Consider the following 57,671-nt stretch of genomic DNA (forward strand, 5'->3'; position numbering starts at 1 on the left):
AGAGTGTGTTTGGGAATTAGGCGAGTCGATTTAGACACATGGAGATATTGGCTAATACAAGCCAACAGACATGACTGGCGGGGGTGTACTCATAGTCCACGGCCAGCCGCCGAAAGCAGGCCAGCCAAGCAAAGGTGCGTTCCACCACCCAGCGTTTGGCGACGGGCACAAAGCCGCGCTGGGTGGGTGGGCGACTGGCCACCTGGTGCTGTAGGCCGAGGCCGCGCAGGTGGTCGGCGAAGCGGCCCCGGTAAGCGGCATCCGTGAGCACGGTCTGTAAACGGGCGGCCCACCAGGGCCGATGGGGGAGTAAACCCAGGGCTCCGCGACTGTCATGGCCGTTGGCCGCGTGTACGTGCGCGGCCCAGATACGCCCGCTCGAGTCGGTGAGGATCTGGCGTTTACGCCCGTTAACATGCTTGCCCCCGTCCAGTCCCCGGTGCTCGAAAATGCGGGGTGCGAGTTTGACGCTCTGGCTGTCCACGCAGGCCAGCGAGGGCAACGCCTCCCGCCCCTCATGTAGCCGATCCAGCGCATTGAGCACCGTATTTAGGCGTGCCCAGAGGCCCGTTTGCTGCCAGCGGTAGAAATAGTAGTAGACCGCCGTCCAAGCCGGAAATTCGGCCGGCAAGGCCCGCCACTGGCCGCCCGTGCGGCAGACATAGAGCACGGCATTGACCACTTGGCGCAAACACAGGCGCCGACGCCGTTGCACAGGCAGTAGACAGGCCATAACTTGCCACTGCGAGTCAGTAAGGGGTTGATAGCCGTCAACCATAAGCAGACCGGAGCCTAGGAACTCCGCCTGCAACTTACTGGCTCGTTTCTATTTATGCACTTGTGAAATTCCCAAACACGCTCTCAAATAGGGCCAGCGCCTCAGCCCACCGCTTCGCTTTCTGCAACTCGACACCCATGGCATAATAGGCTGTTAACACGAAGCCATTACCAGTGGACTCATAAAGCAACACGTCCCGGCCTTCCTCAAAGGCTTTGGGAAACAGTAGCCGGGCCTGCATGAGGTAGGTAAGGCCCAAGCCGGGCGTTCGGTTATTGAGCAGCATTCCCAAATGCGAAACCGCGTCTAGGTGCAGCTCCCCGCAGGCGGCCATGATACGCCGGTAGATTCGCTCCGCCTCTTGCGGCGCAGTGATGTGCAGCGCTTTACCCTGCTGGAATAACGCTTCGTGCTCCAGCACAACTGCCGGGTACACCACGCGCCAGTGGCGCGGCTGGTATTCTATCATGCGGAGCTGGTCCATGCGCAGGAACGATAGGAAGGAGGAAGCTCAAAAATACGGAGAAGCTGCACCGCTCCTTAACGAGAAATTCTGTTCCAACTCTAGTGGCCCGTGCGTGAGCCACCGCAATGCTTAGCGTGTAAATCCGCCCGATTGGAAGAACAGCCGCTACTATACTGCTGCATCAAAGTCTGCCAGCTCCTGTTGAAAGCGAGCCAGACGACCCTTCGTCTTCAGGAAGAGCATATAGCGCATCTTACCCCGTATCGGCCCGACATCAAAGCCCAGCAAGGTAGCTTGGTAGCCGAAGACACCTAGTAGGCTTTGAATCAGTTTGGGCTCCTGCTTAACAAGGGGGCCATAGTATACCCAATCCAGCTGCTCCGCATCAACTGCCACGCCCAGGTCGGCGCAGCGGTCCAGTAGCTCCGGCAGGGCCGCCGGCTCGTAGGCGCGCAGATACCCCCGCACCAGGCGTAGCGCGTCTTCATACGTCACGGCAAACGAAGCATCGAGCGAGGGAAAATCGTATTCAGATTCGTCTTCTGAGTTGTTATCGAACATGGTACAAGTGAAAGGGCGGCCAACTGCTGAAGAAAGCCCGCCGCACCATTACGATACGTCGGGCCTTCGGGGCGCTCCTACGAGCGCCGTAAATCTACAGAACCTAGCGACCTTCGATGCGTTGGCTGCGCTTTACGTGAGTTAAGCATAGCCTGTAGTTGACCATCACGACCAAGCCGCAGTCCAAATGAGCTTTATCTACCCAAGTCTGCTGAGACCTACTACTACAGAGATATTGATGAGTGCTAGCCAAGCACTGGCTATTCCTAAAATTGAATTGCAGCTACGCCGGTGGGCTGGGTCTCCTATCAGCAACACCTTCGGAAACAAGCCGCTAATTGACTTCGGCGGCCATCCAGTTTTCGCAGAGCTTTGCGTGTACGAGTTGGTACGACTATCCGGCTGGGAGGCCCGGTGGGTGGAAACCTACGGGGCTGGGCCAATGAATCCTTACCACTTCACTGCTTGGGCTGATGCTGGTATAGCCGGCCAACAACACGTACCTATCACTAAACCAGCGGTTCAGGACTTGCTGCAGAAGATTGCGCATGCCAACGGTGACAGCTATGCGGGTTGCTGGGATGTCGTTGGCTGGGATGGTGAAACTGTAATATTTGCCGAGCTCAAGCGGCGCAAGAAAGACCGAATCCGACCCACGCAGCCGCGTTGGCTGGCGTCAGGCTTACAGGTAGGCCTGACGCTTGAGAACTTTCTACTAGTAGAGTGGGATATTTTCAATGAGTAGGTAGGTCCATGACATAGGCTGGAGATACTATACGAGCATCCTGCTTTTGCCCTATGCGGAGCCTTCCTTAAAAGCGCTCATCCAGATGCTCCAGTCCATTGATAATCCATGTTGTCCGATGGCCTTGGAAGCGCAGCGTACAAGCAAATTCTGCCCGCTCATGGGCATCCTGCAGGGAACTACCAACGACTTCGAATTCCTCTTCCACATATGGAATGGGCCGAAATTCATCCGGCAGATGAGGTCCATCCTCGCCAGTTACACGGATATGGTAAACTTGGTAGCCATCGGGTAATTGGTCAGTAGCATATATCGCCTGCCGCCCGCATTTGCGGCAGTGAACAGCTATTGCAATCGTGTCACCGTTTCGGGACAATACCTTTCCGGCCGAGTGGGGAATGATTTCCTGGTCACGCATACAGAACAGCTGAACGAAAGTGGCTGCACGGTAACCAGTACCGTTTATAACAGGAAGACGAGACCCTCGGTCGGTCATGGCGTGTGGGAAAGTATGAGGCAAAGGTATGAATTGTAGAAGCTCATGGCCTTCGGGATGGAACAATGCATCAATTATCAGGCCCTTTAGAGCTTCCACAGCCGAGGCGTTTTTGGGCATCGGCTTATGACGACTTGATTCGGTTACGTAACTTTCGGAAACTGCCACACACTTCCCTTTCGAAAGTCGGACGGCACTAACATATAATCAGCTTCATGCCATATACACTAGCCGAATTCTTCTGTGGGTGCGGCGGGTTTTCGCATGGTTTCGCCCGTTCCAGCGAGTTCGACGTGGTACTGGGCAACGACATCAAGCCCGCCGCCCTTCATACCTTTCAGCGCAACCACATCAGCCCCAACACCGGCGTTCCGGCCATCATCAGTCAGGACATCCGGACCGTGACGCTCCAATCGGTCCAGGAGTTACTGATAGCAAAAGGTATTGCCCCCGGCGAATTGGATTGCCTTATCGGCGGGCCTCCATGTCAGGGCTTCTCTCAAATGCGACGCAGCGAGGAACGGCAAGGCGACGACTTGGTGGGTTTCAAAGGCTACAATCGCCTCGACCAGGACCCGCGCAACGATCTGGTGCTGCGTTTTCTGGAAATTGCCCACGTACTCAACCCTAAAGTCATCGTCATCGAGAACGTGCCACAAATGCTTACCCACACCCATCAGGGGGTACGTGGCGGGCTAGCGGCGGCGGTCAGGGGCCTGCTGGAAGAGATGGGGTACACGGTTACCTCTGGAGTGCTCAATGCCGCGGATTTCGGCGTGCCCCAGCTGCGGGAACGTGCTTTTTTCCTGGCCTCGCGTATCGGTGTACTCGAATTGCCTACTCCGACCCATGCCGACCCGCTTGCGCAGAATCTACTTGAGCAAGGCCGGTTGCCCTGGGTAACCGTGGCGGAGGCGTTGGCCGACCTGCCGGCACCCACCCCGATCGAAACGTTGGGCGGGGGAGCGTTGGACCTCTATGCCGTCCCCAATCCCGGTCCGTACGCCCAGGCGATGCGGACGTCGCCCACCTTCCCCTATAACCACATCAGCCGTACTTATAAGGAACGTATCATCGATATCATCCGACAGATGCAACCGGGTGAAACGTGGGACGCGGCCAGCGAACGGATGCGGGCCGCATACGCCGTTATGATTGCCGAGGAACGCCTGCTTGGTGAGAACAACGAGGCCACCAAAGCGCGCCTGATTGCTGAGGGCGTCATCAACCCTGCTTTCTACAAGCGGTACTACTGGAGTGCCTATACTCGGCTTGACCCAGCCCGGCCAGCGCTGACCATCACGGCAAATGCCAACTTTCTCGGTTCAGGCCGCTTCACGCACCCCACTGCCGACCGCGGCATCACCATGCGCGAGGCAGCCCGGCTGCAGTCCTTCGACGATGATTTCAAACTGCTGACGTCGGTCAAGGAGAAGGACGAAACCGCCAACATCGGCGTCGGCATCGACATGATAGGCGAAGCAGTACCGCCGACTTTAGGAGAGGCCTTTGCGCTCCATATTGCCCCCTTGCTGGCTGCTCACTACGCCCTGCCGGAAAACCAGCCTATACCGGCACACCAGCCCGCTTTCACCTAATCATGGAGCCAGAACTAAGTAGAGACGAGGTTTACGCCGCCGCTCGCGAGGCTGTCGAGAAACTAGTGGCCGAAGAAGGCCCGGAAAGCCAGTTCCCGTTCGATTACATCTGGCAGTTCGCTTCCCGGGAGATTCCGTCGCTGCGCCGGCCCAGCTGCTCCAACTACTTGGTAAAGCTCGGGTACTTGGAGAAGACCGGTAAGCAGGTCAACGCTTCTACCCCGGAGCGGGCCGGTAATCTGGGTCCCGAATACCGCCCGGGTCGTCATTTCCTGCCCCCGGCTCCGCCGGTCCCCCCACCAGCACCTGGTGGGGTGGAGCCGCTTGCGCCCGCTTTCGAAGAAATGGAGAAGGCCTTGGCCACCCAGGGCCTGCTCATCGACAAGGCAGACCTGGCTAATTTCTACCTGGCTCTGTGTGTCAGCCCGCTCGTCGTGCTGAGCGGGATTTCGGGCACCGGCAAAAGCCAAATGCCCCGTCGGTTCGCGCAGCTGACCGACTCGCGTTTCGACAGCGTCCCCGTCAAACCGCAATGGTCCGACAACTCGGACTTGTTCGGCTACGTTCCGAGCCTCAACCCCACGCACTTTGTGAAAGGACGCTTCACCGAGGTGGTGGAGGCGGCACAAGCGACCCCCGGCCAACTGGCGGTCGTGCTGCTGGATGAGATGAACCTAGCGGCCGTCGAGCACTACTTCAGCGACTTTCTCAGCATCATGGAGACGCGGCGCCGTGAGGCAGGCACCATTATAACCGACCCGTTGCCACTCGAATTACCGACAGCGGTTGCCGGCCAACCCGACCCGTACGCCGGTCTTCGTACATTGGGTCTGCCTGCCAACGTTCGGGTGGTCGGAACCGCCAACATGGACGAAACGACCCATTTGTTCAGTCCCAAAGTTTTGGACCGGGCCTTCAGCATCGAGTCCGTCACCCCCGACCTGACCCAATTCCCTTCCGGGGAGGCCCAGCCCTTCGACGCTACTACGTTTGCCCGTCTGGTTCCCCGCCTGCTGGATGTATCCAACGTGGTCAGCGAGAGCGAAGCTTACGTCACCGATGCCGAGTTGCTCAACGAAATAGGCGCGTTGCTGCAGGAAGCCAGCGACGTGCTGCGCCCGGCCGGGATTTCATTCGGGTACCGGACCCGTCGGGACGTGTGCCTGTACATGCACTTTTGGCGCAGATTCGACCTGGCCAATATTCTGTCGGCCTCGGCCGCTATGGACTTGTGCTTCCTGCAGAAAATCCTGCCCAAGGTGCAGGGGGCCGGTGAAGGCCTCGGCGAGGCACTGCGCAAGCTGCGAGAATGGTTGCTGACCGAGGATGGCGATACATCGGTAGCCAGCAGTCGCCCCTGGACCCGCAGTGCCGACAAGGTGGAACGGATGCTGGCCCGTTTGGAGGCGGAAGGTGCCACTACGTACTGGGGAACCTAATCGTGGCGCAAACGCTCCTTCTGGTACGGACCGCTGCGTGGACGCTGGAGCTGGTCGGGCCGATGACGTCTCTGCCTGATTTCCTGCCTGCCGGCAAAGCCGAGTTGTCGGTCGTGAGCCCTTCCGCACTGAAGGTACAGGTATTCGACCGGTCCAGCGGCAGTTTGGTGCCCGTGCCAGAGAATGGCATGGTGGCCCCGATTCTCTTCGAGAATACGGACTACAATTTCTACCTCGAAGCGGACGACCCGGACACCAGGCTTCGGCTTTCACAGAGCGGCACCTTACGTCATCGACGTAACGGGAGCGAACACCACACGCTGAACTTCCGCAACGACGTCGGCTTGACCGAGCTGCACATTCTCGGCCCCGTGTCGGCAATCGTGCGGTTGGAGGTGCTCCCCGTCAAAATCGATTACCGCCGGGACTATGCCCTGATGCGTGACGAGGTGGACAGCATCGCCCGCGGTCTGGCCTTGGCTGCGCAAGCGCGTACCTATGGGCGGGTAGGTACCCAATCGCAGGGCACGACCACACTGGTGGCCTGGGTGGCGTTGATGCGTCGCTACTTCGACGAGCTAGTCGCCGCGGCCGAAGCAATAGGACGGAATCCGCACTCCCGGCTGGAAAAGACGACCCGCTTGGTTGCGCCCGACCGCCTCCGCCGAGTAGACGAAACACAATTGCGGCGGGCACTGAGGCGGCATGCCACGGCCAGCGGCCCAATTCTGCCGGGAACTGGTCTGGGACTCCCACGACGCCTACCTGAAACGACCAGCCGAGTCACCACCGATACACCGGAAAACCGTTTGGTAAAGGCACAGCTGCGCCAAACATTGCGGAATGTGCAGGCCTTACTGCGATCCGCCGGTCCTGGCGACGAGGACGCCGACCCGAACGCCGAGCAGCTGTTCCTGGTTGCCGTGAAGCCGGAAGCCGAATCGATGCGCCGCCGCCTGGGCCGTCTCTTGCTCGCCCCCTACCTGCGCGAAGTGGCCGACGTCGCACCAGCATCGTCCGGTTCGTTGGTGTTCCAGCAACATCCCCATTATGCCGCATTTGCGCGCATCTATCGGTTGCTGGACGGTGGGCTCACGTTCCACGGCGACGCCCTCAGTGTGGGGGTCAAACAAATCTCTCAGCTCTACGAATACTGGTGCTTCCTCACCATCGTGCGCCTGCTCGCGGTACGCTTCCGGGTCGAAAGCCACAATTTGGTGCGTGTGCGCAATACCCGCCTGACGCTTGTGCTAGCAAAGGGAATTCAAGCTGCAGTTACTTTTCGATGTCTTACCACCGGACAAAAGTTGCATCTGCTCTATAACCGACTTTTCAATCGTCTGCCCACGGTGAGCCAACAGCCCGACAATGTGATTCAGCTTGCCGGGAGTGGGGCCCTATACGTTTTCGACGCGAAGTACCGTTTGGCGTTCGACCCGGAATATCGCCGCCGCTACGCCGGTCCCGGTCCGACTACTGACGATATCAATGTCATGCATCGGTATCGTGACGCTATCGTGTTGCCCCCAGTACCCAGCCAACCCGAGTACCGCCGGCCGGTGGTCGGGGCTTACGTTTTATTTCCATTTGCCGACGAAGCAGGCTATATGGGGCATCGGTTCTATGCCAGCGTAGCTTCGGTCGGTATAGGCGGATTGCCTCTGCTTCCTGGTGCGACGAGCTTGCTTGCTGCTAAACTGGAAGAAATTTTAGCAGCTCAAGGGTTTGTTTCTGTTCCTTAGTTCTCAGTAGGTTCTTTTAAAATAGGATTAATCTACATGCTAATCCAAGTAAGCCGATTCAAACGGGATTAACTGAAAGATGAATCAGTGAGCAGATTGTGAGTTCAGAAAAATGTAAAGGCAATAGATGTCGACTATATAAGCATTGGTTAAAATCATGGTCATGATGAGTAGCTTTAGCATCCTCATTTGCCAGGTATGAAATCCGTTGGCTGCCCAGAGGCGACTATACTTGTCAGCTGCTTATGAAATCTAATTTCTTCCCGATCCAATTCAATTTTGACGATTTTCACATCCAACGGCTCCCTTATCAAAAAGAGGTTTTAGATAAGCTACGGCAACAACATAACGCGACCCATTCTTTTTTTCGCCGCGACGACTTCATCTACATCTCGCCTGGCGTTGAGGCTGCGGCCAATTTGGGTGACGTGGTGCGGCTCAGCATAACCAAGCATCCCGAAGTCGTAGCTTCCTTGGTCCGCCACATTTTTTTCCGAACAATCAAAGACAAGGTGCCTGGATTGTTGCCTTCGTTCCACCCATTCACCTTCCCTGCGAAGCAGGATAAGTACGATTTGGCGTTAAACATGCTGCCGGAAAGGCTGCAAAATGTTATTACTTACAAGCGTATCACAGAAGTACAACTGCGTTTCAACGAAACAGAAGAACAGCCACAGTTTGTCGCAGTGGTGAATCACCGTTACCAGTGGACCATTGATCGCACCTGTGAGCAGTTGGTAAATGAAGGCCTAGATATTCTGGGTCTTGAAGTCAACAGTTCTACTTCGCCTGACTACTCGGATGGGGTAGTAGCTCCCGAACTGACTTTGCTCGGCCGGGTGATGGCGGTGAACGGTGACCATGCTACAGTGGGTACCAATCAAGGCCCTACCGAGTATGCTCTATTCGAACTGACTCTCTTCAAATCAAAGGAGAATATAGTCAACTACCTCGGCTCGCTGGTAGGAGAAGGGAAAGCCGAGCAAATAGTGAATCACATTAAGCAAGATGAATCCCGACGGTTGCAACCTGATGTTGTGATGCGCGAGATTGAAGAGATGGGCGTATGGCTAAGCCGCCTTGCATACCGAAATTTCGACTCGTTTTGCTTTACGATTGGAACGAATAACGCTGTGTCGGGTCAAGCGGGCATCCGGTTAGAAGAGCCGAAACTCATCTTCGACGTGAGTGGCACTAACATCCACGCCACGCCCACCACCGGACTCAACACCTTCGGGCCATACAGCCGGTCCACTTCATTCGACGTGAACTCGCCCAAGATTCTGGTGGTATTTCACCAGCGTAACGCCGGCCATTTTGCAGAGTTCCTAGCTCAACTGAAGGGCGGTATCGCACAACATGCCTATTTCGCCAATGGCATGGTGCGCAAGTATGGCCTGACGGCCATGGAATACCGCATTGCCGAAATAACGGATTATACCGTACCACAATACTTGACTGCCATCAACAAGCTGCTCCGCGCTGAGAACGGCTCGTTTGATATTGCTATCGTCGAGACGTGCGAGGATTTTCGGCGGTTACCGCCCATGGATAACCCCTATTTTCAGGTGAAGTCCCTGCTTTATTCGCATGGCATTTCCACGCAGTTCATACGGGCTGAAACTGCTCAGAAACCTATATATAGCATCGACAGCATCGCCCTGCAGATGTATGCCAAGCTGGGCGGTACACCCTGGACGGTGCCCATCGGGCCAAGTGTTGACCACGAACTCGTGATTGGTATTGGCAGCTCCATTCTGCGCAGCAACCAATACGCCGGAGCGACGCAGGCCCGAATCGTGGGCATCAGCACCTTCTTCTCGGCCGATGGCAAGTACATCTCCAACCGCAAGACCCAAGACGTGCCCTATGACCAGTACTTTGACGAGCTACTGCACAACCTGAAGGTATCAATTGATGAAATTTCCAATAATTACAGCTGGAGTTCAGGCGACCGTATCCGCATCATCTTCCATATTTTCAAACCTATTAAGCACATTGAAGCCGACGTGGTGGCCAGCCTGATGGAGCAGTACCAAGAGTTTGACATCAAGTTTGCGTTTGTCACCTTTTCCGAATTTCATCCCTACGTCCTATTCAACGAAAACGAGCGGGGAGAATTTGATGCCTACCGCAAGGTGTACAAGGGCACGCACGTGCCTTGGCGGGGCTACAATGTGCTGCTGGACCCACGTTCCTGCCTCGTGCAGATGCTGGGACCGCATGAGATGAAAACGTCACGCCATGGGGCATCTCGGCCAGTGCTGGTACGCATTCACCGCAGCTCTACCTTTGTCGACCTGGCCTATGTGGTGCAGCAGGCCTTCAAGTTCACCCGCCTGTCTTTCCGCACCTTTTACCCCGTGCACTCGCCGGTCACGCTGCTTTATTCCAACATGCTGGCCCGGCAGTTAAAGGACTTACGGGGCATACCGGGTTGGAATTATGACGTAGCTAGCCGCCAGCTTCGGCACAAGAAATGGTTTCTCTAGAAGCAAAATCTGCCTATCTGGCCTCACTATTGGAAAGCCCCATGCCTCAATTTTTTGTGGGCATCCTCTATGAACAGGCCGATTTGAGGCCACCGCACCTGCTATTGGCAGACTCTAATAGTTTGGCGTGCAACGTGTTATACTTGGTGCGCAGTGCAGATGAAATGCGATGCCAAGAGTTATATCAGCAATTGCTAGGGCGTAGGCCAAACAAGGAGTCAGAGTGGATTTATAACGACTACCTGATTTTCTCGCTGGTATGTGCGGTGAAGAAATTTGCCTTGCCAAGTGAGTGGGTGCGCCACTTGCTAGTCCTTCGTACTTCACAGGATGAAGAAAAACAGCGATTGAATGTCACTTTAACCAATATTATGGCAGGTAATCTTAACAGCCGCGAAGATTACCATCAAGTGTCACTAGTGTACCAGCTGCTTACTGGCGAACAGGTTCCCGATGAAACGCGAATTAACAAGATGTTTAAGTTTTTGTGGCGGCGACCGTTTCCATTTTTTTCTTCCCCTTTTCTCAATCTCGTTTCGCTAAAAGCGCTGGAACTCGCCTTCAATAGTAAGGGACTATTAAATCCCGAGCAATTTTTTTCGGCCGAACAGTTCACAGACCGTTTTCTGCGTCGCACGCATCGGCTGGCTGCCTTCATTGTGACGGTGCCAGTAGTAGCTTTGGTGGTGGCCTTAGCCATTGCTACCGTGCGCTATCCTGATAATGGCTGGGTGAAGCTGGGGCTAGGGTTAACGTCGGCGTTTGGCGTAGATGTGATGGGGTCGTTTTCTGGTTTGCGTAACAATCTGCAGACCCGCGTCACGGCTGTTATACGCCGCACTTTTGGCTATAAGGCGCCAGCCAGCAACTCATCTAAATAGTTTTTCCTTATTGTTTATCTAATAGTACAATTTATGGGAATAGTTATTAAAATTATTGTTTTAATATAGATGTGCATATCCTCGCTGGGTGATGACAGAAAGAAACTAAGGTGGTAGATGCGTCAATCATTGAGTAATATGTCAAGCTATTGTGCGTCGGTGCCTATTTCAAAGTCGCAACTGGTTCCCGCAAATAGCAGCCTGTAGGCACTTTCTTCCTTCCTTCCTTCCTTCCTTCCTGTAATCTCAACTTGTATGCTTAATTAGCTTAGCCAAAGCTGACTAAGCTTGTGGGAATGGTTTTTATGACATACTACGAGTGGAATAATTTGATAGGTGATCTGCTTTTCAAGACAAGTAGAGTAAATCAGGAGGTTTTTTTGTTTTTGTCGAGAGAACAGATTGTGGAGGCTGCTTGGCCGAAGGCTGCTGCTACGCCTGACGAATTCAATGTCGAGGAAGGAGAGTCACTTACTGGAGAACATATTTGGCGCACCTTTCTCGCGTGTGTCCGCAGTGGCCCGGTAGGGGTTGGCGGTCAGAAAGCAGGAATTGTGCAGCGCGCTTATAACTGCTATAAGCAGTGGGAGATGCTGCGTGAGAAAGGAGACACGGCAGGATCACGCCTGCTCCGGCAGAATGGAAGTATTCAGCAAGTGCGCTACCCAGCACACCTGACTTACCTAATTCTACTTACCATGCCTTTGGGCGGTGATACTGAATTGAGGGATACGCGGGGTTATTATAAAATATTAGATAAATGGTTGCGTAGCAATGCCTTGTTGTCGGGGCAGGGTGAGGATGAGCGTAAGCTTCAGCAAGATATTTACAGCTTGGATGACAGAAAAGGCTGGCAAGCAATGTGGCAGGTGTTGGAAACTTGGTCGTTGGGAGAATGCGGTGGGCAACAAGGAATAGTGCGTAGCCGGGCTAGTAATTGGCTTGCTTGGCCCTACGTGAGTTGGCCTTTAGCCCAGTGCCTGTTGTCGCCACGGGTGCTTCAGCAATTGCGGCAATTTTTCGTGAATAGTAATCTGGCACCGAACATGGTATTGTCAGGGCAGCGGATGCGTGAGCTATTGCTGCGTAGTAAGCCCGGTATACTTGACCTGCCTAAGCTAACTAGAGAGAGCTTATCAAGGCCCGATAATGAACTTGGAAAAAGCGTTGTAGAGATGGTGCTAGGGTTGTTCCGGGCGTGGGATGGCAGTTCCAACTTTACCAAGTATAGAACCGAAAGCAGTAGTGGCAGACCGGAGCGCATTGTCGAGCGTGGGGATGCAGCGGCAGAATTATTGCCTTTTCTACAGCTTGACCGAGCTTCCAAGCGCGTGTCGTGGCAGCATCGAGTCCGTATTCGTGTAGCAGTACCACTACCAGACGATTTGCAGCTTGTCGGCGAGAACTACTCAATGGCAGAATGCCACACCGCCACGCCTGGCTGGTCAACCCCATTACCTGGATTGAGTCTTCATAAAACACATCGACTGGAAGATAACCGCAACCGATGGCATTGTGTGTACCAGCCAGCAGATATACAACTTTTCGTGCTGGCTAGTAGGTACCACCTGCCATACTGGGCACCTGTTAGTGTGCTGGAACAGGGAACGGAGATGCTGCTACTATGCCGTGATATCCGCCAAGCTTATGGTATCAGGAAATGGGGTGAGTCGTTTCAAACTACTGGAGTATTTCAAGAACTAGTTGGTTATAGTGGGCTGCCTGATGGTTACAGTTTATTTAAACTTAAAAATCCGGTGGGAATTTGCCCCGAACTCAATAATATACCAGCTGCCGAAAACGAGGGCCGCATAGTGGCTGAAGGTGGGTTGGCATGGGAGTACCGCCGCTATCTAGCTGACCTTCCGCCAGCCTTCCGACTATTTAATACTGAATCCAAACAGCCGCTATTTATACGCTACGATTCGGATGGTGACACAGCGTCGCTCCTGCAAGATGCCGAAGACGGGGCGCGGTGGCTACTTCCAGTCAGTACCCGGTGTAATGATACCTTCGTCGTAGTAGCGCCGGGGCGTAACCTGAGCTCTGATGGGCTGCGTTATACTCTTACGCAGGCGGTAGCGAAGGTAGAGAGTCGGACAATCAGGCGAGGACCGTATAATGACGACCTGCGCCTGCTACCGGGTGAGCAGGCAGTAGCCGAAGGTGACGTGGTATATTACGACGGTCATCGCTTATCCTTATCCAGAATGCCCGTCAAAGACCCTGCTCACCTATGGGCACTTCCTCCAGATTGGGGTGCTAATCCGGCTACCACGCTACTAGAAAAAATTAAGCTCCAAACTATTCCCTATGACGCTATTTTTACACCAGTAGCTGGTACTGAGTCTCACACATGCCAAGTGGCAAGCAGAGGCAGGGATGGGCTGCTACACTTGTTGACAACCAAGGGCAGATTGACCCTGGAAGAGTTCTCGCGGGCATATGACGCCGTGTGGCTAGACCAACATCCAGAGGGTCGGCAGCAATTGCCTACCGTACGGCAGAAGCGTAGTGTGATGCGGCTGTATGCCCAGATGGGCTTCGGCGACTATGGTTACCGACGTAATGGCGAACAAATAACTTCCCTACCGCCTTATCTGCTGCCACTCCCCACTAAAGAAGCGGCGACTTGGCGGATGCTTTTGACTGGAGGCCGTACACCGGCACTGCTGGCGGGCATACGTGCTTGCATCTCAGAGCAAACGCCAGAAGTAAACATCCAGATAATTGGTCCAGAAGTAGGCAACGACCACCTCCTACTGCCTGATTCAGTGATACTAACTGCCCCAGCTCACAGCGCAGAGGAGACACTAGAAACGCTGGCTCAGAAATGCGGTATTCAGTATGCTGGGTTCGGAGCTAAAGTACCTGCTGAGTTGGTGCTATTTGCTGGAAGCCTAACCCAATATCGGCGAACGTTGGTACCTTCCGAGTCCTATGTGCGCGATGGCTGGCGCAAGCTCATTTTCAACCCTGCTACCTTGGAATGGGACGACGTGGAAGTATCTGATATTGCCTACAAGCAGCAAGCTTGCCTTGTAGAATACCAGCTAAGTGACTTTGAGCGCCGATACGCGTGGTGGTACGGCGGTCAACCGCATCGAGTGGATAAAAACTGGGGACGCTATCTAGCTCTACAAGCAGCGGGCAAGCGTGTCATTCGTCATGGCAATGGAGAAGTGTTAGTACCTGTGCTAGCTCCGCTGCCCGACCTATTGGCAAAGGCACTGGTGTTGCTGAGTGGTCAGGCCCCAGCCGCTAGCTGGCGTGATGTAGGCGGCGTATCGCGCAAATGCGATGTGTACCGCCAGCCGGGAGCAGGACTGCTCATCCACCGCATTATTAAACACCTGAATCAAGATTGACCTTTCCCCTCCCATGCAAGACCCTATCGGCGCATTCGATACCATCCGGGATAATTTCATCCGGTATGTAGAAACAGCTTTCCGCACCAAGTTTGACGATATTGAAAATCGACGGCACAAGCTGCTGCACCAAGACAGAGTCCTTTATCGGCAGCCTTGGGCTGAGCCACTGCCTGAGTATCAGGGTAGCGGTAGCCAAATAAAACGAGAGGCTGATAATGAGTTGCCGGAAGTGGAATTGGCCGATGTGCTGACTGACCACGAGCAAGAGCTGTTTCGAGGACTGGTGAAAGCTGGTCTACTCGATGCGTCTAACCGGGAGCTATACGAGCATCAGGTTTCGATGCTACGTACCGCTTTGCAGGGAAAGCATTGTGTTATCACGTCCGGTACGGGGTCGGGAAAGACGGAATCATTCCTGTTACCACTGTTCGCACAGCTGGTGAAAGAGGCGGCAAGTTGGCCTGAACCTGGACTCGTACCACCTTCGGCGCAAGCATGGTGGCAAAAGGGGGCTGTTGGTCGGCTTACAGATGCCAACGTAGTAGACAAGAACACGCCGCGAGGTCATGGAACTGGTCTTCGCCGCCCAGCGCAGCAACGGGGGCACGAGTACGTAACACGTGAGGGAAAAGAGCGTCAAACCCGACCAGCGGCGGTTCGGGCTTTGATTTTGTACCCAATGAACGCCCTAGTGGAAGACCAGATGACCCGCTTGCGTCGAGCACTCGACTCCGACGAAGCCCGCACTTGGTTTGACCAAAACGTTCTGCGTAACCGGATTTATTTTGGCCGCTACACTGGTGCTAGCCCAGTATCGGGTGAACTGTTGTGCGAGGATTTGGAAACGGGGCAACCCGCTATAAATAAGTGGAAGCTCGACGAGTTGAGGAAAGAGCTGCGGGCCATAAGCGGTAACGCCAGCCGGATTCAGCAATACATCCAGGAGCAGGGGCTCGATGTGGCAGGCGATGCCAAAAAGCGAGCCCGGGCCAAGGAACTGACAGCGTACTTCCCACGGGCTGACGAGGCCGAAATGCGTTCACGCTTTGATATGCAGGAGTCACCACCTGACATCCTCATTACGAACTATTCTATGCTCAGCATTATGCTGATGCGAGAGCTGGATGCACCGATTTTTACAAAAACCAGAGATTGGTTGGCTGGGCTGGATTTGCCTCTAAATGAGCGGGCAGCCGCGAAAAAAATCAGGGTATTTCACCTGATAGTAGATGAACTGCACCTGTACAGAGGTACGTCTGGTACAGAAGTGTCCTACTTGCTGCGCATGGTACTCGACCGTCTGGGTCTGGACCCGCATCATCAGCAGTTACGCATTCTAGCCAGCAGCGCCTCGCTGGAAACTGGAGGCGAAAAGGAGCTAGAGAGCCGCCGCTTTCTGCATGATTTCTTTGGTTTTCCAGCCGATGATGAGGACAAAGAAACCTTTACGATCATTGAGGGGCAGCAGGTAAAAGTTGATTCAGTAGATGGAAACGCAGTGCTACCCGTCTCAGCGTTTGTAGGCTTGGCCGCCGCTTTTGAGCAGGATAAGGGGATTCCTGATGCGGCATTAGTAGCTGCTGCCCAAGCACTCAATGCGTATAGCGGAAATCCTCCTGCTGGCGGTAGCGGGCTGCATCAGTTTGGCCATGCGCTGCTGGGTGAGAAACTACAGATGCGTCGTCGCCTGTATGCAGCCTGTACAGTGTTGGAGAGCACTGCGCAGGGAAAAGGTAAGCCTAAAGAAAAGGTGCGGGCGGTGCCCGTGATACCTGCAATACCCATTGGCGACGTTTTGCCGGAGGGATTCCAGCACTTAGCTATTTCACTATTTGGCAGCGGTCACGATCCGGTCATGTTGCGGCAGGCCGTGCGGGGACTGTTCATTGGCCGGGGGCTGCTTGACCAAGCAGAGTGTGAGCTGTTGGAGCGGGAGGCACGGAACGCGGGGCGAGCACTGCCGCGCTTTCGGTTTCACTTCTTTTTTCGCAACATAGAAGGGCTGTGGGCGGCCCTACCGGCCGCCAGCGAATTGGAAAACGACCTAGATAGGCCGAGGGCTGTCTGGCGTAAGGCATTCGGCAAGCTGTACCCGCAGCCCGACTTACGGGCCAAGTCGGGTCAGCACATCGTGGAGTCGCTGTATTGCGACAATTGCGGCAGCGTGTTCTACGGAGGTAGTCGCCTCAGCCTGCGCGAGGCTACGGATGGGCAGTTTGACTTTCAGATGCTAACAGTTAGTCCGGAAATAGAGGGTATACCAGAAAAGACGGCAGAAGTGTTGGTAGAGCGGCGTAGCTACCGCGACTATGCGGTATTCTGGCCGGAAGCCGGGCAACAATATACCCGGCACGAGCGGGCCAGCGGGGTAGCTTGGGGAGGCGGGCGTACCGAGTTTCCTTGGAAACAGCCTGGTATCGGAGAGCAGCGGCCTGAGAACGAAGCATTGTGGGTGGAAGCGACAATAGATAGTCGGTCAGGTAACGTACGGCTTGGACGGGTGGAGGAATCCATAGGGGACGATGGCCCCGACTGGATAGCTGGTCGGATCTTTTCTGTTACACCTACAGGGGGAGATGAGATACTGAATACAGTTCAAGCCATGCCGGCGGTGTGCCCGGCTTGTGGTATTAGCCACGAGGTGACGGGGCCACCCGACCGGCCCGTAGGCCGACGCAAAACGAGTTCAGTGCGTGGGTTCCGCACGGGTTTTGCGCAAACCAGCCAGACCTTCGCTAAGGAACTGATGATGCAACTGCCTCGCGACGTGGAGGGCGCACGGAAGCTGGTGCTGTTTTCTGATAGCCGTGAGGATGCAGCCCAAGCCGCCAATAATATTGAGCGTACCCATTATAAATTTCTGCTACGAGAACTGGTGGCTGACTACCTACTTCATCAAGTAGCCACTGGAAAAAGATTAATAGCCGCTTTTGAGATGAATCCGCCTCTGCCGGAAGTGGAAAGACAGCGGCTAGAGGCACTAGACCCTGCACTGTATGATAAAATTGACCTTTGGCTAAGCGATGCCGGATACTCTGGTACCGGCCCGGAGCGCGTAAAGCGGGCAGAGGAGGCAAAAACAAATTTGGCTAGTATCAGGCGTGCCATTATTTCGGTGCGTGACCTAACCGATGACTTGAACTCAGGTAAGGGTGAGCTAGTGCGTCGTTTCTTGAAGCTCGGTATCAATCCAGGTGGTAATGCACGGCAGATGCAAGAAATGCCGATTGGGGAAGGTAAAGGGCCATGGTATGATGGCGTGGAGTTTGATGGGCCGTCGGCTCCTAAGTGGCATGGCGATGCACCCATTTTGCAAACACGCATTCGGCAAGAGTTGGCCGGTAATCTAGGCGACCTGCTGTTCCGACGGCTGTTTTACTCGCTGGAGGCTTCAGGCCTGGGCATCGTCCGGGTGCTGGCTGGCGGCGACGCTGCTACTCGGCAGCTTGAACGCCTGCGCGGGCAACTACCGGCGGCCTTGCGCGAACATACTAGCGATATTTTGAGCAGCGTCATCCGCATCTTGGGAGATAAATACCGCTATGAGCCGGGCGGTTTCCCAAGAGAAAAGGCATTTGGGAGCGGCACCGATTTTGCCCGTCCTGTGCGTGATTACATAGAAGCGGTACTCAACCTTCACGCGCCCGGTTCCAGCCGCGACCAAGTGCTGGAAGACATAAGGGAATGCCTGCTGGGTACAGCTAGTCCAGTGCTGGACGACGCGGGTAACGCACAGGTAGGAGAGTTGTGGCTGGAAGCCGTAACAGAACATAGCCCTGCCTGGATATGCTCCAATTGTAAGCGTCCACATTTGCATCCAGCAGCCGGGGTTTGCACTGCCTGCCGTACACACTTAAGCCCTGCTACCCGTCCGGATACAACCTGCCGCTCCTTGTGGAGCCGTAATTACTTGGCCTATCACGCCGCGCTTCAGCCCCGTGAAGCCATACGTTTACACTGTGAGGAACTGACCGGTCAGACCGATGACCAGTTTGAACGTCAGCGCCACTTTCGCGATGTGGTTTTGCAAGACGAGGGTCCGGCTAACGTCCGTACCATCGACCTATTGAGCGTAACGACTACTTTAGAAGTCGGGGTAGATATCGGGGCGCTACAAGCAGTAATGCTGGCCAATATGCCGCCCCAGCGCTTCAATTATCAGCAGCGAGTGGGGCGGGCGGGTCGCCGGGGACAAGCTTACTCAGTAGCCTTCACATTTTGCCGGGGCCGTAGCCACGATGAGTTCTATTTTGCAAACCCTCACAAAATAACCGGCGATGATGCACCGGTGCCTTTCTTAGCTACTGACCAGCCTAGAATACTGCGGCGGGTGTTGGCCAAAGCCGTGCTACGCGATGTATTCCAGGCAGCCGATGTGGTCGGAGGTGGTATCCACGGCGAGTTTGGCAGCTTTATCGATTGGACAGCGCGGGCGGCCGAATTAAAAGTGCGGCTGGCAAACAGCCAGGCACGAATAGAGCACCTACTTGATTTGTTCATGCCTAACCCGGATGCTGACCTGCGCGCCAGTCTGTTGACATGGGCGCTGAGCCAAGGTATGGACGGGCTGTTGCAACAGGCGCAAGCAGTGTTGGCCAACAGGTCGCTACCTGGTGATACACCATCAGAAAAATTGGCCCAGGGCGGTATTTTACCTATGTTCGGGATGCCCACTACCGTGCGCGACCTGCTGCTAGGCTTCCGCAAAACAGGTCGCGACAAGTGGCTGCCCACTAAGATTGACCGAGCGCTGGATTTAGCTATCTATGAGTTTGCGCCGGGTGCTCAGAAAATGAAAGACAAAGTAGTACACCAGGCTATCGGCTTTACATCGGAAGTAAGGGAGCATGTGGAAGACGGCTGGCGTACTATGACAAATAAGACCGGCCAGGACGTGAGCGCATTCACCACCCGCAAGTGGATGTTGCAATGCCCAGAATGCTTTTTTTGCAAAACGTATGAACTGGACGAGAAGCCCGATGCAGTGTGTCCGGTCGAAACGTGCGGCTTTGACCTTACCCCAGCAGACCTAGAAAACGGACCTTTTTACGTTTTTCAGATAGCTTCACCACGGGCGTTCCGCACAGCATACACGGGAGGGCGCGACGAGCGAGAAATGAGCGACTCGCTGGGGCAACGCCCACCTCTGGTGGCTGAGCAAGATTCCAAGCAGGTCACGAAGCCACGTAATAATGCCCTGTTCTGTCTAGCAGATGCTGACACGGCTTGGCGACTCAACAAAGGTCCACGCGAGGCATTGTTTCGCGGGCGATCATACGCCAATGGCTCTAATACTTGGGAACGACCTCGAAAGCACACGTTCCGGTTCAAAGAGCAATGGCTCATGAATCCGACCAGCGTGTGGAACTCTCCCCCGACCGAGGAATACGCGCTATACTACGGTGCTCCTGGCCCAGAGGAAATGCTAGCACTAGCTGCTAATAAGAAAACTGAAATCCTACGAATACAGCCTCGCCAAGTTCCGCAGGCACTCAATCTTGCCCTCGACCATCGGGTCAGGGGCCGGCAGGCACACGGTCTGAAAGCTGCCTATTACTCAGCTGCATTTCTGCTCCAGCGAGCGATGGCTGACCGGCTAGACGTAGAGCCGGCAGAGATAGAAATCGCTGGCATCACGCAAATACAGTTGACCGATAAAGAAAGTATCCGCTATGCCGGGCAAATTGTGCTGTGCGACGCCCTGCCCAACGGCTCGGGCTTTGTGCGGCAAATGCACGAGCAGTTGAGCTTAGGTGAAGAACAGCACAGCCTATTAGATGAGGTGCTTACACCAACCGAAGTAGGTAGCTACCTGGGCAAAATTCAAGAAGTAAAACATATCAAAGGGGATGCAGACGGTGTAAACGAGGGTTGTGGTAGTGCCTGCTATGATTGTCTAAAAGGCTATAGAAACATGAACTACCATGCGCTGCTAGACTGGCGGCTAGCGCTAGCGCTGCTGCGGATTATGAACAAAGAGGGTTATCAGGCAGGGGCAGACGGCGATTTTAGCCAACTCGAACTGAATGATTGGTCTGCGTACGCATGGGACTGGTTAGAGACATTTAATAACAGCCTCGGAGCTGATGGGCAGCCGTTGGGCAACGTCCAGTTCGTAGGCGAAGGTGAGCAACTACCTGTGCTGGTGTGGGGGCCGGACACCGACCACCGGGTGGCTGTAGTCGTGCATCCGTTCTGGGACTTGCAGCGGCAGCCAGCCGGTAACTGGCTGAGCGAGGCACTAGGGGAGGTTTATGGGTTGGCCGGGCCAAGTGGACAGGTTCAATTTCTCGACAGCTTCAATTTGTCACGGCGTCCTGGTAAATGCTACGAGTGGCTAATAAACGGTGAAAACCTTATCTAAATGGCAATTGTAGAAAAACAATGGCGACTATCGCCCAGCCAATTTGGGCAGGTGCAGCAATGTGGCTACCGACATTTGTTGAAGCTAGCTGATGCACTACCACTGCCTACCAGCGGGGCAGCCGTCCTAGGTGTAGTCATGCACGGAATGTTGGGAACTCACGCCAGCCACCCCTTTAGCAGCACTGCCGGATTTGATGCGGAATGGCAGCGTCAAGTTGACCAACAGGAAACCCAACTGCTGGCTGACCCGGTAACTGCTGGGTTGGTGCCATTAGCGCAAACAGTCCGTAAGTATGCCATAAAAAAAGCTACGCTTCGTCGCTCCCTAGTTGGTACTATGTCGCTTTCAACTCCTTCCCGTATAGCTAGTAGTGTGGGCGCGGCCAGCTCATCCGGCGCAAAGCTAGGAGCAGAAGTATGGCTAGCTGCCGGCCGTATAGCCGGCCGGGCCGACCTTATCCGGCAGGGTGTCAGCGGAGTAGAAATAGTGGATTACAAAACCGGCTACTATGCGGCAACTGAGTCCTCTGGTCTTCCTATTGCCAAGCCTGAGTATGCTCAGCAACTTCAGCTTTATGCGGCGCTATATCATGCCGAAACAACAATATGGCCAACTCGTGGCTTGTTGATAGGGTTGGCGGGGGGCGAAGTGGCTGTGCCTTTCACACCTGCCGATTGCCTTAGCGTGTTGGCTGGAGCCAACCAAATGCTTGATAGTCTAGAACAAGCGGCCCGGCTAGGTACTGGCTTGGAGTTGGCCCGGCCTGCTCCTGAAACGTGCCGATTCTGCTCATATCGACTTAACTGTCATCCCTACTTGTTGTTGCTCCATGCCGCCGGAGGAGCCATTGGTGCTGATGTGCTAGGTGCATTGGGCAGGACTACCGCCACAGAAAACAGGTTGAACCTGACAATAGTTACATCCACTGGGCCAATAGTCATTCAGGCGGCAGGTAGGGTGGCAAATCGACTTAATGGGGAGGCTATTGCTGGTAGCGGACAGTGGGCGGTAGTATCTGGGGTTAGGCAGACACCGGGTAGTCGTACCTTTACCGCAGAACCAACAGCAGTAATTCGCATAGTTGAAGAATTTGATAACACATCAAGTACAAGCTGTTTTGCCTGAATTTAAAGCTGCCGACCTAGCGGAACATTCCGTTATAGTTATGCCTATACTGTCTTTCTTTACAGGTGGTGGGCTGATGGATATGGGGTTCGAAAATGCAGGTTTTCCTGCTGTCTGGACCAACGAAATGGACCCGATTTTTGCTCAGCTCTACGCAGCTGGCATGACTTCGTGGCGTAAGAAAAAAAAAGGAATTGATAAGCCCGCTCAAATATCAGCCGTTGGAAAACTATTGGATTTGGGTGGAGAGGAGGTCATATTACATAAGGCCTTTCCGAAGGGCCGACCTGCATTGTTTGGTTTGATAGGCGGGCCGCCATGCCAGGATTTTAGCAGTGCCGGCTTACGGGCCGGATTTGATGGCTGGCGGGGTGATGTTACGCATCAATACTGTTTGCATATCAGCTACATGCAGCCAGCCTTTTTCATAATGGAGAACGTGACTGGTCTACTTGAAAAAAAGCATCGAACGGAGTTTACAGAACTGTGCCGATTCTTGAGCAAAGACTATTTAGTGGATTATGCAAAATTAAATGCATTAGACTATGGCGTTCCGCAGAGTAGGGAGCGACTCTTTATAATTGGCCTGCGCCGTAACCTATTAATTCCGGCAAGGGCCGCTGAAGCTGCCCAATACCTGCCTGGTAGTGGCTGGGTAGATTGGAATCAAGAAAAAGCGTGCATCAAGGCCCAGCGAAAATATAAGTGGCCTAAAACGGAAAAGCTAGGAGCAAAGCCTAAGCAACCAACTGATAAAAGTCAGTACGCGCTGTGCCTAGACAAATGCTTGGTTTCTGCTGCTGAGGAAAAGACGCTGGCTAATGCTTCTGAGCGATTTAACCTACTTTCAGAAAAGCATCTTACGATAGCTGAAGGCGATGTCTCGCGCCGCTCGTTTAAGAAGCTGCACCGTTATCGCTTCAGCCCGACCGCTTGTTATGGCAATAATGAAGTCCATCTGCATCCATATAACGGTAAGCGATTGTCAGTCAGAGAAGTACTTCGAATACAGGGGGTGGATGATGAATATGAATTGCCGGCGACGAATGGGTTTCTAACCAAGAAATTTAAAATGATTGGTAATGGCGTGCCAGTACCACTAGCGGAAGGAGTAGCCCGCACGGTAGCTCGTCTGTTGGAAACCTATTGTGGCATCAAGACTTCTAAAATGTGTTATGATCACTCCAGCGAATAGAGATGATTTTGCTATTCAATGCGCGGATTTTACAATGGGTCAAAGGTTGAGTGGTGTTAGGCAAATAGTGCAAAACCTTCTATTCGGGTACATAGTGTATTGATTTAAGGTTGTAAAATGTTGACAGACAGGTATTTGTTTGCTTGCTTAGAGGGCCTGCTGACGGTGCAGTAAGCACCAGTTTACTGCTAACTGAGGTTCCTGTTGCAACGGGGCGGATTTACACGATAAGCCCGATTATTGAAAAGGGTAGTACAAGAACAGGCCAGAAATGCCCAATTCCAAGGCGTGCAGTGGGGGTGAGTAACCTATCGGAAAGGGACTATTACCTGATAGCTGCTTTGTATAATCCCCGCTGATACAGTAGGAATGAGGATTTCGAGCCTTAGCGTGTAAATCCGCCCCGTCGCAACATGAACCCCCATGGTGCAGGTCGGCTTGACCGAATATTTAGTTGAAATCTAGATAGGCATCCAAATTTTCTAATTACATAGTGATGTCAGAGTTATTTGGATAATAGAACTTCTCCTCCTCAAGAATGCTTCCGTTCTCGCAGATAGTGAGAAGTAAGAATGGTCCTTCTCCCATGCCCGTGTCACGTACTTCCTCTTTGTAAAACTCTGCATTAGGATAGAGTGCAGCTATTTTTTTGCGTATTCTGCCAAGCTAGAGTTGACCAAGGGAGGGAGTAGGGGACTATTCTGCTGCATGATTTCTGGATTATAGTCCCAAGGCCTGGGCTGCATTGTAAGATACCACGTTGTTTAGCTGGGTGTAGCGCTCAATCATGGCGTCCGTTTTCTGCTTAGTCTGGTTCTTAATTGCCTTATGGGACTGCCCATTAAGCACGGCCACCGTTACAAAAGACACGCGCAACGAGTGCGCTGAGTAATCGGGGCCGAGGCGCTTTTGCACCAGCTTGTTGATGGAGATGTCCGAAAGCCGCTTGTCCGAGGGAGCGGCCATTTGTCCAGGAGACGCCCGGGGAATCTTTACAAACAGCGGCCCCGTAGTGCGGCCCAGCAGACCGAGCCAGGCGCGCAGGCAGCGCACGGGACAGTAATCCGCGTTGGGGGCGTAGAAAATGGCTTTATCCTCGACCGCCCTGTACTGATTGGTCTTGCTTTTGGCCAGGTGCACCAGCAGGGCCCGCTCCGTAAACTCCAGCTGCTCGATGTTCAGGTCCACCAGCTCCGAGCGGCGGAAGGCCCCGGCGAAGCCCAGCAGCAGAAGGGCCCGGTCACGCAAGCCGGCTGACGTTTCTAAGTCGATGCGGCGGATGGCTTGCTTCAGCTCCTCGACGGTGAAGGCCTGCGCCTGCTCCTGACGCTTGCCCAGGGTGCGGGCAATACCTTCCATCACGATGTTGAGCGCATCCAAGGTGGCCGGCAGCCGATGCCCCGCGAGCTGATGGGCTTTGCGGATGGCGGCCAGGTGGCGCTTGATGGTCGCCAGCGCGTGGGGCCCGGTGAGCGGCTGCTGGCCCTTCTTTTTTCCCCGACTGCCCCCAGGTGCTGGTTCGACTTTTTCGGAGGCCAGGTAGGCGACGTACTCCGTGATGGTTTCCACCTCGGCGGGCACGGCCACGAAGCCGTGCTGCTCGCAGAAGGTCACGTAGCTTTTCAGGTCCGAGGTATAGGCCCGCTCCGTGTTAGCCGCGCCCTGCAGGCCGGCTTCCAGAAAGCCCGCGACTTTAGCGGAGGCCCGGCCTAAGTGGTGGCTGAGCGAGTGGGAAGCGTCGGATGCTGGGAGAAGGGACAGGTCTTCGCTCATGGGATGGTTCGGCGGTGCCAACGCCGGGGCTGTCGCACACCTTATATAATAGGTGTCAGAACGGGCTAGAATGCTCCGATTTTTACGGGCAAATATAAGTTATGATAAGTAAAGCTTATCATAACTTAAAATAAAGTCTTTCTTTAGCGTGCTTCGCTCGATACTTTCGGTGGAGTTTGCCGGATGAACTTGAGTGGTGGGAACGATGTCATCTTTGACACTCCCTCAGCCATCAGCACGCAGCACTTTCCGTTCTCTGAGAAAGGGACCTTTCAGCCACGAGTGTAATCACGGTTGCAGCTCGCCATCATTTCACGAAACTCGTCCTCACTAAACTCTTCGTGGAAGCCATCATCGGTGCCACTCGCCTGAGCATAATTGCCCATCTTCTGGACCAGCACCATACTGCCGCCTAGTATGCGAACGATGTGCCGGGCTGCATGTGGCAATGGGGCATCATCGTTGTCAAGCCGGTTATCCCAGATGCTTCGGGAGGCGTATTCGCCGGGGCCTAGCTCGGTAACTTCCTCTTGCATGTTGCCCGGCATCATGTACTCGTTGTGCAGAATCGCGAGCGGGGCCGTTTGAATGCGGAAATAGCTGAATTGATAGTCGTCAGGATTGTCGAAGCTTTCAAAAGTCAGTTTCGCAACTCGGCAGACGCGGCGTTGGCTATGATGCGGGTCCGCATTGGTTTCCAACTCAATTTGCCCCGATTCCTTCCCGGGGAAAGCGCCATATATTTCGAGCCAGCCACTATGAGGCAGGAACAGTGCGTTAATACTTGGAATGGCGCACATATGATTCAGCACCCGGACAACTTCGGGAATATCAGTCCATTCAGCGTGCGCAGGCACTCCTGCCGGAAAGAGCTGGTCGATAAGCTGCTTCCAGCTCACAGCACAGTGCTGCTTAAATTCTTCACTGCTGAGGATAGTCATGTCGGAAAAACGGTGTGTGGGTGAGTTGTTACTTTTGGCGTAGTGCCGGAGAGTGAAGTTTTACCGTTGTTTTTTCGGTATCACGAGTTGAATGTCAGCAGCAGGGTCCAGTAAGTTGTATTCCTCTTCGGTCAGTTCTTTGACGGAGTCGACTCGCAGCTTCCATCCGCTCCCTCTCAAATTGCGGCCAAACATCATAGTCGCTCCGTCTAATTCGCTGGCTACGGTATGCACGGTGAGCGTATCGGCCGCACTTTTGCGGCTTTCCAATACGCCGCAGTAATAGGCAATTCGGGACTTTGCCTCGCACAGCTCTGCGTAGCGGGTAGTATCCCAAATAGCTGCGGAATCGTCTATGCTGTCGTAGAAAGCCTTGGCTTTGTCGTATTCGTTGAACACCTTGCGCCGCTCTCGTCGGCCCCAGCGTGTGGTGTTCAACGAATAATCAACGGTAAATTCTCCCTTATTATGGGATGGAGCCCCCTGGCCCCCGTAATCACTAGTTGGCATACGGTCAGAAAATAGCAACGCTTTGGTGAATCGGTTGTTTGTTGAGCTGTTCCATCGCTTCCCGAACGGTTGTGGCCTGCGTAGCCACTGGCACAACAGCGAAAGCAGGGGTGGCCCCTGGCTGGGCAATTAGCTGCATAATCCTGATGTTCAACGGCGGTTCTGCCGCTGTTAGAATCACGTAGTGAAGCACGTCATCAACACCATGGAGCGTGAAAAAGCGCCGCTGAACATCTGCGGATGCTGGGTTAAGGCGCATCCACTGGTAATGAACCCACTGACCGGCGGCCCATACGCTAGGCTCGTCCTTGCCGTCCACCAGGGAAAACGCCGTATCGAGGACCCCTTGCTCAATCAGCTCTTCTGCCATATCCTGCTGTCGGGGAGTTAAGTGCTTCCACAAGACAGGGTCTTGGTCAATGGAATGGTTGTCCTCCATCCAGCGAATGAAGGACAGCTGCTCGGATGCAAACATGATAGGTCTATTAGTGAATACTGGCCGGGTAAACTAAAAGGAATTCCAGTCGCTCAGGATGGAATATTCCTGGCAATTCGCACAATAGGCAATTTGGCCCACTGCCAATCCCTGGGCGTCGAGGCTGGCTCGCATGGGAGCCATGTTTTCCCAGGTTTCGGCGGGGACCTGTGCTTGGGTTACTTCGCGCCGTTCGCCGCCACAGGTCGTGCAGGTGGGCACTCCGTCGAGCAGGGCTCCTAAACTTTGTTTGAAGGCTGCGTGCCGATGCTGTTGTTCGCGCTGCCGGTTTGCGCTGGCTTTCTTCTGGGAGGCTTTTTTGCGGGTGCGACTGGCTGGCATAATAAGGCTGGGTAGCAAATGAACTTTCAAGCAAGTTAACAAGCTACTTATTTGCTAATTTCTGATTGGCAAAACGTCTAAAGTTGAGGTGTGTACCTGAATAGGATGGTCATCTGCGACGCTTAAACGGTAGTGTGGGAGGTGTATAGGCTGGGGCTGTAGCCGGACGGGGGGATTCGTATAGCTTGCGCAGATAATCCTGCGTGCGATATTCCCCCATTTCATCTTCCAACTCATAAGGGAGCTTGCCTTCGAATTTGGCGCGGGCCCGCAGCTGCCAGAAGTAGGCATCGAAATAGCCTGGTCGCACGCTGACAATGACCAGCATCTTGTCATCGCTCAACTCGTAGCGAACATCCTCGACGTAATAGGCACCCTCTCCGGTTTCGCCCATCAGGAACCAAAGCTCAAGCCCTTCACCTACCCGGGGTATTATTGGCAGCCGGCACAGAAAGCTCACCCCGTCTCGCTTCCCGCGCACGTGCACGATGTGCTCCACATTTGTGTACTGGAGCACGTCGGCGTCGGCGGAAATTGCCGCAATAAAGTCCTCGTGCAGCGTATCCAGCCACTTTCGAAACCTGCTTGCGGTGATGCCAAACTGCTCCTGCAGCGTTTTGCTAGCGGGCGACTTATCATCCGGGCCAATGGCCATGATTGCCTCAATAAGCGGGTCGTAGGGCTTGCCCTTGCCCTGCAGCTTTGCTAAGGCCGGGCGGGCCAGCGAGAGACAATAGATGATTTTGCTGGCCTTAATAGGTGGCTTTGGGCGCTCCTGATATCGGTGTCTCATGGTTAGCTAATCAAAGGGGTACGGTAAGCTTACTGCCCCAATTTAATGCAAGCTACACCGTTGATTATAAGCTTAGTGGCACCTATGTGCAGGGCGAGCATGTGCCGAATGGCGGCTCGCAAAGGCCCCGGCGTTTTTATACGCAACGAGAACGACATGTTTTGTCGCTGTAGACTTACACCTTCGTGACCAGTCAGCCTGACTTACTAATTACTGCCCATGCTCCGCGCCATTCGAATCACAAAGCCTAGTACCGAGGCGCACAAGCTGCCTGCAGCCATCCATGCCATTCCCGCTGCGGTAGCGCTCTACGTGGCTTCTGTGGCCAGTCGATATCAGAATCAAGGGCTCAGCCAGGCTGAGTTGGTAGCGGCCGGTGAAGAAGGATGGCAGCAGGCACAGCAGCATTACGGGGCTGCCTCTGAGCAGCTGGACCGGTGGGGTGCCTGGTGGGTGAAAGAAAGGATTCTACAAGTGCTGGAAACTATGCTGCCCAATGAGGAAGGCACTGCATAAATGCCTGTTTGCCCTTCATTGCCAATCCTTATCTTGCACCCTGCCTTGTGCGGATTTATGGCTTTCTGATAACGCTATGCTATTCTTTAATCTGTCGACTACGCCAAACGAATAGCCTGCTTACTTCATCTATCGTACGGTAGCTCCTATCCTTTTCGTGACCACCCACGCCCACTTTCTTCGCCAGCTACTGCTGGTTCTGCGCCTGCAGAGCCTCCGGCGCGCTATCCCCTTCGAAGAGTTACGCGACTACCTGCTAGAGCAGACTTCGCTGCGGGACTTGGCTGCTAACTATTCGCAGCGCACCTTCCAGCGGGATTTACCCAAAATCGCGGAGCGCTTCGGCGTTACGATTGCGCATGACCGGCGAGCAGGCGGCTACGTGGTTACCTCGACGGACCCGCTGCCGGAAGGCTACCAGCGGCTGCTCGATGCTTTTGAACTACAGGAATTTCTGCGGCTGCCAACTGCACTGAGCCCGTTTGTGCAATGGGAATCCCGGCGGCCCCTGGGTACGGAATGGCTGCAGCCGCTGCTGCGCGCCGTGCAGCAGCGGCGTCAGGTAGCCTTTCAATACCGCAAGTTCTGGGACGATGAGCCCTCAGCCCGCACCGTCTCCCCGCTGTTGCTCAAAGAATTTAAGGGCCGCTGGTACCTGCTGGCGCACGACCCGGCCCGCCAAGGGCTGCGGTGCTTTGGGCTGGATCGCATCCAGGCGCTGAAGCCCACTACTCACGCCTTTGAGCCACCAGCGGGCTTTGAGCCTGAGGCATACTACGCTCACAGCTTCGGCATCATTCGCCCGGACCATGAGCCACCGGCGAAAATTGTTCTGGCACTGAAACCAACGCAGGGCCAATACCTTAAGTCGTTTCCACTCCATTCCTCGCAGCACGTGCTGGTGGATACGGACGAGGAACTGCGGATTCAGTTGACCGTCTACAACACGCACGACCTGCTGATGGAATTACTTTCCCTCGGCGACCAGGTGCAGGTGCTGGCACCAACGTCATTACGCAAGCAGATAACGCAGATTCACGCGGCTGCTATGAAGGCCAGCCCCGCGTAGCGGGGAGCTAAGCGCTGGATTCTAACCTAACCCACTCGTTAAACACCGCACAATACCCACTGCATGGAAGCCTCAAGTACCATCAAGAAAATGCTGGCTGGCAACAAGATTGTCGTGCCCTCTTACCAACGCGCCTACTCGTGGGAAACCGAGGCGAAAAAGGAGAATTCAACGAGGCAGGTCAATGTGTTTTTGCGCGACTTAGAGCAATACAATACCAGCTTGGCCAAGACCCCGTACTACTTCGGCCACTTCCTGTTTGAAGAGAAAACCAAGGAGGACTTCGCCGTAATTGACGGGCAGCAGCGGCTGACCACCCTCGTTATCTTCCTTTCCGCCCTCTTTACCCGCCTGCAAGCCGTTCGGCCATTAACCGATTCCGAGGCGGAGGCCAAAGAGGACATGATAAAGCGCAACTCGACCTACCGCTTTGAAACCGTCGATTACGACCGGCAGCTTTTCAAAGACTACGTTATCAACCAGGAGCAAGCGGACAATAGTGGGCTGAATACCACTTCCGCCAAACGTATCGTCGCCGCATTCGACTTCTTTACCGCTGTCCTGGCTGAGAAGGACGAGGCCTACCTGGTGAAAATGCTGGAAACCATCAGCGCAGCTACGTGCACGACCCATCCGGTGCGGGACGAGTCGGAAGCCATCCAGATGTTCATTTTTCAGAACAACCGGGGCAAGAAGCCTTCTAACCTGGAGATTATAAAGGCGCAGTTCATGTTCGCCGTCCACCTGCAAGGAGGGGAGGCCAAGAACAGCCTTATTGAGGAGATAAAAGAACGATTTGAGAGCATTTACAAATCTATCTCCTCCATTGAGGGTACGGTGAAGGAGGATGATGTATTGGGCTATACCATTCAGGTGTACTTCAACTCGTTATCCGAGGGCAATGCACTCGAACGAATCAATAAAAAGCTGGCGGTAGCCGACCCCGTGCCGTTTGTCAAGGCCTTCACCCTCGCGTTGTACACGAGCTTCCGACACCTGACGACCTTCTTCAGAATTCATGAGCCCCAGCACCACGAGATTCATTCGCTGGTTACGCTGGGGGGCTTTAGCCTGGCCATTCCGTTTATCATCAAAGCCTATTCGTTCGGCTTGCCGGTGCAGGACATCTGCCAGTTGTGTGCCTCCCTGGAATCCGTGGTATTGCGGAGCCGGGTAATTGGGACGCGGGCTGATTTGACTTCCCGTCTGAATGACGTGTACTCGGCTTTCACGAAGGAGAATGCCAGCATTGCGCCAATTGTCAACCGGGTCAATTACCTGAAAACGACGACGGATTGGTGGTACGCCTACTGGAATAAAAACGAGCTGGAAAAGGCGTTGCAAGGCTGGCTGCACCCCGCCACGGCCCGGTTTCTGTTGTGGAAATACGAAAATCATTTGCAGGGCAAAGGCAAAAACGGATACGCCCTCTCGCGCTTCGATGCCGTCACCCGGCCGGAGCTAGAGCACATTGCGCCCCAGACGCCTACCAAGGGTGAGCCCGTGGCGGCCGGCTACCCGGTTTACGACGAGGAGTTCAGAAACCAGTATATCGACTGCCTGGGCAACTACCTGTTGTTGTCGAAGTCTCACAACTGCTCGGTTGGCAACAGTCCGTTTGCGGAGAAGCGGGCATCCTACACGCACACTGCTCAGCAGCGGGAGATTCAGGACTTAAGTGCGGAAACCAACACGTGGACTAGGCAGATGATTACTGACCGTAAGGCAGGTATTATTGGGTTCATCACAGAATGCCTGTAGCCTCCACCATTAGTTGATGGCTGAATGACTCGAAATGTATTAGAGTAAAGCCATGAACCCCAGTCATATAACGACTGGGGTTCATGGCTTAATATGACTTGCAAGCTAATTGCACTGGAAAGTACATGGCCCACTTTTCCTCTTAAAGCTCTCATGTTATTACCCGCTTTGATGTACAGACTTCCCAGTGGCGGCATTTAAGCTGCTATCCTGCCCGGTATTGGTCGCTTGGACTGAGTTGGCCCCATGTGATATGTTCAAGATGCCCCCTTCTCCAACCTGAATAGAATGCAGCACCTTTGAAACCGTTTCTTGTACTTTGACCTGAAAGGAACGCAGGGTGATATCGTTACCTAAATCCTGCAGTTCAAATAACAAGTCAACGACCTTGGAGCGGATACTGGTTACAACACCGACTAATTGATTTGTTGGTATGACCTGCCAACTTCGGTGAATATGCCAGTCCTCGTGATAAGCTTTTTGGGCCACGACGGCATTGATAGGGTGTGGTAAGTCAATGGTGCCGTCAGTAGTTTGAGTAGCCATATGCTCAATCTCAGCTACGCCATTTCCAACGTACTTGCTGACCAGAGCAGATTTCAAGTCTTCTTCCAGATACTCTACCGCCATTGATTGGTTGGGAAGTTGCTGCCCGGTGAACTTATGAATCAGATGGACTTTCGGCACCACGCCTACTTTTCTGTACGCGGGTACCTTCTGGCCGCTTCCCTGGTAACCTCCAATCTCTAAGTTAGCCCACTCTTTTAGTCGTTCATCTTTAAGTAAATAGGCTAGTGCCTTAACTTTTAGAAGTACATCTGTTAGCCTAGTTGCTGGTTGAAGTGCGTCATCAATTGCCGCGCTTATTAATTCGGGAGCGGTCATCATTGGTTGCTAGAAAGCGGCACCTAGAAGGTGAGGCACTTGTTGCAGCAGTTCGAATACTACGTGCCCTGTTGCACTTCCCAAGCCGTCTTTTGCCAAGTCATGCAATGTCTCGAAGGAGCGGGCGAGTATACTTTTCTTCGGTTCGGGCTTTTGCAGTTGTACATCAATCCGGCGTAACTCCTCAGCAATATCTTCTTTGTGAGATTCGAGCTTGGGCTCCCCATCCAGTGCTTGCTTAAGTTGTTCCACCAAGTCTGCCAGCGAGGTTGCCTGTGCTCCATTAATAGCCTGAGTTACCTGGCCACCGCTTGCTACGTTGAGCATTGCGCCTTGGCCGGTGTTCGTGACCTGCACAGAGTTTGAGCCGGTCGCGACAGTGCTCGTACTGCCTTGGGCAAAGTGAAAGTTTTGCTGCACAGCGCTTTTAGGTTCTGTTCCTCCTTCAAGTTCCCGGGTTCCTTCCCGGGTAACAAACATGGCCTTCATTCCTAGCGTCGAGGTAACGTGGCCATCCTGGACCAGTTCATTGACAATGCGGGAGACGGTTGAGCGGTCCATGTCCAATTCCTTGCCCAACTCCACGGGGTTGATGCTGACAGATAAAGGCTGGGCGGGGGAATACTCACAGGCTGCTTTGTAGGCGGCCTCCAAAAATTTGATTCTCTGTTGTTTGTGCTGACTGAACATAAGTTGCTTTTGGATTCCAAGCCATTCAACTACTAAGGAGTAAGGAGCAGTGTTGTGGGTGGTATTGAGCCTCGGGAGTATCACGTACTCAATATGATGCAGAAATTCTCCTCCCTCGTCACTCTCACTGAGAAAGTAGTCGAAGTGATAACTCAGGAAGTCTGGTAATTGATAAATGGGATTCAGTTCCAGCAGCTTCTTTGTGAAAGCTTCGTCGTAGTCGGCAGGTCTCACTGGTACTTCAAAAGTATCAAATCCTCTGAGCCTGCCATCGGCTCCTAAGAAGCCATAGGGAGTCATACGAGATATTTTGGACCCTAAATCAGCCAAATCAAAAGTCGTTTTGGCTTTACTAGCTTCCGCCAAAGAATAGAATCTACTTACCATAAAGGATTCGCTGCAGCTGTGACCTACGCGAAAATATCCATAATCAAGCTGATTTCTTGAATCAAGGCACCTGGTTAATATGGTATTTTATAAATGTATTGACAATGACAAAGCCTAACCAGTCACTGGTTAGGCTTTGTCATTGTCAGGAACGAATCTGAAAACCTATTCTCCGATGACGTACACCGGTACGGCCTGCGCGTCAACGCCCCGGCCGGTTTCCTTCTTAACTTCTTTGCCATCCAGCAGGATAGCGCAGGTGATTTCCGAGGCCGCCGTTCCGCCGTCGATGCTGGCCAGGATGGTCAGGTTGTCGCCCTGCTTCATGGTGCGCTTAAACTTGTAGCTCACCGGCAGCGGTGTGTTGCTGAGCGTCGTATTGCCGCCGCTTTCGTTGGTGTAGCTCAGGTAGTCCGAGGTTGGAGCATTGGAGGTAACCTTGTATTCTACCTGATACTCTTTCGGGCCGGAGGGCGTGGCGTCGTTGTCTTTGGAGCAGCTCGTGACCAGAGCCGCGCAGCTCAGCAGTAGATAGGCAAGTCGTTTCATAGGTCAGAAGAAAGGGGTTAGCGAAAGTGATACCGCAGGCCAATGCTGGCCAGGCCTGGCCATTGGTCGACCAGCGGATTATTGAACAAGTAGCCTTTAGTACCCGTGGCCACGAGCGAGAGCCGGTTGCCGAGGAAGAAATCCGCTTCGGCTCCTACCTGGGGGCCGTAAGTGAAGCGCTGCGGCTCTTTCGCACCGGTCATCATCTCCCCGGTGCCGTTCTGGTTGGTCCACTCGTAGCCCGCGCCTGCACCCACCAGCAGGTGCACGTAGGCTACCTCCCCAAGGCGGAACAGCTGGGGCGAGAGCAGAACCCGTCCCTGGTACACCGAGTATTCGCCGCGGGTAGTCAGGGTGCCGTGCTCGTAGCCTCCGCTCAGGCGCAGGGCCAGGTGGTTGGTGAGCATGGGCGTATAGCTCAGCTCGTAGTAGTCGCCGGTTTCGGAGCGACCGAGGTGTGCCCCCCAAGAGGCCAGGTGCTTGACGTGCCGCTGGGCGGAGGCCGGCAGAATACCGACCCCCGCGAGCAGAAGCACCACTAACAGGAGCTTTTTCATAGGATGCTAGCGCGGCCGTGCACGGTCCATTTTAATCAGCGCGTTCCGGCTGAGGGTCGAGGCGTACACCGCTTCGGCGGCCTGGTGGGCAGGGCCAGCCTGCGAGGCTTCCATGAACAGCCGGTCGCCCTGCTCGCGCAGCTGCATAGCCTTAATCAGGTTGTCGTTCGAGGAGTTCAGGGCCGCTATCCGCTCGCCCTCGGTCATGGCGTAACGGCCCGGATTCTTCAGCGTGGCCTGCATTTCCACGCTTTGCGCGGTCATCTCGTCGGCAATCTTGTAGTAGTTCACGGCCATAGCCAGCTTGCGCTTGGCCATCATCTCTTCGGCTGCAAACAGGGAAACCGTGGATTCCTCACGCTTGGCCTGGTACTGGTCGCTGGTCATATTGCCGTTGGGGTCGGCCGAGCTGGTGCCGAAGCGCGAGAACACGTCGTACATCGTATTCACGTCCTGCATGGGGTTGGTCAGCTGCAGGGCCTGCCGCAGGCGCTGGGCCTTGGCGTAAACGGGCATCATTTGGTTGGTCTGGCTGCGGCCGGACATGGCTAGGGCCCGCGCAAACAGCTCCTGCGGGTTGGAGAGGCGCAAGTCCTGAATGCTCTGCACCTTCCGCAGGTCGGCCTGCACCTGCTTCTGCAGGTCGAGCCCTTCCTGGGTGAGGCTGCGCACTTCGCTGGTGATATCCTTCGTGACGCCGGCAATCTGACGGGCGTCCTTTACTACCTGGTAGTTCTGCACCGTGGAGGACCACTGCTGCAGGCGCTTGGCAAACTCGCCAATCTGCACGCCCATGTGCAGCGGGTCATTAACCACCATCTGCGCCCGGGCCTGACCGGCCGGGGCCAGTAGTAGCGCAACGGCCGCCAGGGCCGGAAAAAGAGACTTTTTCATTGTCGTGGAATTGGTGAAAGGATTAACGTCCCGACGCCGTGGCCGGCCCCATCTGGCCGGCGGCAGCCGTGGTAATCAGGATGGGGTAGCCGTCGGGCAGCAGCACGTCCCGCAGCTTGGTGCGCGCTTTGGGCCGGCTGAGCACGCCCATGGCCACGCGCCCGCCCACGCCCACCACCGAATTGGCCGCCGAGGCGGAGCGGTCGATGGCGGTGCTGACCTCCTGCATGGACTGCTGCTGCAGGTCCTGGCCGGCGAGGCTGGCATCTTTGGCTACCCGCTTCACGGGGTCAATCATGATGCCGGGCATATAGTTGTAGTCGTAGATGCTGGCCGCGACCCGGTTGGGCCCGAGGCGGTTGACTTCCAGCATCACGTTGTTGGTACCCACGGTAGCAACGGCGGCGAAGACGGTATTCTTCGGGAAGGTCACGCCCGACACCACGGCGTCTTCCTGCAGCCGCAGCAGCACCACGGAGCCGGTTCGCACCTTCTGCTCGCCGTTGATGACGCACTTGAAAAACACGTCGGGCACTAGTTCTGCCTGGCTGCTCTGGGCCATCATCCGGGCGGAGCCCGCGACCTTGACGGTATTGAAGCCATCCATACCGGGCGCGCTGGCGCGGCTGGCCAGGCTCTGCGCGACGGCCCTGGGGTCGCGGTAGCGCTTGCCGGTCATGCGCTCGTAGGCGGCACGAGTTTCGGGTGGAGACGTGCTCAGCATGGCCAGCACGTCCGGGTCGGTTTCAAACGGGGTGCCGTCCGTGTCGGTCGCCAGCTCCGGCGCGGCCCGCGCCCGGCGCGCCGCGCCGGAGCTGGTCCGGCGGGCCACGCTGCCAGCTACCTGGCCCGGCCGCCGCCGGGGCACTACCAGCGTCTGGGCATGGTACGAGCCCGTTGCGGGGTCCTGCACCGTGGCTTCAATGGTGTCCACGTCGGCCACGGCGAGGCGGGCTTCCTCCTGCCGGCGGCGCGCTGCCGCCGTGAGGGCCGCCGCCCGCTGCTTCCGCCGCTGGGCCTGCCCCATCGTATCGGCCACGAAGGCTTCTGCGACTTCATCGGTATTGAGGCGGGTGGGCGTGCTCTGCGTTTCCTGCTCCAGCCGGCGCTGCTGCTCTATCTGCGCGGAGGGCGACACCGGCTCTGCCGCCGCCGTGGGGGCCGCCTTAATCTCGGGCTCGATGTTTTCCGAGGCTGCTGCTACGACTTCCTTCTTCTGCTGTGCGGCCTGAGTGGCGGAGCGCAGCCAGAGAAACAGACCCATGCCGACCAGCAGCACCAGCAGACCGGTCAGGAGTAGCCAGTTGTTGCGCAGCGTTTCCAGCGGCGTGGCTTTGGATTGGCCGGCGGGGGCGGGCCGTTGCGGGCCGAAGTGCTCCGCGTCGTCGTGCGCCGCGGAGCCCATGGCCGGGGGGTGGGTGTGGGGATTTGCGGGTTCCATAGCAGCGGCGTTAGATGGTAGAGGCTCGATTGATGACCCGCGAAGGCACCGGCAGCACCAGAACCCGCGCCCCGTTCAGTTCCCGCAGGGTCACTTCCAGGTAGCCCCGGTCGGTGGCCGCGTAGAGCGGAATGGCATAGGTCAGGTAGCCGGTGGTGCGGCCCGTAACCACCTGATTGGCTAGGCCCCCCGAGGGTGCCAGTGGCCGGCGCGCTTCGTTCTTCTTGCGGGCCAGAAACTTCTTATGGGCGTTTTCCACCAGCTGGAAGTCGGTGAAATCGACGTTGTAGTCAATGGCCGAGTGGTTGATGACCTTGAAGCGCAGGTAGGTAAAATCCTTATCGTTGCGCACGTTGGCCAGCGACAGTACCAGGTCGTTGTCGACGACGGCCACGGCCTGGTGCTCTTCCCGCGTTTTGCGCAGCTGGCTGAGCTTGCCCTCCACGGCCACTTTCTTCTCCCGCTCCTTGTCCAGGGCCAGCTCATTCTCCGGGGCCGCGCCGGCCGCCGTGCCCTCGCTGGTACCGCTGCTCACGCTCAGCGCGCCGTCTTTCTGAAAGTCGTAGAGTTGCAGCACCGGCCGGTTCACGTACACGAGGCGGCCCATCCAGTACTTGGAGCCGTAGCGAATGAGGATGGGCGTGGGCGGCGCGGATTTGCGACGGGCGCGCACGAACACGGCGTTGGCTTCAATCTTCACCAGGTAGTTATTGGCCATGCCCACGTCGACCAGCGACACGGGGCCGCCGAAAACGAGGTAAGTAGTGGAACTGTCGGACACGGCCACGTCCAGCAGTGCCGGGGCCGCCGATGGTGCCGCGGCGGGCCGCAGCACGGCCGTGGAGGATTGGGCTGACGTGGCCGAAGCTAGCAGCAGGGGCAGGCTCAAGGCCAGCAAAAGCTTGGAAAACATAGTGCGATGCGCTTGGAGAAAGGATAGTATTAGTTTCCCGCTGCGGGGGCGGCGGGTGCAGCCGCAGCTGCTGCCGGGGCAGGCGCGTCGCCGGCTGCGGGAGCCAGGGCCCCGGCGCTGCGCTGAGCTTCCAGCAGGGCCCGCTGCCGGTCGGCTTCCTGCTCCTTCAGGGCCTGTAGCTCCTCCCGCGACACCTGCGGATTGTAGGGGATGTAGTCGAAGTTGGTGATGAGCATCCCGTAGGGGTTGGCATCGGACCGGTTGGTTTCGGTCAGGTTGAACTTGGCGGCCAGCGGCAGGGGCTCCTTCTGCTCGCCCCCGATGAAGATGCGCTGCTTGATGTACACCCGGCCTGACCAGGGGCGGTGGTTCATGTCGATGCTCACGCTGTCCACCGTCACCACGTTGCGGGCGGCGTACCGCTCGTAGTTCTGCAGCACTTGGCCCCGCGTGAAGCCGTCGTAGATGCGCCGGCCGCCGCGCCCCTCAATCAGGGGCAGGGCCGCATCCAGATTGGTTTTGTAGGTGTATTGGTCGTGGCCGAACATGGTCTGCATGAAGTTGCGCACCAAGTTGCGGGCCTCGTAGGGCGTGTGGGTTTCGGTGCTGGGCGCGGAGAGGGCGGCCACCGAGCCGGTCTGGCCTACCACGTACACGCGCCGGCCGCTGTTCTCGTAGGCGCGGTACACCAGAAAGCCCGCCGCCAGCGACACGAGCAGCAGGGCCAGGACGCTCCCCATCGCCAGGTTGCGCATGGTGGAGAATGAGGTACTTAGGTTTTTAGCGGAGTCCATTAAAAAGGCTGATTAAGTCAACGGAAGGAGGTTTTTAAGGTCGGGGCTTTCTTCCCCACTGCCCCTAATTGGCCAGGGGCAGGTACACTTGTTTATCCTGATAGGGATACACCAGCAGCCGCTGCGCGTTATCCCGGTCGAGGTAGGTGTAGAGCACCCCTTGCACCGTGACGGGCTCCCCGGGCCGCACCTGCACGACCTTGCTGCCCACGCTCATCTCCGAGATGTAGAAGCGCATCAGCGAGTCTTTCGGCGTCTGCAGTACCAGCAGGGCTGATTTGGGCTTGGTCTCCACGTAGCCCGTGGGCTTCCAGCGCAGCACCGCCTCGAACGGAATCTTGTAGCCGGGGCCTACCTTGGGGTAGCCCGGCTTCACCCCGATGCGCCACATGGGCGGCAGGCTGATAGTGATGGGATGCAGGGCCTGCCCCTTCACCGACACCAGCTCCAGGTAGCCTTCGGCCGGCAGCAGCTGCTCCACGCCGGCACGCACGTCAACCGCCGAGGCCGGCCGGGCCGGGGGCAGCGCGTAAGCCGCTTTTTGCGCCGCCATACGGGCCTGCTCAGCGGGGCTTTCCGCTTGCGCTTCCAGCGCGTCGGCGAGGGCCGCGCTGGCTTTTTCTTCTTTGGATTGACAGGCAGTGGCCAGGCCCAGGGTTAGCAGGGCCAGGTAGCGGGTGGGATAGTTCATCGGAAAGGAGGGGAATGGTTAGGCCGTCCACAGCCCGGAAGGCCGTTGCCGGTAAGAAGGATTGAGGGCATCGGACATGGTAATGGAGGGCAGGCCCGCCGAGGCTGAGCTGCCGCCGCTTGGGGCCGGGCCGGGGTCGGCTGAGCCGCCGCCCGTGCCCCCGCCGGAGCCGCCACCACCCGAGGGGCTGCCACTGCTCATGGCCCGGCCGATGGCCCCGGACACGCCGTGGCCGCCGCCGGCCATGCCGGCCGAAACACCGGCCGCCGCCGCTGCCGCCGAAGTAGCCATGCCCACCACGGAGCCCACGAACCCTTGCGCGGCCGAGGAGCCTATAAACAGGCTCGTCAGGTAGGGTACCATGAGGTAGAGCATGATGAAAGCCACGGAGACAATCAGCTGGCGGGTATCTGACTCCGCCGCCACCGGGGCGGAGAAAACCCCGCCAAACGTGGTGTTGGAAGCCGTGTAGAAGGTGTAGAGCAAATCCAGCAGGGCAAACGAGAGCCCCCAGAACTGCACGGCCAGGAAGTTCTGCAGCCACTTGATGGCCAGCTGGCCAAAGGCCGGCACTACCGACAGGCACAGGGAAATGGGGCCGCACACGAAGAGGAAGCCCAGAATGAACTGCTGGATGAACTGCATGATTTGCCGAATCAGCAGCACCACTTCCCCGGTCACCAGCTGCAGCAGAATGTTGGTCAGGCTGAACGAGGTAATGGTTTTGAGCAGGTTGGCTATTTCCTGCGCCCCTTGCTCCACCACCGTTTTCTGCGAGAGCGTTTCCGAGGTGCTGATGGTCGCGCCCATCGCCGAAGCGGCCGTGGAGCCGTCGGGGGTGGCAAACATGCGGGTGAACCCGGCAATGCCCGAGCTGAGCGTGTCAATCAGCTCCTTGTAGAAGAAGAGCAGGAAGAATATCCAGACGGCCTTGATGATGGGGCCCCAGTCCATGGCCAGCCCGTTGCCCGAGATAAAGCCGCGCCCGATGGTGTAGAGCAAGGCAATGAGCATGAAGGTGGGCGTGATGTAGCGGCAGGCGCGCAGCACGATTTGCAGGGTCTGGTCGCAGGCGCTCAGAAAGCCCGGGTCGGCCCCGTAGGCGACCATTATGTATAGGCTGCTCATTGGGCCAGGACACCCTTGCGGGCCTGTTTATCCTCCACAAACTGGTCGACGGCGTAATCCAGCCGCTGCACCTTCACGGGTTCGTACTGCGGGTTGCCCTCGGCATCCAGCTTCGGCCGGCCGTTTCGGTCCAGCACCGGCTTCAGGTTGGTCTGCTGGTAGAACTTGACCAGCTTGTTGAGGTAGTTGCGCTCCACGGGCTTGGAGGTCAGAATAGCATCGAGCTGCGGCGAGGCCTCCACCCCGAATATCTTGCCCTTCGCGCCCTGCTTGATGAATATCTCGCGCAGCGCCTCGGTGGAGCGCACCGACTTAATCAGGTCCATCTCGTGGCCGGTCAGGCCGAGCGGGGCCTGCAGCTGGGCCAGCGAGTCGGGGTTGACGTGGCGCAGGATAATCTTGGTGGCCGAATTGTTGATGATGGCCGGCCCAATTTTGCTGCTGGTAATCTCGGTGATGCCCTGAGTGATGATGGTCACCGAGCCGTTGGTTTTGCGGATGGTGCGGTACATCGACTCGATGAACTCGGAGAGCACGCCCGAAAGCATGGTCCAGGCCTCGTCCAGGGCGATGTACTTGATGTCGTCGGGAAACTTGCGGAACAAATCCAGGCTCAGCTCGGTGATGAGCATGGCCACCACCGGGTAGAGGTCGGGGTCGGCCTGCACCTTGGCCAAATCAAAGCAGATGAGCCGGTACTCCGACAGGTCCACGTCGCGCTTGGCGTTGAGCACCCGCTCGTAGCGGCCGCCGGTGATGTACTGGCCCAGCACCAGAAAGAACTGGTGCATGTCGATGTACTTCAGGTTTTTCTGGTACTGCCGGCGGGCGCCATCCAGCGGGTCGGGCTCCACCCCGTCGCCGGGCACGGCCACGGGCTTCTGCATCTCGTGGTCGAACTGCTCCACGAAGCGGTAGAAGCTTTCCATGCCGGGAAACTCCTCGTCCTTCTGGTTCAGGCGCGGGCTCTCGTTCAGGCAGGCGTAGTACTCAATCAGAAAGCGCGAGAGGATGGTGCGCTCCGACTTGTCCAGCCCGGTATCCTTGCCGCCCTTCCAGAGGGCCGCGAGCAGGGCCAGGTGAAAGTTGGTTTTCTCGTCGTTGTAGAGCCACTTGCCCGCGGCGTCGCGGGGCACCACGAAGGGGTTGAACTCGATAGGTCGCTGCGGGTCGTACTCGAAGTAGGTGTTGTCGAAGTCTTCGCCGTTGAGCGACTGCAGCACGTTGCGGTAGGTGCCGCCCACGTCCATAATAATCTGGCGGGCGCCCTTCTCGAAGCGCTGCACAATCAGGTTGCCGAAAGTGTAGCTCTTGCCCGAGCCCGAGGGGCCGATGACAATGGCGTTCTGGTTGTCCAGGGCCGTGTTGAAGAGGTTTACCTGCACCAGGTTGCGGAACCGGTCGGTGAGGTATTCCCCCACCGGGTCGGTTTTATAGGTGGCCGTCCAGTGGGTGTAGCACGCGCCCCGGTCCGACGAGCAGGTCAGCCAGCGGTCCGGCACCTGGTAGGCGTTGCCGGGCAGCAAACCGAAGAACACGGGCAGGGCCAGGTAGCTTTCCACTACGCTCTCGGTGCCGAACATGTAGCGAAAGGCCGCCGTGGCCCGCTCCACGTTTTCCCGGCGGCTGTTGTCGTTGGTGTCCCACAGCAGCAAGGAGAGGTGCAGGCCCACAATCTGCTTGTTTTCGGCCCGCACCTCGGCGGTAAACTCCTCGACCTCGGCCGCCCGTAGCGCATTATCCTGCGTGGAGAGGAATGAGAGCGAGGCGTTGAGCTTGCGGTCGGTATCCAGCGAGCTAAGCTCGGCGCGGGTATCCTGAACCAGCAGCGCCTGCGTCAGAATGTGCGGGCACTGCAGGACGTGGGTGAGCGGGTAGAGCATGGGCGCGGTGACGCCGTAGCTGTTCTTTACCACCGGGTGGGCCTCGCTGCCCTGGCCCACCATCGAGAGAATATTTACCCGGTGCTCGCCCACGCTGAGCGCGCCCATGTCGTTGCCAATCTCGCGCTCCTGCCGGGTAGGCTGGCCATCGAAGCTGAGGTTGAAATACTGCAGGTAAAGCTGGTGCATCTCCCGGCCGCCCAGTCGCTCAAACGTAACGCCGCCCAGGTTCTTGATGCCCTGCACGAATTCCACGGCGCTGGCTTCGGCCAATTCCAGGGTCTGGACGAGCTGCGCGAAGGGGTTTTTCATCAGCGCTTCTCCGGCGCGGGCCACCAAGGCATTCACGGCGTTGGTGCGGGGCGCTTTTACCGCCACCGGCGCGAAGGAGAGGAACAGGTAGGACTTCTGAAACAGCACCAGCCGCTCGAAGAAGTGCTTGTTCATCTTGCCCTCGAAGTAGGTCTGCTGGGTCTTGTCCTCGCGGTAGGGCCGGTCGTAGTAGATGTCGGTTTTCTGCACGATGGTGCCTACCGGCAGAGGGCGCAGCACGCCCACCAGCGCGGTCTGGAAGGCCTCGTAGTCGTCCACCGTCCAGCTTTCCATCTCGGCCGGCTCAATAGCGAAGCCCACCGCGACACGACCATCCTTGAAGACCACCTTGTCGCCCTCGAAGCTGTGCACGGGCATCACGGCGTCAAACGCGGCCGTTTTTGGTTTTTTTGCCATGAAGAGTGGGAATGGGAAGGGAGCCCACCGCCAGGCGGCGGGGCTGGATGAAGGTGTAGGAGAGCCAGCCCATCAGGAAGCCGGGAGCTTGCGTGCGGGTGAGGTAGCGCAGGCTCAGCATCAGGCCTACTTCCGTGAGGATGACCACCAGATAGACCATGCGCGGAATCTTGACAGCCATGCCCAAGAAGCCCAGCAGCAGCACGGAGCCGATGAACAGGCCCACCAGCAGGCCCAGGTCCTGCAGGTTCATACCCAGCACCTGCGCGGGGCGCTCAATGGATTTGTAGGAACGCATGGCAGCGGCTTAGTCGGTGATGCCGCCCCCGTCACTGCCGCCCACGGCGCTGACCAAATCGTCCTTGAAGAGCTGGAAGCCGAACCAGAGCAGCACCCCGCCCACCAGCCAGCCCAGGGAGCCCAGCGCGTCGGGTGAGCCCTGGATAAACTTCATTACCACCCGAATAAGGCCGATAATCAGAATGATGGCGAAGATGACCTGCACGATGCCAATCACCTTTTCCTTGACCTGGGTGAGGGCCGCTTCGGCGCTTTGCGCCCGCGCCGCGCCGGTGGAGAGGGCCAGCACCGTCAGCAGCGCGTAGCCGCGCTGCTCCAGCTTGGAAGGTTGGTAGGCTTTGCCGGCTACTACCAGGTTTGCCGCCAGATTGAGGGGTTTGTTGAGCATAGGAGTAAGAAAAAAAGGGGAAGGAAGTAGGGCGCTTATCGCCCGATAAGCAGGGCAGAAGAAGCGCGGAAATAAGGGGTAGTGCCGGAGGGATGCATGGCTAGGCGGAGCCTTCCTTGATGAGGGCGGTCAGGGCAGCTTTCTGGCTATCGGTGCCGGTGCGCAGGGCCGCCCGGTTGCTTTTTCTCAGCTCCGCGGCGGCTTTGCGGTTGGCCTCATCATTCTTGGTGCGCGTGGCTTCCGTGAGCGGGTTGCTGTAGATGGCCTGGGGCACGGTGACTTCCCCGGCCGCTTCTGGTTTGGCCGGCTCGCTGCCGGCAGTTGTCGCCGCTTCGGCCGTGGCCGGTGCTACCGCAGGCTCTGTCCTATCAGTGCCGAGCAACTCCAGCACATTCACCTTTGCGCCGGGCGCGTGGCGCGAGGACTGCAGCGGGGTCGTTCCGGCATCTTTGCCGGAAGCCGGACCCGGCGTGTCTGGCTGTTGCGCCTGTTCAGGGATGGGTTTCTTGGCCGCTTCGCTGTCAGCTGCCGCTGCGGCTTGGGCCTGCTCTTGCGGTACCCGCTGGTCCTCGTCGGGCATGAGCCGGGCTAGCGCATTGCCGGGAGCCGGCGGCGGACTTGGCGCGACTACCTCCAGGGAAGGTAGAATAGTTGCGGGGCCATAATGAAAAGACCACACCGAGCGGTGGTTGCTCTTGGCCACGAGGTCAGCCGGCTTGCTCTTACTCTTGATGCGCCGCCAAGCCAAGCCGGACAGGGCAAACAGTAAAAACAGGGTGAACACAACGATAAAGGCCATTTTCATATGAGCCCTGCTTACGACTGCTATTCTGAAAGAGTTCTGAAAGATTTCTAAAATGATTCTTTTAGTATTCTGTAAAACTTCTGATAAGTTTCTTCGTTAGGGATGGGCAACCGCGTTTAGGCCGAGCCAACTGCCGTTGAGCTGCTACCGGAGCGCGGGGTACCATTGCGAGTTTTGTATTAGCCATTTGCAGCGAATGGCTTGAATTCGTGTCTTTGTAGATTATGCCTCTCGTTAGGTCTACTAACACACCTGTTCATCCCTCACAAAGCCACCTCTTGCATGGTACCATCTGTACACGTTTCGGCCCCCTTGGGCTTTCCCGACCTAAATCTCACCGTCCCTTATGCCGACGTTTTACGCTATGCTCAATTCCGCCTGCTGATGCTTCCTAAAGGGGAGCTGAAATCGTTCTGCGAGCAGCACGAGCTGCCCTACACCAGTATCGTAGGACTGAAAAACAACTCCCTGAAGCGCGAAGAGCCCCGCCTGCTGCAGCGCCTGCTCCGCAACCTCGACGTAGCCACTGAGCTAATCAGGATTCCGCCCAACAGCGAGAGCCCGCGCTTTCTATTTCCCAGCCAGGAGGCCCTGACCACTTTCCAGAAGCAGCTGAAGTGCTTCGACAGCGGCACCCCTCCCCTGCCCGGCACCGAGCACGCCGCCGGCGCATCGGCAGCCCCAGCCCCGTAACCTCGACCGGATAGTTTTCTGGGTAGCCAGGCGGACTCATTCCTGCCTCCCCTTCCCCGCCCGGAGCTACTGGTCATCAACGACCACTTGTAAGCTCCCCGCGATGAATGCCCCTATCCGAGAAAACGACCCCACCGAGCTTGACCGGTTCAAGCGTGACATTGACCTGGTAGACTACGCCGAGCGGCAGGGCTATCAAGTCAGGAAGGAAGGCAAGCGCGGCGACTGGCACCAGCTCGAAAAAGACGGGGAGGTGCTCATCGTCACCCGTAAGGCCGACCACCAGGTGTACCTGAACACCGGCGACGACCGGGACAAGGGCAGCGTTATTGATTTTGCGAAAACCCGGGGCGGCAACGGCCACGGATTGAATTTGGGGCAGGTTCGCCAGCAGCTACGCGAGTATCTGCATGACGGGCCTGCCCCAGCCCGTGTTTATGCTGCCCCGGTGGACGTGAGCCGGCTCAATGCCCTGCCCGTGGGCGACCCGGACCATGAGCGCCAGCAGCAGGAAGACCGTAAAACGCGCCTCATTGCCGAGGTGCTGGGCGTGAATAAGGAGCTAATCGACCGCAGCTACCTGCACGGCCGGGGTATCACCGATAGCACGATTGATAGCCCGGCTTTTCAGGGGCGCATCTTCACCGCGCAGCAGAACGAGCACAAGAACACCGCTTTCCCGCTCTACAACGAGCAGGGCCTGGCCAGCGTCGAGCAAAAGAACGAGCACTACAAGAACCTGCTGCCGCTGCCTAAAAACGGCATCTGGGTATCGCACCCCACCCAGGGTAAGGATACGCCGGTCGAGCGGGTAGTCGTGTCCGAGTCAGCCATTGACTCCCTCTCCCACTACCAGCTGAAACACGCGCAGGACCCCCGGAACACTCTTTACGTGGCTACCAGCGGCACGCCCACCGAAGCGCAGGTGGCCCTGATTCAGCGGGTGGTTGACAAGCAGGAGCCCAAGGAAATCGTGCTGGCCAATGACCGCGACGCTGGCGGGCGACAGTTCAACATGAACTATATGAACGAACTGCACCCGGCCCGCCCGCTGGTACCCGTGGCCGACCAGGAAGCCTACAGGGAAGCCAGCCGCCCGGTGGAGTGGCACGCCACGTCGGATAAATACCACACGGCCCTGAAAGTGAGCTACCGCCACGACAGCGCCGAGAGCGGGGCGGCCCAGGTGCAGCAGCTAACCGAGCGGGTGGCCCGGATGAACGGCACCCAGGAAGCCGGCCCTACCATTGAGCTGGAAGTGCAGCGCAGCACCGAGCGGGAAACCGTCCTACGCCTGTCGGTGGCCAAGGCCGATACCGCCCAGCTCGAAGTAATCAGCCAGGAGCTGTACCGCCAGCGGGAGCAGCTGCGGCCTGAGCAGGAGCGCGGCCAGGAGGCTTTTATCCGGGTCGATTACCCGCAGGCTAAAGACTGGAACCGGGAGCTGGAGCTAAAGACGCAAGGCCTGAGCGCCGAGCAAATCCGCGCCCAGGCGCAGCTGGACGAGCAGCAGCGCGCCGCTGAGCGGGACCAGCGCGAGCAGCAGCGGCAGGCGGAATACGCCCGCTCCGCCGCGATGGAGCGCGCCGAGCAGGAAACCCGCCGCCAGTACGATGAGCGGCAGCGGCAGCAGCGTGCAGACGACAACAGCCCCGAAAGCCAGGCCGAGCGGCAGGCGGAGGACCGTCGCTTCAATCAGGCAATGATGGGCGCGGCAGTCGCTGACGCCGGCCGCCAGGATGAGGAGAAGTCGTTCCGCTCGTACCGAACCGAGCAGGAAGCGGCAGCGCACACGGCGCAGTTCGTGCACGCCCGGGACGCGGGCCTGGTACTGCTAAAGGAATACATCAACGATAATCCCCCTCCCACCGGCCGCAAAGTCGATGAGGCCGAGCAGGCTGAGCTACGCGACCAGGCCCGCTTCGCGGCGCGCCCGGTGGCAGCCGACCTGCCGGCAGCCCAGGCGGAGGTAAAGGTAGCAACTTGGCAAATCGATGAGCTGGAGCCCAACACCACCGGCCGCGCCGAGGCCTGGAAGGAAATTCTGGATAATTCCGGCTACTCGATGCGGACGAGTGAGATTCGTAGCACCGTGGATGAGCAGGGCATCCGGCGGGCGGAGTTCGATATGACCTACCGCAACGACCGGCCCGATATTGCTATCATTCACGCCATCGTGACCAACACCAACGCTCGCGCCGAAGCCGGAAGAGAGCAGTACGCCGGCGTGCGGGTAGCGGAGAGCGAAGCCGACCAGGCAGCGCGCCAGGCAGCGGCCGAAGTGGCCCCCATCCAGCCTCACAACCGGGACCGTAGCCTGGATGTGGCTGAGAAGCCGCAACTAGAAGCTCCGGCTGGTGCTCCAGGCAGCGAGAAGCAAGTTATTATCAAAGTGGACGAGCCCGCCATTGCCCCAGGCGAGCGAGGCCAGGCTGAGGCCGTGCAGGCCGCCGTTAACGGCAGCGGGGCTAAAGCCGGCGACATTCAGAGTACCACCGCCGCCGATGGTATCCGCCACTCGGAGATGAAAGTGTCCTACCGCACTGACCAGCCGGAGCTGAGCCGGATTAGCCCCACGCTGGACGCAGTGGCAGAGCAGCCCGGTAGCCACGTTATGGAGCACAGCAGCGACCGGGCCGAGCGGCGCGAGTTGAGCAAAAGTCAGGAGGTGACTAACCCGGCACGTGTTATAGACATTAACCGGTAGTTTATATGCCAATAGCATCGTAGAGAATAATGCGCCATCGTGATTGAACCGATGTTGCTATACCAGTGAGCTATGCTCACAACGAAAAGGCCCGCTCAACCACCAATTATAGCTGCATCAATACATGCAGCTATAATTGGTGGTTGATAAAAAATGAGCTACACAACTAAAGCCCTAAATGCTGCTGAATCGCTGGCAATGTCATGTTCCACGTCAGGTTTTGCTGTACGTAGTTATTAGAATTATGCTGCCAGACTTGTGCTGTGAGTAAGGAATTTTTGTAGTCGAATGTGATATAAGCGTGGTCGTTAGTTTGGCTTTTATTCATGACAAACTTCTCGATGGAATATGTCAAAATGGGATTTGTTGCTGCTAGTACCTGTTTGGTAAGGTTTTGAATAAAAGCTGTTTGGTTCTGTATATTATTTGTTTTGGGTACAAACACTTCTCCCCAGTGTTGTTGTCCATTGGTATCAAAGATATTGACAACGAAAAAGTCATAATTAGGATTGTAACTAGAATGGTAGCTAGCTGAGAAGTTGGCTATCCGTATGTTATTATCGATTATATCACCGGCAAAGCCTGTCGCGAAAGTTGGCATCGTAATAGGTTTTAAGAAATGTTTGAAGTAGCGTGGCTTGTTAAACCAGCTTGTTGACATTCAGATAAGTGACTAAGCGTACTCTAAAATAAGTTCGGCAGAGATGCCCAGCTTTTGGTAGAGGCGCTTGGCCAGGTCCAGGTTGATGGCGCGCTTGCCGTTAAGAACTTCACTCAGTCGGCTGTTGGCAATACCGAGCAGGGCCGCCATATCCTGCTTTTTCAGGCGGCGCGCTACCATCTCCCGCTCCAGCATGCCGACCAGAGAGGTGGGCGAGATGGGCCGGTGGCCATGGTCGTTTTCGTATTCGTTCGCGGCGTGACCGAGGGCCTTGATTTCGTCCAGGTTGCCGGGCTCGTTGTCGATGAGGTATTCAAGCCGCGTCATAGCGGCCTGATACTCCTTTTCAGTGTGCAGGATGAGTGCCATTGTGCGTGTGGGGTGAATGATTGGGATAGAAGAAGGTGGCTCAGACCGTCGAAGTGTCGGGGATGCGGTCGTACTCAGCGTGGGTGCCCACGAAGCGGACGTACACTTGGTAAGCCGGGAAAAAGATGCGGACAATCAGGCGGAAGCGGTTGCCCAGAATATTGAACACGTAGCGGTTGTTGCCGACGTAGCGAGCGGGTACATCAGCGGCTGTCTGCCACTCAGCCGCCTCGGCCATCTCAAACCACTCCAGCAGGGCCTGGGCTACATCAGGGTGTTGGGTATTTCCATAGTCTCTCAATCTTTTCTTAGTAAGTATCTCCATAGTCAATAAGCATAGTGTCTAGCAAAAAGCGACGCGGGGGCACAGGTTACAGGTCTTAAGTAAATATACGTAAAATTTCTGGATAAGGTAAAAAAATTTACACAATACAGAAATTTGGGCGTGTCCCTTCGGGCCGGGCTGTTCGGGGCTGCGGCTGCGCCTACGGTCCTGCGGACTAAACCCCTGCCATCCCTCACGCAAAAAGCCGGCACACAGGCCATCAGGCGGAGCCGCCGGCCTGCCGACGACTGCGCTGTGCTCCATCGACCGCAGGCCGGCGGCTCCGCCTGATGGCCTCTCCCATTGAAAAGAGAGTCGGAGCTGGGAGCCAGCCGGCTGAAAAAGCCGCCCCGCTCCCAGCAGGGTGCACGTGAGTCTTCTACTGTTTCGTGACCAAGCAGAATTAGGGGCGGTGGGGAAAAAAGGCGGAGATAGAGGGGATTGAATAAAAGAAAATACTTGTAATAAATACGAATAATAATTGTATAAAATGCAACTAATTGCGCGTTGCTGTCGTTTAATAAGTATAACAAACGAACGGAACAACAGCCTTTTAGCCATGAAAAAGACCAGCAAGCCCGCCGCCAAGAAAGCCACCAAAGCAGCCGCAACCCGGCCCGACGTGTACCAGATTGTGACGGACCGGATTATTTCGGCGCTGGAAGGCGGCATCATTCCGTGGCGCAAGCCGTGGAACGCGGTGTATGGCCTCCCCCGCAACTACGCCACCGGCCGCGTGTACAGCGGAATCAACCTGTTCCTGCTGCATTTCAGCGGAGCCCTCCCCTTCTTCATGACGTTCAAGCAGGCGCTGGCGCTGGGCGGCAACGTGAGAAAAGGGGCTAAAGGCCATCAGGTAGTGTATTACAACATCAGCAAGCGCGAGAACAAGGAGACCGGCAAAGAAGAGAAAATGCCCTTCCTGAAGTATTACACCGTGTTTTCAGTGGAAGACATTGAGGGTATCGAGTTCAATCTGCCCGAGGTAACCAAGCAGGAGTTTACCCCCAGCGAAGTGGCCGAAGGCATCGTGGAGGCGTGGGACGGCAAGCCCGCCATTCAGCACCTGCACCAGCGGGCCTACTATTCACCGGCGCTGGACTTCGTGAACATGCCCAAGCCGGAAACCTTCACCACATCGGAGGGATACTATCAGACCCTGTTTCACGAGCTGACGCACAGCACCGGCCACCAGAGCCGCCTTGACCGCGCCGACCTGACCGCCGGCGAGGGCAAGCAAAGCAGCAGCTACGCCCGCGAGGAGCTGACCGCTGAAATGGGCGCATCCTTTCTGAGCGCGGCGGCCGGCATTGCGACCGAGCAGACCGAAGAAAACGCCGTGGCCTACATTCAGAACTGGCTGGAACGGTTGAAGAATGATAAGAAGCTCGTGGTACAGGCCGCCAGCAAAGCCCAGCGCGCCGCTGAGTTGATACTAGGGACGACGGCGGAGCCGGAGGGCGAAGCCGACGAGGTACAGGCCCCGGCAGCCGCGCCGGTAGCCAGCGCGCCGGCCGCGGTGCTCGACGACATCGACCGCGAGTTTATGGCCGCCGAGCTGAGCTGGCTGCAGCTCGCATAGCCCGCCGGGCGGGGCTGGCCGCTTGCGAGCGGCTAGCCCTAGCCTTAATCCTAGCCCTAGCTCTAATTCTAATTCTAGTCTGCTTATGAAAGCCAGTGAAGCCCCCACTATCCAGAGCCCAGCTTGGAACGAGTACCGCAGCCGGGTGATTGCCATCGTTGCCGACGTAGAAAACCTGATGCGGCAGCTGGATAAAGGCATTAACAGCGAAGTGCTCGCCGAGGAGGTTGCCGAGCGCCTTGGGCTGGAGATTGACACGTCAGCTGCCTATGAGTCCCTGTTGAAGCTGGTGCGGGCAGTTCGACCCATTGCCTGCGAAGGCCTGCGCCGCACCAGCGAGCAGCACGGCGGGCAGTTCCAGCTAGCACTATAACCCCTAACGATGAGCAGTCCCCTAACCACAATCAGGCACGCTACCCGTGACGTGCAGCAGGCCCTTGCCAACAATTGCTGGTCGGTATTTCACCGGGCCGCCGCCACCGAGGCCGCGCCAGCGCCGGCGGGGTACCGCGTGAGCCAGGCCCGGACCCGGCGGGGCCAGTTTCAGGTTCGCTACCTGCAGACCGGAGAGTGGCACCAGGTAGCACCGGCCGACCTGCTTTTTCAACAGTAGCCCCCTCTCCTACCCCACCGGACCGTCCGCAGTCGGCCAACTTCTCCCCTTGCCCCTTGCTTTATGAATCCTTCTCCCCAATCCGACCCGAGTACCACGGGTTTCCCCGCGCAGGAAGCGTACCTGGTCATTGAGCAAAAACCGCGTGACAAAGCCGAAAGAAGCCGGCTGACAAAGCTTCGCCAGTACGTGCAGCATCACACGCACCAAGCGGATTTGCGTGACCTCGCCCCGGCTGTGCGGGAATTGATGGGGCCGGGCTACCAGATTGGCTGCGGAAGCTCGCACATCTGGATTCTGCCGCTGGCTGGCAGTGATATGCCAGCAGCTCCCCAACGGCTGGCCATCGTAGCTGACCGACTCACAACGACTTTACAGGACTGTAATGGCCCCCGCGTCAGTACCCGGCTGCAGTAAAGAAGGATACGGTGACTCAGCACTTACCAGCAAGAAAACAGCTGGTTCGCGCTGACTGTTTCTTCCCCACTGCCCAAAAAAACCAAGGGCAGCTCTGCTAGGAGCTGCCCTTGGTTGGAGCATCAGCCGCAAATGTGCTGCGGCATTGTTAGATAAGCGGGGGCGGTGACTAAGCCAGCTAGTTATCCTTAACCAGTCCTGCCAAGCGCGCTAATTGACTGGGGGGAGCTTGCCCTGCTTGCGCAGGTGCGCCTCGTAGTGTCGGTGGGCCGCGTGCAGGTAGCCGATGATATTTGTGGGCATATCCGGCCCTTTAGGAAGCTGAACGATAATCTTGCGAATCTCCGACCACACAGATTCCGCAATCCTCACCCCTTTCAACTCGCCCGTTGGCTCCGGGCCCGCTGCTGTCGGCTTGCGGCCACGGGGACGGCGCTCAACCGGGGCCGCAGGCGCGGAAGTCGTAGCGGCTTCCGCCACCGGCTGCTCAGTAGACGGCGCGGGCTCCGGTGCTGGCTCAACTGCTGCTACCGGCTCGGGCTTTGGTTCGGACGCGGCGGGTACTACTGGGGCCGCTACCGCTTCTGCAGGGGCAGCCGCAGCCGGGGTAGTTGCCTTGCCTTCGGCTTCCAGGCGGGTTTGCTCCCCTCCCATTCCGGCGCGGGCTTCGGCGCGCAAGGTCTCATCAACCGGGATACGCTTCCGGGGGCCTTCAATTTTCGCTTTTACAAAGGGAGACTTTGCCATTACTTGATTTCGGTTGGGTTGGTATCGGTCGTTTCTTCCAGCTCAGCTTCGACATCGGCTTTGCGTCGGGGCAGGTCCAGCTTTTCTATCAGCTCGTCGCATACGCGCCGGATTTCCTCTGAGCTATCCTTGGTGCCCCCGGCGTAGTTGCGGTAGGCCGGGGTCAGCAGGCTGTGCAGCGTGGAGGCGCGGCTGTACACCATGCGGTGGCTCAGGTAGGACTGGAAGCGTGAGAGGCCCAGCTCGTCAATGTAGTCGTCCATCTCCTTTTCCTCCCGTCGGCCGCTGATGCGCTTCGTGGCCAGGCCGAAATACTGGAAATCCACCTCGGCTTTGTCGGCTGCTTTCTTGAGCGCTTCCAGGATGCCCATAAACTCGGCCGTGGAGGCGCGGTCTAGGTAATCCGATACCAGCGGCACTATTACCGCGTCGCAGCCCGTGAGAGCGTTAAAAACGTCTTCCCCGTCGGCCCGGCCGGGAATGTCGATGATGATAAGGTCATAGTCGTTTTCCGGATTGTCGATGAAGTCAAAGATGCTCTTCAGCGACATGGGGAACACGTCGTAGGGGTAATCCGCCGCAGGGTCTGACTCACGCAGGATAGCCAGGCTGGGCTCGTCCAGCTGCTTGCGGGTTTTGACGATGCTCTGCTGGTAGTCACAATCCAGGATGGCGATTTTCAGTCCGTACTCGATAGCCAGAGGAGCCGCGAGGACGAGGGCCAGGGTTGACTTGCCCGAGCCCCCCTTTTGGGTAGCAAAGCTGATGACTTTTGACATGGGGTTACTGGTTAAGGTAAGCTAGCGCTGATGCCCCAGATGGTCAGGCCCGGGGAAAGCAAATGTAAGCGGAAATGTCGCAAAGTAGTAAAGTCGCATTGTCGCAAAGTTGTGTAGTCGTAAAATGACTAAGTAGTAAAAGCAATAAGTTGTAAAGTAGTATATGCTACAAGTAGTAAAAATGCATTGTAGTAAAGTAGTAATGCTGTAGAACGATAAGGATTCCGCATTAGTACTCTCATAAATTATGCGTGTAGTAAAGTCGCATTGTAGTAAAGTAGTAACACGTCGACTGAGTCAGGTTGTTAGCGTAGTAAAGTAGTAATGTCGTAAAGTAGTAAGATAAGCTATGGTAGGCAATGTTTAGCTTAATGACAACGACAGCTGTCCTATGTTGGTCAAAGTTGTAAAGTAGTAATGTCGTAAAGTAGTAATAGGTGTCAAAAAGTTCTTGCGGGCTAATGAGCACGGGAAAGGATAGCAGCTACACCTAGTGTCTAGATAAACAGCAGCTAAGACGACGCAGTGCGGTAAGAGCAGGAGGGGCGTTGCGGATAGGAACAGGTAAGGATACAGCAGCAGAGTGAGGTAGCGATAGATAAGGGCTAACCTAATGCCGCTCGTAATACGTACTCGTAGTTCTGAAATAGTTCTCAAATAATTCTGAAAGCCCTCTTGGATGTAGTGTATGTAGTCTTAGCAAGAAGAGTATCACATACAGGGTGCTAAGCATCTGTAAGTGTGATACTTGTATTTAAGCAAAGCTTAAATTTGTAGGTTTGTTAAGATAACTAGCTGATTCATAGGTTAAAAATAACCTAAAGAGGGTGGGCAGAAGATTGTCTTTACCTATGCCAACCAACCCTGCTACGAAGAGCGTCAACGTACCTGCGGCCACTCATTTTCTGCTGAGCAAAGAGGCCAAGCGGCTGCAGATAAGCCAGGCTGATTACACCGGTGCGGCCGTGCGCTACTTCGCGGAGCGCGGACTACACCCGGTGGAGGATGTGGCCCGCGAAGGCCAACTGATTATGCAGCAGGTGAAGAAGCTCGGGGACCGGGTGTTTGGGTATCTGCAGGAGCAGGAGCGTAGTCTGCTGCTACCGATGCTAGAGGAAATGCTTCGTAGCCGGGTGACGCTGGAGCGCGTGCTGCGCATGAATGAAATCCTGGTAAACAACCTGACGCAGCAGTTGAGCGGCCTTAATGAGGCGCAGCTAAACGAGCAGCGGGAGGGCTTAAAGCAGTTGCGGGCGCAGAACGAAGACATGATTGAGCGTCAGGCAAAAGAGGCAATAGCTGCCGCTCAACAAGTGGGCGCAGGCAGAATAAATGATGGCGATACGGTGGCAAAAGCAGTCAAGAATTAAGCGCACAGCCACCGATGTATATCAAGCTAATCAACCCCGCGACTCACGGAAAAGCGGCTTACAGCAACAGCGGAAGCAGCGCGCAAACGCTTAATTATCTTAGGCAGGAAGCTGGACGCGATGGAGAGGAAGCCACGTTTTTCGGGGCTGACCGCGACGACCTCAGCGCAGCCGAGGTGGGGCAGAATATCGATTCTAACGTGAAGGGACTGCGGGCCGGCGAGGCAAAATTCTACTCCCTGGTAATTAGCCCCAGCGAGGCCGAGCTGACGCATATTGGCAACGACGAGGCCAAGCTGAAAGACTATACCCGGCAGGTGATGGCGCAGTACGCTGCCAACTTCAAGCTGAAGGATGGACGGGAGCTAGGCAGCCAGGACCTGGTGTGGGGAGCCACGCTGCACCAGCAGCGCAGCTATCGGGGCACCGACCCGGAGGTGAGTACTGGCCAGGCTAAGATAGGCGAGCAGCGGCCGGGCCTGCAGACGCACATTCACGTCATCGTGAGTGCCCGCGACGCGGAGCAGAGAGTCACGCTCAACCCCGGCGGACGCCGCAGCCGCTTCGACCTGATGCAGTGGCAGGCGGCGGCCGGGCGGCAGTTTGAAAAGCAGTTTGGCTACACGGCCCAGGCCCACGAAAAGCTACGACCCAAGCAGCGCGATGGTAGCCGGGATGCCGGCCGTGCAGTCAGGATTGGGGAGCGGGTGGCCGCCCTCAACCTGCGCGTGCTGAAGGAAGAGCGACTGGACCCGCAGCGGGTCCAGCAGATTGCCCAGGGCCGCGAGTACGACAAAACGTTTTACCGCTCCCTGGCTACCGTCGAGCGGCGGGCGCAGCAGGGCCAGCCAATTGATAACGCCTATCACCTGCTGAGCACGGGCCGCGAGCAGCCGGTACCGCAGCACGCGGCCAGCACCATGCTCCACGCCGTGCAGCAAGCGGTGCGCTCCAACACGGGCCGCGAGAAAAAGACTGAGCATCTGAGCGAGAAAAGGGGCCACAACAGCGCGGAGCTGGACATTGAAATGTAGCGTGCCCACTCACCCCATCGTCGTTCTACTCACCTAAATCAGCTTTCAAGCCTATGACCAGTCAAGCACCCCGGCCGGCGGCCGTTATCCAGGGCGCGGGCCTCTTTATTGTCCTGCTGCTGCTGGCCATCATCGGCGGCGACTACTATATGCTCCTGCATGGCCCCGAGATTGCCGAGGCCCGCCGGGCGCAACTCATCGAGGCGGCCGGCATACCAGCAGACAGCCTGACGCCCAAAGAGCGGCTGGCGGCTACCACGGCGCGCATTGCCGAGCGGCAGCGCCAAGCTCGCATTACCAAGGCCGAAGCCACTGCCCGCCCGATTGTAGGGGAGGGGGCGGCGAGCGGCGCGGTGGCCGTAACGCACTCCACCGACCAAGCGCTGAATAAGGCCAAAGGCGGGACCGACGCGCTGGCTAAAGCTGGCAGTGGCATGGGGAGCAAGCTGCTGGTAAAAGCTGCCCGCTTCTACGGCCCGGCCGGGGTGTACCTGCGGGCGCTGCTGCTGCTGGCCGGGCTGGTGCTTGTATTCGTGCAGAAAGCCCCGCAGGCGAGGCCCGGGCAGGTTAGGCGCAACGTCATCAACCGGCAGGCCCTGCGCGTTGTGGCGGGCCTGTGCGGGACCTTATTCCTGGCAGCGGGCTACGTGCTGCTGAACATGCAGCACTACTCGCCGGGCTTTATCGAGTTTGGCTATCCGGGAGCCGCCGTGGCCGTGCTGGGCAGTGGGGGAGTAGTGGGGCTGCTGTGGGCTATGACCAAGAAGCCGGCTTTCGGGCTGAGCACCGAGCGCCGCAAGGTGAAAAGCCCCGACGCCGTGCACTTCCCCACGGCGGACGGGGGCTGGATTACGGTAGCCAACCCGTACCGGGGCACGCTGGTGCTAGGCGGCGCGGGCGCGGGCAAGACCTACTCGATAGGGGAGCCGCTGATTGAGCAGTTTGCCTACCAGAACTTTGCCGGGCTGGTGTACGACTTCAAGTTTCCGGTGCTGGCCGAGGCGATGCAGAAAGCCCTGGTATTGGCCGAGCGCCGCAAGGAGCGCGAGCAGCAGCAGGCCGCCAGCTACGCGGCCAGCTTCCAGGGCCGGCTGCAGGCCCGGCTGACGGGCCTGTTCAGCAAGCCCGAGCCGCAGCCGGCGGCGGAGCCGCCCGTGCAGCTACACATCATCAACTTCCGGGACCTGACGCGCAGCGAGCGGGTGAACCCGCTGCGGCCAGCGGATATGCCGGTGGTGGCCTTCGCCGAGGAGTATAGCAAGGCCATCATCAACAACCTGAACCCGTCGAGCATCCGCAAGATGGAGTTCTTCGATACCAGTTCCGTGGCGTACCTGACCGGCATCATCTGGTTTTACAAGAAGCATTACCCGCAGTACTGCACCATTCCGCACGTTGTGGCCACGGCCATGTACAAGGACTACACCCACGTCCTGAGTATGCTGGAAACTGATTTGGAGTGCGGCGACCAGGCCCGGAGCCTTATCTCGGCGGTGCAGACCCGCGCCGACAAGCAGGTGGGCGCGGTGCTGGGCACGCTGCAGGTGAACCTGACCAAGATTAACAGCCCCGAGGTGGTGTGGGTGCTGACCCCGGACGAGGCAAACGGTGAGGGCTTTTCGCTCGACCTGAACGATAAGCAGCGGCCCAAGCTGCTGTGCATCGGCAACGACCCGACGCTAAAGGACACGTTTTCGCCGGTGGTCAGCTGCGTGATTACGGTAGCACTCAAGCTAATGAACCAGCAGAATAAGCACCGCAGCTACGTGTTTCTCGATGAGGCCGCGACGCTCTACGTGCCGGGGCTGGAGGTGATTCCGGCCACGGCCCGCAGCAACAAGGTGGCGATGGTGTACATGACCCAGGACCTGAGCCAGATGACGGACGCCTACGGCAAGGAGAAG

Annotated in this window: 51 protein-coding genes (1 of these 51 running past the window's edge); 22 read left to right on the plus strand and 29 right to left on the minus strand. The window is 56.8% G+C overall.

Translation table 11 applies throughout. The annotated features are described in order from the left end of the window. Positions 1-16 precede the first annotated feature (16 nt). The 3 genes from BUE15_RS17750 to BUE15_RS17760 form a co-directional block, all read right to left on the minus strand. Complete coding sequence (locus tag BUE15_RS17750) at positions 17-778, minus strand: IS5 family transposase (protein WP_073282996.1); 762 nt, start codon at positions 776-778, stop codon at positions 17-19. A gap of 52 nt (positions 779-830) precedes the next feature. Next, positions 831-1,262 (minus strand): hypothetical protein, encoded by a 432-nt coding sequence (locus BUE15_RS17755; RefSeq protein ID WP_073288080.1) that lies wholly within the window; start codon positions 1,260-1,262, stop codon positions 831-833. A gap of 150 nt (positions 1,263-1,412) precedes the next feature. After that, on the minus strand, positions 1,413-1,805 hold the full coding sequence (locus BUE15_RS17760) for a hypothetical protein (RefSeq protein ID WP_073288082.1): 393 nt from the start codon (positions 1,803-1,805) through the stop codon (positions 1,413-1,415). Between the two features lie 187 nt (positions 1,806-1,992). Between BUE15_RS17760 and BUE15_RS17765 the strand changes: the two genes are divergently transcribed. Continuing rightward, the gene (locus BUE15_RS17765; RefSeq protein ID WP_139252398.1) at positions 1,993-2,550 is read left to right on the plus strand and encodes a hypothetical protein; all 558 of its coding nucleotides are present in this window, start codon (positions 1,993-1,995) and stop codon (positions 2,548-2,550) included. A gap of 67 nt (positions 2,551-2,617) precedes the next feature. Here the strand turns inward: BUE15_RS17765 and BUE15_RS22070 are convergent, their stop codons facing one another. Further along, complete coding sequence (locus BUE15_RS22070) at positions 2,618-2,968, minus strand: hypothetical protein (protein ID WP_170865306.1); 351 nt, start codon at positions 2,966-2,968, stop codon at positions 2,618-2,620. Between the two features lie 293 nt (positions 2,969-3,261). Here BUE15_RS22070 and BUE15_RS17775 point away from each other — a divergent pair, with 293 nt between their 5' ends. The 9 genes from BUE15_RS17775 (at position 3,262) to BUE15_RS17815 (ending at position 23,256) form a co-directional block, all read left to right on the plus strand. Beyond that, positions 3,262-4,644: a DNA cytosine methyltransferase gene (locus BUE15_RS17775; RefSeq protein ID WP_073288088.1), complete on the plus strand. Its 1,383-nt coding sequence runs from the start codon at positions 3,262-3,264 to the stop codon at positions 4,642-4,644. A gap of 2 nt (positions 4,645-4,646) precedes the next feature. Continuing rightward, positions 4,647-6,083, plus strand: coding sequence for an McrB family protein (locus BUE15_RS17780; protein ID WP_073288090.1), 1,437 nt, complete (start codon positions 4,647-4,649; stop codon positions 6,081-6,083). Positions 6,084-6,085: 2 nt separating this feature from the next. Continuing rightward, positions 6,086-7,825 (plus strand): DUF2357 domain-containing protein, encoded by a 1,740-nt coding sequence (locus BUE15_RS17785; RefSeq protein ID WP_073288092.1) that lies wholly within the window; start codon positions 6,086-6,088, stop codon positions 7,823-7,825. A 245-nt stretch (positions 7,826-8,070) separates the two neighbouring features. Further along, entirely contained in the window at positions 8,071-10,317 is a 2,247-nt protein-coding gene (locus BUE15_RS17790) for a Piwi domain-containing protein (protein ID WP_073288094.1), read from the plus strand. Beyond that, positions 10,305-11,198 carry a hypothetical protein gene (locus BUE15_RS17795; RefSeq protein ID WP_139252400.1) on the plus strand — a complete coding sequence of 298 codons (894 nt, stop codon included), beginning with the start codon at positions 10,305-10,307 and terminating at the stop codon, positions 11,196-11,198. The genes BUE15_RS17790 and BUE15_RS17795 overlap by 13 nt, the downstream gene beginning before the upstream one ends. Positions 11,199-11,503: 305 nt before the next feature. Further along, positions 11,504-14,566, plus strand: coding sequence for a hypothetical protein (locus BUE15_RS21755; RefSeq protein WP_139252401.1), 3,063 nt, complete (start codon positions 11,504-11,506; stop codon positions 14,564-14,566). 13 nt (positions 14,567-14,579) lie between these two features. Next, complete coding sequence (locus BUE15_RS17805; RefSeq protein WP_073288100.1) at positions 14,580-20,933, plus strand: DEAD/DEAH box helicase; 6,354 nt, start codon at positions 14,580-14,582, stop codon at positions 20,931-20,933. Beyond that, positions 20,934-22,061 (plus strand): RecB family exonuclease, encoded by a 1,128-nt coding sequence (locus BUE15_RS17810; RefSeq protein WP_073288103.1) that lies wholly within the window; start codon positions 20,934-20,936, stop codon positions 22,059-22,061. It begins immediately after the preceding gene. After that, positions 22,018-23,256: a DNA cytosine methyltransferase gene (locus BUE15_RS17815; protein WP_170865307.1), complete on the plus strand. Its 1,239-nt coding sequence runs from the start codon at positions 22,018-22,020 to the stop codon at positions 23,254-23,256. The genes BUE15_RS17810 and BUE15_RS17815 overlap by 44 nt, the downstream gene beginning before the upstream one ends. Before the next feature lie 720 nt (positions 23,257-23,976). On the opposite strand, the gene BUE15_RS17820 is transcribed toward BUE15_RS17815, so the two are convergent. The 6 genes from BUE15_RS17820 to BUE15_RS17845 form a co-directional block, all read right to left on the minus strand. After that, the gene (locus tag BUE15_RS17820; RefSeq protein WP_073288106.1) at positions 23,977-25,029 is read right to left on the minus strand and encodes a tyrosine-type recombinase/integrase; all 1,053 of its coding nucleotides are present in this window, start codon (positions 25,027-25,029) and stop codon (positions 23,977-23,979) included. Positions 25,030-25,301: 272 nt separating this feature from the next. Then, positions 25,302-25,970, minus strand: coding sequence for a hypothetical protein (locus tag BUE15_RS17825; RefSeq protein ID WP_073288108.1), 669 nt, complete (start codon positions 25,968-25,970; stop codon positions 25,302-25,304). Between the two features lie 60 nt (positions 25,971-26,030). After that, positions 26,031-26,480, minus strand: coding sequence for a hypothetical protein (locus BUE15_RS17830; RefSeq protein WP_073288110.1), 450 nt, complete (start codon positions 26,478-26,480; stop codon positions 26,031-26,033). Positions 26,481-26,484: 4 nt separating this feature from the next. Then, positions 26,485-26,955, minus strand: coding sequence for a hypothetical protein (locus tag BUE15_RS17835; RefSeq protein WP_073288112.1), 471 nt, complete (start codon positions 26,953-26,955; stop codon positions 26,485-26,487). Between the two features lie 33 nt (positions 26,956-26,988). Then, entirely contained in the window at positions 26,989-27,327 is a 339-nt protein-coding gene (locus tag BUE15_RS17840) for a hypothetical protein (protein WP_170865308.1), read from the minus strand. Between the two features lie 79 nt (positions 27,328-27,406). Beyond that, positions 27,407-28,090, minus strand: coding sequence for a hypothetical protein (locus BUE15_RS17845; RefSeq protein ID WP_073288116.1), 684 nt, complete (start codon positions 28,088-28,090; stop codon positions 27,407-27,409). 219 nt (positions 28,091-28,309) lie between these two features. On the opposite strand from BUE15_RS17845, the gene BUE15_RS17850 reads away from it, so the two are divergent. From BUE15_RS17850 to BUE15_RS17860, 3 genes are all read left to right on the plus strand, one after another. Next, positions 28,310-28,606: a hypothetical protein gene (locus tag BUE15_RS17850; protein ID WP_073288118.1), complete on the plus strand. Its 297-nt coding sequence runs from the start codon at positions 28,310-28,312 to the stop codon at positions 28,604-28,606. A gap of 157 nt (positions 28,607-28,763) precedes the next feature. After that, on the plus strand, positions 28,764-29,675 hold the full coding sequence (locus tag BUE15_RS17855) for a helix-turn-helix transcriptional regulator (protein WP_073288120.1): 912 nt from the start codon (positions 28,764-28,766) through the stop codon (positions 29,673-29,675). A 63-nt stretch (positions 29,676-29,738) separates the two neighbouring features. Then, positions 29,739-31,436, plus strand: a complete 1,698-nt coding sequence (locus BUE15_RS17860) for a DUF262 domain-containing protein (RefSeq protein ID WP_073288122.1) — start codon at positions 29,739-29,741, stop codon at positions 31,434-31,436. A 159-nt stretch (positions 31,437-31,595) separates the two neighbouring features. Here the strand turns inward: BUE15_RS17860 and BUE15_RS17865 are convergent, their stop codons facing one another. The 14 genes from BUE15_RS17865 to BUE15_RS17930 all read right to left on the minus strand — a co-directional run bounded on the left by BUE15_RS17865 (position 31,596) and on the right by BUE15_RS17930 (position 44,464). Next, positions 31,596-32,324, minus strand: coding sequence for an AbiTii domain-containing protein (locus tag BUE15_RS17865; protein ID WP_073288124.1), 729 nt, complete (start codon positions 32,322-32,324; stop codon positions 31,596-31,598). Positions 32,325-32,330: 6 nt separating this feature from the next. Then, positions 32,331-33,377 (minus strand): MarR family transcriptional regulator, encoded by a 1,047-nt coding sequence (locus BUE15_RS17870; RefSeq protein WP_170865309.1) that lies wholly within the window; start codon positions 33,375-33,377, stop codon positions 32,331-32,333. Between the two features lie 186 nt (positions 33,378-33,563). Then, positions 33,564-33,947: a hypothetical protein gene (locus tag BUE15_RS17875; RefSeq protein ID WP_073288128.1), complete on the minus strand. Its 384-nt coding sequence runs from the start codon at positions 33,945-33,947 to the stop codon at positions 33,564-33,566. Between the two features lie 17 nt (positions 33,948-33,964). After that, positions 33,965-34,504, minus strand: a complete 540-nt coding sequence (locus tag BUE15_RS17880; protein ID WP_073288129.1) for a hypothetical protein — start codon at positions 34,502-34,504, stop codon at positions 33,965-33,967. Positions 34,505-34,510: 6 nt separating this feature from the next. Continuing rightward, positions 34,511-35,398 carry a hypothetical protein gene (locus tag BUE15_RS17885; protein ID WP_073288131.1) on the minus strand — a complete coding sequence of 296 codons (888 nt, stop codon included), beginning with the start codon at positions 35,396-35,398 and terminating at the stop codon, positions 34,511-34,513. A 22-nt stretch (positions 35,399-35,420) separates the two neighbouring features. Then, positions 35,421-36,839, minus strand: a complete 1,419-nt coding sequence (traM, locus tag BUE15_RS17890) for a conjugative transposon protein TraM (RefSeq protein WP_073288133.1) — start codon at positions 36,837-36,839, stop codon at positions 35,421-35,423. A gap of 10 nt (positions 36,840-36,849) precedes the next feature. Then, on the minus strand, positions 36,850-37,752 hold the full coding sequence (locus BUE15_RS17895) for a DUF4138 domain-containing protein (protein ID WP_073288135.1): 903 nt from the start codon (positions 37,750-37,752) through the stop codon (positions 36,850-36,852). Between the two features lie 29 nt (positions 37,753-37,781). Next, the gene (locus BUE15_RS22075) at positions 37,782-38,546 is read right to left on the minus strand and encodes a hypothetical protein (RefSeq protein WP_073288137.1); all 765 of its coding nucleotides are present in this window, start codon (positions 38,544-38,546) and stop codon (positions 37,782-37,784) included. Positions 38,547-38,610: 64 nt separating this feature from the next. Then, the gene (locus BUE15_RS17905; RefSeq protein ID WP_073288138.1) at positions 38,611-39,237 is read right to left on the minus strand and encodes a hypothetical protein; all 627 of its coding nucleotides are present in this window, start codon (positions 39,235-39,237) and stop codon (positions 38,611-38,613) included. Positions 39,238-39,255: 18 nt separating this feature from the next. Further along, positions 39,256-40,365, minus strand: coding sequence for a hypothetical protein (locus BUE15_RS17910; RefSeq protein WP_211617685.1), 1,110 nt, complete (start codon positions 40,363-40,365; stop codon positions 39,256-39,258). Continuing rightward, the gene (locus BUE15_RS17915) at positions 40,362-42,977 is read right to left on the minus strand and encodes a TraG/VirB4 family ATPase (protein ID WP_073288142.1); all 2,616 of its coding nucleotides are present in this window, start codon (positions 42,975-42,977) and stop codon (positions 40,362-40,364) included. Before BUE15_RS17915 ends, BUE15_RS17910 begins: the two co-directional genes overlap by 4 nt. Next, positions 42,946-43,275, minus strand: coding sequence for a hypothetical protein (locus BUE15_RS17920; RefSeq protein WP_073288144.1), 330 nt, complete (start codon positions 43,273-43,275; stop codon positions 42,946-42,948). The genes BUE15_RS17915 and BUE15_RS17920 overlap by 32 nt, the downstream gene beginning before the upstream one ends. A gap of 9 nt (positions 43,276-43,284) precedes the next feature. Next, a complete protein-coding gene (locus BUE15_RS17925; RefSeq protein WP_073288146.1) occupies positions 43,285-43,665 on the minus strand; it encodes a DUF4134 domain-containing protein in 381 nt (126 codons plus the stop codon). Positions 43,666-43,765: 100 nt separating this feature from the next. Beyond that, positions 43,766-44,464 carry a hypothetical protein gene (locus tag BUE15_RS17930; protein WP_139252402.1) on the minus strand — a complete coding sequence of 233 codons (699 nt, stop codon included), beginning with the start codon at positions 44,462-44,464 and terminating at the stop codon, positions 43,766-43,768. 390 nt (positions 44,465-44,854) lie between these two features. Here BUE15_RS17930 and BUE15_RS17935 point away from each other — a divergent pair, with 390 nt between their 5' ends. Together BUE15_RS17935 and BUE15_RS17940 are read left to right on the plus strand one after the other, a co-directional pair. Continuing rightward, positions 44,855-45,163 carry a hypothetical protein gene (locus BUE15_RS17935; protein ID WP_073288151.1) on the plus strand — a complete coding sequence of 103 codons (309 nt, stop codon included), beginning with the start codon at positions 44,855-44,857 and terminating at the stop codon, positions 45,161-45,163. A 103-nt stretch (positions 45,164-45,266) separates the two neighbouring features. Further along, positions 45,267-47,870 carry a toprim domain-containing protein gene (locus BUE15_RS17940; protein WP_073288153.1) on the plus strand — a complete coding sequence of 868 codons (2,604 nt, stop codon included), beginning with the start codon at positions 45,267-45,269 and terminating at the stop codon, positions 47,868-47,870. 166 nt (positions 47,871-48,036) lie between these two features. On the opposite strand, the gene BUE15_RS17945 is transcribed toward BUE15_RS17940, so the two are convergent. Genes BUE15_RS17945 through BUE15_RS17955 form a run of 3 tightly spaced genes read right to left on the minus strand, consistent with a single transcriptional unit; the run spans position 48,037 to position 49,201 of the window. Beyond that, the gene (locus tag BUE15_RS17945) at positions 48,037-48,531 is read right to left on the minus strand and encodes a hypothetical protein (RefSeq protein WP_139252403.1); all 495 of its coding nucleotides are present in this window, start codon (positions 48,529-48,531) and stop codon (positions 48,037-48,039) included. Between the two features lie 12 nt (positions 48,532-48,543). Next, positions 48,544-48,900, minus strand: a complete 357-nt coding sequence (locus BUE15_RS17950) for a helix-turn-helix domain-containing protein (protein WP_073288160.1) — start codon at positions 48,898-48,900, stop codon at positions 48,544-48,546. 40 nt (positions 48,901-48,940) lie between these two features. Continuing rightward, complete coding sequence (locus BUE15_RS17955) at positions 48,941-49,201, minus strand: type II toxin-antitoxin system HigB family toxin (RefSeq protein WP_231403247.1); 261 nt, start codon at positions 49,199-49,201, stop codon at positions 48,941-48,943. Between the two features lie 583 nt (positions 49,202-49,784). Here BUE15_RS17955 and BUE15_RS17960 point away from each other — a divergent pair. The 4 genes from BUE15_RS17960 (at position 49,785) to BUE15_RS17975 (ending at position 51,837) form a co-directional block, all read left to right on the plus strand. After that, positions 49,785-50,807 carry an ArdC family protein gene (locus tag BUE15_RS17960; protein WP_073288163.1) on the plus strand — a complete coding sequence of 341 codons (1,023 nt, stop codon included), beginning with the start codon at positions 49,785-49,787 and terminating at the stop codon, positions 50,805-50,807. 85 nt (positions 50,808-50,892) lie between these two features. Beyond that, positions 50,893-51,180 carry a hypothetical protein gene (locus BUE15_RS17965; RefSeq protein ID WP_073288165.1) on the plus strand — a complete coding sequence of 96 codons (288 nt, stop codon included), beginning with the start codon at positions 50,893-50,895 and terminating at the stop codon, positions 51,178-51,180. Between the two features lie 9 nt (positions 51,181-51,189). Next, positions 51,190-51,420 (plus strand): hypothetical protein, encoded by a 231-nt coding sequence (locus BUE15_RS17970; protein ID WP_139252404.1) that lies wholly within the window; start codon positions 51,190-51,192, stop codon positions 51,418-51,420. 63 nt (positions 51,421-51,483) lie between these two features. Beyond that, the gene (locus BUE15_RS17975) at positions 51,484-51,837 is read left to right on the plus strand and encodes a hypothetical protein (protein WP_073288169.1); all 354 of its coding nucleotides are present in this window, start codon (positions 51,484-51,486) and stop codon (positions 51,835-51,837) included. A gap of 210 nt (positions 51,838-52,047) precedes the next feature. On the opposite strand, the gene BUE15_RS17980 is transcribed toward BUE15_RS17975, so the two are convergent. Further along, positions 52,048-52,584 carry a hypothetical protein gene (locus BUE15_RS17980; RefSeq protein ID WP_073288171.1) on the minus strand — a complete coding sequence of 179 codons (537 nt, stop codon included), beginning with the start codon at positions 52,582-52,584 and terminating at the stop codon, positions 52,048-52,050. Further along, the gene (locus tag BUE15_RS17985) at positions 52,584-53,363 is read right to left on the minus strand and encodes a ParA family protein (RefSeq protein ID WP_073288173.1); all 780 of its coding nucleotides are present in this window, start codon (positions 53,361-53,363) and stop codon (positions 52,584-52,586) included. Before BUE15_RS17985 ends, BUE15_RS17980 begins: the two co-directional genes overlap by 1 nt. A gap of 851 nt (positions 53,364-54,214) precedes the next feature. On the opposite strand from BUE15_RS17985, the gene BUE15_RS17990 reads away from it, so the two are divergent. The 3 genes in view from BUE15_RS17990 to BUE15_RS18000 are tightly spaced (at most 53 nt apart) and all read left to right on the plus strand, a layout consistent with a single transcriptional unit that may run on beyond the window. Continuing rightward, positions 54,215-54,733: a BfmA/BtgA family mobilization protein gene (locus BUE15_RS17990; RefSeq protein WP_073288175.1), complete on the plus strand. Its 519-nt coding sequence runs from the start codon at positions 54,215-54,217 to the stop codon at positions 54,731-54,733. A 14-nt stretch (positions 54,734-54,747) separates the two neighbouring features. Then, on the plus strand, positions 54,748-55,767 hold the full coding sequence (locus BUE15_RS17995; RefSeq protein WP_244535975.1) for a DUF5712 family protein: 1,020 nt from the start codon (positions 54,748-54,750) through the stop codon (positions 55,765-55,767). A 53-nt stretch (positions 55,768-55,820) separates the two neighbouring features. Further along, positions 55,821-57,671: the 5' portion of a TraM recognition domain-containing protein gene (locus tag BUE15_RS18000; protein WP_073288178.1), read on the plus strand. It continues 477 nt past the right edge of the window; 1,851 of the gene's 2,328 nt are visible here — the first part of the coding sequence; it begins with the start codon at positions 55,821-55,823; the stop codon falls past the right edge of the window.

The sequence above is a fragment of the Hymenobacter psychrotolerans DSM 18569 genome, assembly GCF_900142395.1.
Taxonomy (GTDB): Bacteria; Bacteroidota; Bacteroidia; order Cytophagales; family Hymenobacteraceae; genus Hymenobacter; species Hymenobacter psychrotolerans.

What these genes read in the sequence shown, in the direction of transcription:
- BUE15_RS17810 (WP_073288103.1), top strand. Translation starts at nt 20,934, where the DNA reads ATGGCAATTGTAGAAAAACAATGGCGACTATCGCCCAGCCAATTTGGG.
- BUE15_RS22070 (WP_170865306.1), bottom strand. Translation starts at nt 2,968, where the DNA reads ATGCGTGACCAGGAAATCATTCCCCACTCGGCCGGAAAGGTATTGTCC.
- BUE15_RS17975 (WP_073288169.1), top strand. Translation starts at nt 51,484, where the DNA reads ATGAATCCTTCTCCCCAATCCGACCCGAGTACCACGGGTTTCCCCGCG.
- BUE15_RS17845 (WP_073288116.1), bottom strand. Translation starts at nt 28,090, where the DNA reads ATGAGACACCGATATCAGGAGCGCCCAAAGCCACCTATTAAGGCCAGC.
- BUE15_RS17940 (WP_073288153.1), top strand. Translation starts at nt 45,267, where the DNA reads ATGAATGCCCCTATCCGAGAAAACGACCCCACCGAGCTTGACCGGTTC.
- BUE15_RS17750 (WP_073282996.1), bottom strand. Translation starts at nt 778, where the DNA reads ATGGTTGACGGCTATCAACCCCTTACTGACTCGCAGTGGCAAGTTATG.
- BUE15_RS17980 (WP_073288171.1), bottom strand. Translation starts at nt 52,584, where the DNA reads ATGGCAAAGTCTCCCTTTGTAAAAGCGAAAATTGAAGGCCCCCGGAAG.
- BUE15_RS17930 (WP_139252402.1), bottom strand. Translation starts at nt 44,464, where the DNA reads ATGGCCTTTATCGTTGTGTTCACCCTGTTTTTACTGTTTGCCCTGTCC.
- BUE15_RS17880 (WP_073288129.1), bottom strand. Translation starts at nt 34,504, where the DNA reads ATGAAAAAGCTCCTGTTAGTGGTGCTTCTGCTCGCGGGGGTCGGTATT.
- BUE15_RS17925 (WP_073288146.1), bottom strand. Translation starts at nt 43,665, where the DNA reads ATGCTCAACAAACCCCTCAATCTGGCGGCAAACCTGGTAGTAGCCGGC.
- BUE15_RS17835 (WP_073288112.1), bottom strand. Translation starts at nt 26,955, where the DNA reads ATGTTTGCATCCGAGCAGCTGTCCTTCATTCGCTGGATGGAGGACAAC.
- BUE15_RS17950 (WP_073288160.1), bottom strand. Translation starts at nt 48,900, where the DNA reads ATGGCACTCATCCTGCACACTGAAAAGGAGTATCAGGCCGCTATGACG.
- BUE15_RS17990 (WP_073288175.1), top strand. Translation starts at nt 54,215, where the DNA reads ATGCCAACCAACCCTGCTACGAAGAGCGTCAACGTACCTGCGGCCACT.
- BUE15_RS17915 (WP_073288142.1), bottom strand. Translation starts at nt 42,977, where the DNA reads ATGGCAAAAAAACCAAAAACGGCCGCGTTTGACGCCGTGATGCCCGTG.
- BUE15_RS17965 (WP_073288165.1), top strand. Translation starts at nt 50,893, where the DNA reads ATGAAAGCCAGTGAAGCCCCCACTATCCAGAGCCCAGCTTGGAACGAG.
- BUE15_RS17825 (WP_073288108.1), bottom strand. Translation starts at nt 25,970, where the DNA reads ATGACTATCCTCAGCAGTGAAGAATTTAAGCAGCACTGTGCTGTGAGC.
- BUE15_RS22075 (WP_073288137.1), bottom strand. Translation starts at nt 38,546, where the DNA reads ATGGACTCCGCTAAAAACCTAAGTACCTCATTCTCCACCATGCGCAAC.
- BUE15_RS17865 (WP_073288124.1), bottom strand. Translation starts at nt 32,324, where the DNA reads ATGATGACCGCTCCCGAATTAATAAGCGCGGCAATTGATGACGCACTT.
- BUE15_RS17875 (WP_073288128.1), bottom strand. Translation starts at nt 33,947, where the DNA reads ATGAAACGACTTGCCTATCTACTGCTGAGCTGCGCGGCTCTGGTCACG.
- BUE15_RS17830 (WP_073288110.1), bottom strand. Translation starts at nt 26,480, where the DNA reads ATGCCAACTAGTGATTACGGGGGCCAGGGGGCTCCATCCCATAATAAG.
- BUE15_RS17935 (WP_073288151.1), top strand. Translation starts at nt 44,855, where the DNA reads ATGCTTCCTAAAGGGGAGCTGAAATCGTTCTGCGAGCAGCACGAGCTG.
- BUE15_RS21755 (WP_139252401.1), top strand. Translation starts at nt 11,504, where the DNA reads ATGACATACTACGAGTGGAATAATTTGATAGGTGATCTGCTTTTCAAG.
- BUE15_RS17945 (WP_139252403.1), bottom strand. Translation starts at nt 48,531, where the DNA reads ATGTCAACAAGCTGGTTTAACAAGCCACGCTACTTCAAACATTTCTTA.
- BUE15_RS17910 (WP_211617685.1), bottom strand. Translation starts at nt 40,365, where the DNA reads ATGAGCAGCCTATACATAATGGTCGCCTACGGGGCCGACCCGGGCTTT.
- BUE15_RS17885 (WP_073288131.1), bottom strand. Translation starts at nt 35,398, where the DNA reads ATGAAAAAGTCTCTTTTTCCGGCCCTGGCGGCCGTTGCGCTACTACTG.
- traM (WP_073288133.1), bottom strand. Translation starts at nt 36,839, where the DNA reads ATGGAACCCGCAAATCCCCACACCCACCCCCCGGCCATGGGCTCCGCG.
- BUE15_RS17755 (WP_073288080.1), bottom strand. Translation starts at nt 1,262, where the DNA reads ATGGACCAGCTCCGCATGATAGAATACCAGCCGCGCCACTGGCGCGTG.
- BUE15_RS17795 (WP_139252400.1), top strand. Translation starts at nt 10,305, where the DNA reads ATGGTTTCTCTAGAAGCAAAATCTGCCTATCTGGCCTCACTATTGGAA.
- BUE15_RS17820 (WP_073288106.1), bottom strand. Translation starts at nt 25,029, where the DNA reads ATGAGCGAAGACCTGTCCCTTCTCCCAGCATCCGACGCTTCCCACTCG.
- BUE15_RS17805 (WP_073288100.1), top strand. Translation starts at nt 14,580, where the DNA reads ATGCAAGACCCTATCGGCGCATTCGATACCATCCGGGATAATTTCATC.
- BUE15_RS17850 (WP_073288118.1), top strand. Translation starts at nt 28,310, where the DNA reads ATGCTCCGCGCCATTCGAATCACAAAGCCTAGTACCGAGGCGCACAAG.
- BUE15_RS17760 (WP_073288082.1), bottom strand. Translation starts at nt 1,805, where the DNA reads ATGTTCGATAACAACTCAGAAGACGAATCTGAATACGATTTTCCCTCG.
- BUE15_RS17995 (WP_244535975.1), top strand. Translation starts at nt 54,748, where the DNA reads ATGTATATCAAGCTAATCAACCCCGCGACTCACGGAAAAGCGGCTTAC.
- BUE15_RS17920 (WP_073288144.1), bottom strand. Translation starts at nt 43,275, where the DNA reads ATGCGTTCCTACAAATCCATTGAGCGCCCCGCGCAGGTGCTGGGTATG.
- BUE15_RS17860 (WP_073288122.1), top strand. Translation starts at nt 29,739, where the DNA reads ATGGAAGCCTCAAGTACCATCAAGAAAATGCTGGCTGGCAACAAGATT.
- BUE15_RS17775 (WP_073288088.1), top strand. Translation starts at nt 3,262, where the DNA reads ATGCCATATACACTAGCCGAATTCTTCTGTGGGTGCGGCGGGTTTTCG.
- BUE15_RS17765 (WP_139252398.1), top strand. Translation starts at nt 1,993, where the DNA reads ATGAGCTTTATCTACCCAAGTCTGCTGAGACCTACTACTACAGAGATA.
- BUE15_RS17780 (WP_073288090.1), top strand. Translation starts at nt 4,647, where the DNA reads ATGGAGCCAGAACTAAGTAGAGACGAGGTTTACGCCGCCGCTCGCGAG.
- BUE15_RS17985 (WP_073288173.1), bottom strand. Translation starts at nt 53,363, where the DNA reads ATGTCAAAAGTCATCAGCTTTGCTACCCAAAAGGGGGGCTCGGGCAAG.
- BUE15_RS17960 (WP_073288163.1), top strand. Translation starts at nt 49,785, where the DNA reads ATGAAAAAGACCAGCAAGCCCGCCGCCAAGAAAGCCACCAAAGCAGCC.
- BUE15_RS17970 (WP_139252404.1), top strand. Translation starts at nt 51,190, where the DNA reads ATGAGCAGTCCCCTAACCACAATCAGGCACGCTACCCGTGACGTGCAG.
- BUE15_RS17905 (WP_073288138.1), bottom strand. Translation starts at nt 39,237, where the DNA reads ATGAACTATCCCACCCGCTACCTGGCCCTGCTAACCCTGGGCCTGGCC.
- BUE15_RS17895 (WP_073288135.1), bottom strand. Translation starts at nt 37,752, where the DNA reads ATGTTTTCCAAGCTTTTGCTGGCCTTGAGCCTGCCCCTGCTGCTAGCT.
- BUE15_RS17790 (WP_073288094.1), top strand. Translation starts at nt 8,071, where the DNA reads ATGAAATCTAATTTCTTCCCGATCCAATTCAATTTTGACGATTTTCAC.